Here is a 57671-nt window from a genome sequence, read left to right as displayed (position 1 = left end):
CTTGACGGAAAGAAGCTCCTCGACGGGAACGGAGCCGGCCTCGATCTCGACCACCCAGATGTCGGGGTCGAATTTCTTCTCCCTTTCCAGTCGCGCGTCAAAGACGGCGGCATCGTCGCCGGCGCCGAGCAGACTGAAGTAACGGTCGTCGGGTTTGGCTGAATCGTAGCTCGTCTGCGGCGCCGGGCCAAGCAAGGCAATCTCGCCCATGCGGCCTCGCGCCAGCACGAAGACGGCACCGGCCTCGGTTGCGCCGCGCTTGACCACGGCGGCAAAGCCGCCGGCGCCGAAAACCCGGCGCAACAGGGCCGACACCCACAGATCGGTGGTTACGCGCATGGCAGGATTCCGGACGACATCGGACGGTACTTAGAGCGCTTTGCGTTTGGGTGAAACCAAAACTGCGCGCCTGCGCCCATCAGTTGGTCAGGCCGATCTCGCGCATCTTGACGTAGACGACCTCGTCGGGCTCGCCGGTCTCGGGCAGCCCGAACAGCGACTGAAACTCCTTGATCGCTGCCTTGGTGCGGGCCCCGACCACGCCATCGAGTTGCATGTCGTCATTGCCGAATGCCTTCAACCCGGCCTGGATCTTGATGATGCGGGCGTCGGGTGCCTGCGCCGACGCATCTGCCGGCGAAGCCGAGACGGGAATCGCGGCCATGTCGTCCGGACGGGGTGCCGGATGTGGCACGACCGTCGAGGCGGTTGGCATGGCGCCCAGTTGATCGAGCAGAATGCTGTCGATCTCGCCGGAAGCGTTGAGCCCGACCTTCTGCTGATAGGCTTGGATGGCCTTGCGCGTGTTGGGGCCGGAAATACCGTCGACGGTGCCGGAATAGAAATCGAGATCCTTCAATATGCCCTGGACCTGCTCGACGATCGGATCGCTCTTGATCGGGGCCGGCTCCGGCCGCACGATATTGATGGTGGTTTCAGGCTCGTCGGCGCCGGCTCGAGGAAAGCCCTCCATGCTCCTGGTCGCAAAAAACGCGCCGGCATGAGGAAAAGGCTGATACCACAAAGCGTTCGCCGAGACGTAGAACAGCGTCACCAGGAAGGCGGTCGAACCGCCAACCAGAACCGGATTGCGTGAAATCTGGCTGCCGAGGGCGACCGCGCTGCGTTGGAAGGCATTGCCGCGGCGCTTGACCGCCTTAGGCTGTTTTGCGGAGCGAGCCATGCCTGTCCCCTTTCGTCTCCGCCTTGGCTGCAGGCATCGGCAGTACGCCGGGCTTGTCGTTCGAACGTCCTTTCGGTCCGTTCACCGGCAAGCTGATCGTGACCGTGGTGCCCTCCCCCGGCATGCTTTCGATCGACATCGTGCCCTCGTGAAGCGCCACCAGACCCTTCACCAGCGACAGGCCGAGCCCGGTCCCCTCGAAGCGGCGCGTATAGTCGTTCTGGATCTGCATGAACGGCTTGCCGAGATTGGCAAAGTCTTCCTCGGCGATGCCGATGCCGGTGTCCCTGACCCAGAAATGCAGTCGCGAGCCGATCCGCTTGGCGCCGACGACGACATCGCCGCCATCGGGCGTGAACTTGATAGCGTTGGAGACGAGGTTGATGAGTATCTGCTGCACGGCACGACGGTCGGCGTTAATCTCGCCTGCATCCGGCGCGATCTGGGCCTGTAGATCGATGCTCTTTGCGTCGGCCTGCAAGCGCATCATCGACAGGCACATTTCGACCGCTTCGACGAAACGGAATGGTTCCGGCTCGGTTGCGTAGGCGCCGGCTTCGATCCTCGACACGTCGAGTATCGAGGTGACGACGGCAAGCAGATGCTGGCCGGACTCCTTGACCAGGCCGACATATTCCTTCTGGCGCGGGTCCTTGAAGGTGCCGAACATCTCATGCAGCAGCATGTCGGAAAAACCGATTATGGCGTTCAACGGCGTGCGCAACTCGTGGCTGACGACCGCCAGAAACCGTCCCTTTGCCACTTCGGCAGACGCGGCCGCCTCTTTCGCAGCGGCTAGCTCTTCGCGCAAGCCGGCGAGTTCGTAGTTGTCGCGCAGGACGAACGTGAGGACGTCCTGCTGCTCTTCCCCCCGCGCCAATTCAAGCGAAAACGGCCGGTAATTGTCCGCCGTCGGGCCATTGCCGTTTTGCGGCAGCCGGACGCGAAGATCCAGCCGGCGCGCCGGCGCGCCATCGCGCATGTCGGCCAGCGCGCTGAGGTATGCGACGCGATCGGACAGGTGGATGCGGTCGAACAGGCCGGTACCGAACAGCAGTTCCGGCTGCAGCTTGAGGATCGTGCGCGCCTTTGCCGACGCATCCAGAACCTCGCCATGCCTGCCGGCCCGCAGGACAACGGCGTCGATGATATTCTCGAGCCGGTCGTCGGTCGCCGGATCAAGCTGCGCGCCGGCCGGGCTGCCAAGCGCTGCGACGCGGGGAATGAGAGTGAGCGCCCAGGCCAGCGGCAGCAGCCAATGCCAGGCGGCGATTTCCGCCGGGCCGAACGGAAAGACAGAACCGGCAAAAGCCTGCAGCAGGATAGCGACACATGCGGATAGGGCACCCCAGAATGCAGCGCGACGAGACGCGCCGATCCACCAGGCTTCGAACGGCAGCGCCACGACAAGCATGGCGACCGGCGAGGCCATCCCGCCCGCCGCGGCAATGATACCGGCAAGAGCAAGACTGCCCATCACCAGGGCGACCTGGCCGGCGAACGCCATCTTGCCCGATGCTGCCACCAGCAAGGCAGCAAACCAGCAGAGGCCGAACGTCGCAAAGATCGCAGCCATGGTCACGGCCACGCCAATGTCCGAGGTGACCAGCGTGACTGCTGCGCCTGCGGCGAAGAACGGAGCGGCCAGCATGACACCGATAAACCGCCTCTGGCACCGGCGGTCGTTCTGTCCGAGGATCGACGGATGAACCATCCGTTCGCAACCGGCTGCCATCGCGCCGGGCAACTCAACGTATCTGGCCCTTATCGAACTCAACTCACGCACTCGCACCTGGTCGTGAACAGCCCTGCTTCGCAGTTGCTTTTGTCGATCTGAAACTCGCATCCAGCGTTTAAGGAATGGATAAGGCAGGACCGATCAATGCCCGGTCCGAGGCAGATATTGGGAGGCCGGCACGGGGCAAACCTTGGCAATTGCGGCCATAGTAAATGGAGCGTTATCCGGGCGAACCGCCCTCCCGCCTTTGACAGTCGCCCCCGGTAAGCCGTGCTTCTGGGAAATACATAAGGAAAACAGCTGGTTAGATGGTTAAGCTTAAGTGAAGAAAATCGGCTGGATTTGAGACAAATCCATTGCAAAATGCTTCGTTTCGAATTTGCCTAAAATTTGAGGAAAATTTTCGCTGACCGGGCAAGCCGTCCTTTGCGCGTCCATGCCACTATCGTATCCATAAAGAGGTCATGCCGCATGAACGCATGATCCGGTCACGAATGAGGGCATACAGATGGGCTTTCTGATCAGAATGGCTTTCTGGTTTTCGCTGGTGCTTCTGGCGCTGCCGCTGAATGTCGGCTCCGACGAGGCCGGCCACCAAAGCGTCGGGCCGATCCAGGCGTTGTTTGCGGCACGCGAAGCCGTCGGCGACATTGCCGGCATATGCGAGCGCAAGCCCGACGTCTGCGAGACCGGCAAGTCCGCAATGCACACGATCACCGCCCGGGCCAGGGAGACAGCCAAGATCGCGGCCGCCATGTTGGACGACAAGACCGCCGAACCCGACACGGCGACAACGACCGGCAGCGTGCCCGAAGACATCGTGTTGCCGGCGAAAGTCGATTTGCCGGCGAAAAACTGAGATATTTTTCAGCGCATCTGTCACCGTCCGCAGGCCGTCCGCGCTAAAGCGCGTCGCATTTGACCGGCCTCACGCGACGCGCTTTTCCTCTTTTTCCGTGACGCGGCGTCGCCGGATGACTATATCCGGCCTATGACCACGACGATCCAAACGATCCGCGACGACTTCTCCCTGCTTGACGAGTGGGAAGACCGCTATCGCTATGTGATCGAACTGGGCGAGGCCCTGCCGCCATTCCCCGATGAGGAACGCAACCCTGCCAACAAGGTGCCCGGCTGCGTCAGCCAGGTCTGGCTGACCACCGAGTATGGTCCGGGGCCCGACCCAGTCGTCACCTTCGCCGGCGATTCGGACGCCCATATCGTGCGCGGCCTCGTCGCTATCATGCTGGCGCTGTTTTCCAGACGACCCGCCAGCGAGATCCAGAAAACCGACGCGGAAGCCACGCTGAAGGCACTTGGCCTCGACGAGCACCTGTCGCCGCAACGCGCCAATGGTCTTCGTTCAATGGTCAAGCGCATCAAGCGCGACGCAGAGGCGGCCTTGAAGCAGACCGCCTGATCAGACGAACAGCGCGCGATGGCCCGACATGATCGGAGCCGCACATGTTGCGACGCATATCGATTGCTCCAGCATCGCCCCAAGATCAAAACGGCGCCCGGAGGCGCCGTTGATCATCTAACCCAGGTTGGGAAGGGAGCCGGTATCAGCGCCCCTTGCGCTTGCGGCCGAGACCCATCTTCTTGGCGAGCTGTGAGCGGGCGGCAGCATAGTTGGGAGCAACCATCGGGTAGCTGGCGTCCAGGCCCCATTTTTCACGATACTCGTCGGGCGTCAGACCGTAGTGGGTCATCAAGTGACGCTTCAGCGACTTGAACTTCTTGCCGTCTTCAAGACAGACGATGTAGTCGTCATGGACGGAGCGTTTCGGGTTTACTGCCGGCTTCTGCTTGTCGGCAGGAGGCTGTTCACTGGCCCCGCCCACGCGCCCGAGGGCGGCATGGACATCGGCGATGAGGCTAGGCAGCTCGCCGACCGGCACCGGATTGTTGCTGACATAGGCGGCCACGACATCGGCCGTCAATTCGATCAGCGCATCACTATTTCTGGAAGGTGTTTCGATAATATCCATGGCTTCCTGGCCCCAACGTGAGTTGTTTCTACCTGCGCCCTATTTTTGATAGGTCGGGCATCGCGCGAAATTTTTGCAGGAAAGAGCCTCTGCGATTCGCGTCGCAGCATCGTAATGAGCCACTAAACCAAGTAAGTCAATTCGCTTCTTGCGCTGTATTCATCGATGGCAATAAAATATTCGACGATCAGCTTCAACCTTTCGTGCACTCTGTGACTTTGCGATATTTTCTGGGCAGACCAGCAGCGGCGGACGCCCAGTCAAGCTGCCGTTACATCCATGAGAGCAGTAAAAAAATCTCAATGCTTGGCTATGCTTGGTTGTGGCGTAGGCTATCTGGTTGTTTTTAGAATCTACAAAACCATAGGTTGCGATTTGCTTTTGCAAGCAAGCCGGAAATCAGCACCGCGGACCGGCACCGATCCATCAATGTGGGGTGATGTATTTTCCGTAGACCCAGCCGGTGACGAAATTGCCGTTCTGGGCCGGATCGTGCCAGACTTCGCACCAGCGATAGCGGATCTTCTGTTCCTGCTTCCAAACCGGCTGTTTGCCGATGTCGAGCAGGTTTATGCCGCCGGTGCATCTCCCGGTCATCTGCAAAACAGCACCGTTGGGATAGGCGGCCTGCCTCTGGGACGATCCCGCCGGATACTTGCGCACGTTGAGCGTGTCGCCAAACGGAAGGTTGGTCACTTGCCAAGCTGCGAACACGGTTGCATGAGATTGGCCGATAAAGGCCAAGACTGTCGAAGCGACGGCGAAAGCCGCAGCAGCGTGAAAACGGAACTTCATTTTTCCCTCTCCTCCGGCTCATCTTCTGGAGCCCGGCGCAAACATATACTCCGGCTCTTGAACCTGCGCTGATCGGCGTGTTCATTCTCCATACAAGTAACTTCCACAGCGAGACGCAATGACCCGAACCCCAGCATTTCCGACTGTCAGCCCGCCGCAACCAGAGAAGCGACCGGTCTTCGATGTGCACCATGGAGTGACGCGGACGGACGACTATGCCTGGCTGAGAGCCGACAACTGGCAAGAGATGTTCAGGGATCCATCGCTGCTCGACGCCCAGATCCGCGCCCATCTCGAAGCCGAGAACGTCTATCAGGCAGCCCTCATGGCCGAGACCGCCCAGGTGCGGAAGCAGCTTTTCAAGGAGATGAAGGGCCGCATCAAGGAGGACGATTCGTCCGTGCCGATGAAGGATGGGCCGTACGCCTATGGGTCATCTTTCAAGCTTGGCGGCGAGCAGCCGCGGTATTTCCGCACGCCGCGCGAGGGCGGCGACCAAGAGATCCTGCTCGACGGCGATCTCGAGGCCGAAGGAAAGGCCTATTTCCGCCTCGGCGGTGTCGACCATTCGACCGACCACCGCAAGCTTCTGTGGGCCTTCGACGACAAGGGTTCCGAATTCTACACGCTTCGCGTCCGCGACCTCGCCGACAGCAACGATCTGGCCGACAGGATTCCGGATACCGGTGGCGGCGGCGTGTGGGATGCCGGAAATGACGGATTTTTCTACACCCGCCTCGATCCCAACCACCGTCCTTCCAAGGTGCTGTTCCATGCCCTTGGCGACAGTCCTGAGAACGACCGGCTGATCTACGAAGAAACCGATCCAGGTTTCTTCATGAATGTCGGCGGCACACGCTCCAACGAGTGGATCATGGTTGGCATCAACGACCACGAGACCTCGGAATATCGCATCATGAGCGCCAGCGAGCCGTTCGCCGAACCGAAGCTGGTTGCCCCGCGCGAGACCGGCCTGCAATACGACCTCGAAGAAGGTGGCGATATCTTCTTCATTCTCACCAACGCCGACGGCGCCAAGGATTTCAAGATCATGACTGCGCCGGCGAGCGACCCGGTGCGCGCCAACTGGCAGGAGTTGGTGCCGCACGAAGCGGGCCGGCTGATCCTTTCGGTGATCGGCTTCAAGGACCACATGGTCAGGCTTGAGCGCAAGGAAGGCCTGCCGCGCATCGTCGTGCATGACCGCAACAGCGGCGAGGAACACCTGATCTCCTTCGACGAGGAAGCCTTCTCGCTCGGCCTGTCGGGATCCTATGAATACGATACCGAGATCATGCGTTTTTCCTACTCATCCATGACAACGCCGGCGCAGGTCTTCGACTACAACATGCGGACCCGTGAGCGCGTGCTGCTGAAGACCCAGGAAGTTCCGTCCGGCCACGACCCGGACCATTACGTGACGCGGCGGCTGATGGCGCCCGCAGCCGACGGCGAACTGGTGCCGGTCTCGCTCATTCACCATCGCGACACGCCGCTCGACGGATCAGCGCCTTGCCTGCTTTACGGCTACGGCTCCTACGGCATCACGGTCCCGGCCGCCTTTAACACCAATTTGTTATCGCTGGTCGATCGCGGCTTCGTCTACGCGATTGCCCATGTCCGCGGCGGCAAGGACAAGGGCTATGGCTGGTACGACGACGGCAAGCGGGCGCACAAAATGAACACGTTCACCGATTTCATCGCAGCCGCCCACCATCTCGTCGCCGAACGCTATACGCAACATGACCGCATCGTCGGTCAGGGCGGCTCGGCCGGCGGCCTGCTGATGGGCGCCGTCGCGAATATGGCGCCGGAATGCTTCGGCGGTATTGTCGCCGAGGTTCCGTTCGTCGACGTGCTCACCACCATGCTCGACGCGACCCTGCCGCTGACGCCACCGGAATGGCCCGAATGGGGCAATCCGATCGCCTCGGAGGAGGACTACCGAACGATCGCCGCCTACTCGCCCTATGACAATGTCGCCGCGCTCGACTATCCGCCGATCCTGGCGCTTGCCGGCCTCACCGACCCGCGTGTCACCTATTGGGAGCCGGCCAAGTGGGTGGCGCGGCTGCGCGACCGCAAGATCGGCGACAATCCGGTGCTGTTCAAGATCAACATGGACTCCGGTCATGCCGGTGCATCCGGCCGGTTTTCCCGGCTCGAGGAAATCGCCTTCACCTATGCGTTTGCGCTGAAGGTGGCGGGCAAGGCCGACCTTGCCACCACAGCGCCGCCGACCCTGTTGGACGCACAGACGGCGCTGTAGGAGCTTGATCTTGCGCACCATCCCCACCAGCGGAAAATCGATTCCGGGTCAGGTCAGGTCGATTTTCCGCTCGCGATTGCCATAGCTGCGCGCTACCCAATGCGCGGCTTTTCGCAGCCGCGCCACCCAAAAATCATCCAGTCACGCCAAGGGTCCGCCATGTTGCTCGTCGACGTCTATCTCGACAAATCGCCCATCCAGGGCATCGGTGTTTTTGCCAAGAACCACATTCCCCGCGGCACACTGGTCTGGAAACTCCATCCCAATTACGACCGGCGCATCCCAGTCGAGGTCTATGAACGCGAAACCGGGCCGGTCAGAGCCTATCTCGATCGCTATTCCTATCCCGACCGGCGCGATCCAAACTTTGTCGTCTTCGAAGCCGACGACGCCCGCTACATGAATCATGCCGACGACCCGAATTGCGACGTCGCCTCGCCCGAGGAGACTTATGCACTGCGCGACATCGCGCCCGGCGAGGAAATGACCTGCAACTACAATCATTTCTTCGAGACCGGCTTCGATTTCCTCGGCGATCGCTGACGCGCCGCCATCCCGTCCGGCTCCCGGAATCAGTTCGCTGGCTGCTTGCGCGCCGGATAGCCGCTGGGATGCGGCGGTATCGCCTTGAGATAGGCTGATATCGCCGCCCGGTCCTCGGGCGTCAACTCGGCCAAGTTTCTCTGCACGTCGACCATGGCGCCACCGACGGAATCGAAATCCGGGGTGAAGCCGGTTTCGAGAAAGTAGGTTATGTCGGCCTCCGACCAGTCACCGAGCCCGCCTTCGCCCGAGGTGATGTTCGGCACGATGCCGCTGCCTTCGGCAGCGGTGGCTCCGGCCAGCCACTCGCTCTTCCTGGTGCCGCCAGCAAAATCGCGCGGCGTGTGGCATTCGCCGCAATGGCCGGGCCCTTCGACCAGGTAACGGCCGGCCATCACCGGATCCGGCGTGCCATCGGGGAAGGAAACCACCGGCTGGTCACTCAAATAGAGACGTTTCCACAGCCCGATGCCGCGACGGATGTTGAATGGGAACCCCAGCGAATTGGGCGGCGCCTTGCCCGCCACCGCCGGAAGCGTTTTCAGGAAGGCATGGAGATCGGCAATGTCGGCCGGCTTCATGCGTGCGTAGGACGCATAGGGAAACGCCGGATAGAAGTGCTCGCCGCTCGGCGACACGCCCTTCAGCATGGCGTTGGCGAGGTCTTCGACCGACCAGCCGCCGATACCGTCCGTGGCATCCTGCGAGATGTTCGGTGGCACGAAGATGCCGAACGGCGTCTTGAGTTCGAGACCGCCGGCCAGTTGAAGGCGGGCGTCGCCTTGCGAGCCTGGCTTCGCATGACAGGACGTGCAGCCGCCGGCATAAAAAATGCGCTTGCCCCTGGCGGCATCGCCGGGGCCGAGCTGCGCCAGAGCCTCGCTGTCGAGCCTGCCCGGCGCCGACAGGAACCAGCCGGCAACCGCGCCAGCGACGCCCAGAACGAGGGCGGCGCCGACGAGTTTTTTCAGCAGGCGCATCGCCCGCTATCAGCCCTTCTTAATCCTGTATGTCTTGTGGCAGGTGCCGCAATCGCCGCCTATGGTGTTGAACCCCGCCTTGAAGGCATCGACGTCGGCAGGAGCGGCGGCCGCCGCAGCCTTGACGTCGGCGAGATATTTTTCTTCCACCGCCTTGAAGCCGGCCATATCGTCCCAGATTTTTGGGGCAGCTGTGGTGTCGCCGGTGTCGCTGCCAGCCGGGAAAAGAGTGTCGACGTTTGCATGGAACTTCTCGGCGTTTGCCTCCAGCGCCTTCAACGCCGCCAGCACGGCCGCTGCGTCGTAAGGGGTCTCGCCCTTGACGACTTTCGACAATTGGCCGGCGATCTTTCCACGTTCCTTCATAATGGCCTGCCGCTCCTGGATCGGATCGGCAAACGCCGCCGAACCGGCGAAGGCGAGCATCGAGATGGCGAGGATAAGCTTTCTCATTCAACTGGCTCCATGGTGAAGATGTTTCGGGTGAAGGTCCGACTGATCCATAACGGCAAAACTGGCTTGAAAATTCCGGAAATTCGCCTCACGCTTGTGTGAATTTTTCGCGACGGTCGTTGGAAAGGGCGGCCGATCATTTGGCACATAGAGAAAAGCCCCGGTTTTGCCGGGGCTCTTCTGCAACTCAGTCAGGCCTACGCCTTTTCGTAGAGCTCGAGGACATGGTCCCAGTTGATGAGATTGTCGACGAAGGCTTCGAGATATTTCGGCCGGGCGTTGCGATAGTCGATGTAATAGGAGTGCTCCCAGACATCGACGCCCAGGATCGGGGTCGCGCCATGGACCAGCGGGTTCTCGCCGTTCGGGGTCTTCGAGATCGCCAGCTTGCCGTCCTTGACCGAAACCCAGGCCCAGCCCGAACCGAACTGGGTGGTGCCGGCGGCGATGAAATCGGCCTTGAACTTGTCGTAACCGCCAAGATCGCTGTCAAACGCCTTTTGCAGCGCGCCGGGCAATTTGTTGCCGCCGCCGCCCTTCTTCATCCACTGCCAGAAGTGGATGTGATTGTAGTGCTGGCCGGCATTGTTGAAGAGCCCGGGGTTCTTGCCGAAGGATTGTTTCACAATCTCTTCGACCGACAAATCGCCGAGCCCGGCTTCGGCAGCCAGCTTGTTGCCGTTGTCGACATAGGCCTTGTGGTGCTTGTCGTGGTGATACTCCAGCGTCTCCTTCGACATGTAAGGCTGCAATGCCTCATAGTCATAGGACAAGGCGGGCAATTCAAAAGCCATCGGTCGTACTCCTCGTGGAAAAAATCCGGTGTCGATACCGGACTAACATAGGTCTGGATTGGTGTGGAGCAACTCCGGAACGAAGCGCCGGTTCGCTTTTTAGCCAGTCAGCCGGCCGAAGTCGAATGCGCCCACTCCCAATAGAGTTCGCGCGCCTTTTTCGCTACAGGCCCGGGCTGGAGATTGCGATCCTCGATGCGGGTGACCGGCACGACTTTCGAGTGGTTTCCGGTCGAGAATATCTCGTCGGCTTCGAGGAATTCGCGCACCGACAGCGCCTTTTCGATGGTCTTGAAGCCATATTCGTCAAGCAGCGTCATCGTCCGCGAACGGGTGATGCCGGACAGGAACGTGCCGTTCGGCGCCGGCGTCAGGACATGGCCATCCTTGACCAGGAAAATGTTCGAGGTTCCGGTCTCGGCGACATTGCCCAGCATGTCGAGCACCAGCGCGTTGTCGAAGCCGCGCATCTTGGCTTCGAGGATGGCACGACCATTGTTGGGATAAAGGCAGCCGGCCTTGGCGTTGGTCGGCATGGTCTCGATGGTCGGGCGCCGGAACGGCGAGACGGTGACCGAAAAGCCTGCCGGCGAGATCATCGGCGATTCATAGAGGCAAAGGCAGAACCGGGTCGAGGCCGGATCTGCCGGCACGCCCATATAGCCACCATGTTCGGCCCAGTACATCGGCCTTATGTAGACCGCCGTCTTGCCGTCGAACTTCTTCAGCCCGTCCCAGGTCAGCCCGACGATCTTTTCGGCGCTCATGGATGGTTTGAGACCAAGCGCGATCGCCGAGGCGTTCACCCTGGCGGCGTGGCGGTCGAGGTCGGGGGCGACGCCCTCGAACCAGCGGGCGCCGTCGAACACGCTGGTGCCGAGCCACATGGCATGGCTGCGCGGCCCCAGAATGGCGACGTTGCCGTCATACCAGTCGCCATCCACGAAGGTCCATGTCGCGGATTGCGCCGCAGCTGCCAGTGTCATCGCTTGATTCCGCGTTTCAGAGCTGTCTTGTCTCGCCATTGGAAGATGCTTTGGCGTCTGCCGTCAACTGATATGGCTGAGATTTGTTAAGGCCAGCGGCATGCGAAATTGCAATCCGTGCTTGCGCCTGGCCTTGCCTCGCCGCAAAACTGTCACCATGCAACATGCGGCTTACGTTTTCGACGCTTACGGAACGCTGTTCGACGTGCACGCAGCCGTCCGCCGTCATGCCGACCAGATCGGACCGGACGGCCAGCTCCTGTCGGAGATCTGGCGCGCCAAACAATTGGAATATTCCTGGGTGAGGACGCTGATGGGCGCCTACGCCGATTTCTGGCAACTCACCGAACAGGCGCTGGATTTCGCCTTGCGCAAGGTTCCCTCCGCGGACAAGGGACTGAGGGCCAAGCTGCTCGACGCCTATTGGCGGCTGGACTGCTATCCGGAGGTGCCGGCCGTGCTCAAGGCGCTCAAAGCATCTGGCGCCAAGCTGGCGATCCTATCCAACGGTTCGCCTGAAATGCTGGAAGCGGCGGTCAAATCGGCCGCGCTCGACCAGGTTCTGGACGACATCTATTCCGTCGAGGCCGTCAAGCGCTTCAAGGCCGATCCGTCGGTCTACGACATGGTCACGACAGGCTGGCGTCTCTATCCGGGTGCGGTGTCGTTTCAGTCATCCAACCGCTGGGACGTCGCCGGCGCCACCAAATTCGGGTTCCGGACAGTCTGGATCAACCGCTCCGACCAGCCGGAGGAATACCGGGACTTTCCGCCGGCCCTGATCCTGCCCTCGCTCGAAGGCCTGCTCGCCGCAGGCTGACACATGAGCCCAAATCGGAATCGATTTTTGGAAAGGATCATAGGCAAAATAAAACTGCGACAGCGTCCTTTGCTGACGCGCGGCGCTGCGGGCCTGTTGCCTCGGCGCAACAGGGGCTGAACCGTCACAGCTTTGCCTTTGTTTGTTCACCCTCAGGCCAAAATCGGAACCGCCTATCGCGCCAGGCATTGGTAGGGCTGGCGCGCCGTACTGATTGGCGTATTCGTGTTCTGTTTCGATATGAGACTTAAAAAAGGCAACGATGTTCACAACCGATATCGACTCCTATCGCCTGAGCCGTCGCGGCTTTCTCAACGCCGCTGCGCTCGGCGCCGCCTCGATTGCGGTTTCCGCCTGCACCACGACGGCAGGCCGGCCTGTCGAGCCGCCGCCGCCAGCCAATGTCGAGCCGCCGCTCATGGACTATGCAACAATGTACGGTCCGGTCAGCGACAATGGGTTCGAGCTGCCGGGCATACCCTACGAGAAAATCGACGAGCAATTTCTGCGTCAAATCGTTCCCGATCCGACCGGCCAAGCGCCCGGCACCATCGTCGTCGATACGGCCGGCCACCACCTCTATCTCGTGCGTCCGGGCGGACAAGCCATTCGTTATGGGGTCGGGCTGGGTCGCGCCGGTTTCGAATGGTCTGGCGATGCCGTCGTCCAGTGGAAGCAGAAGTGGCCGAAATGGACGCCGCCGGCCGAAATGATCGCCCGCCAGCCCGAGTACGCAAAATACAGCGCCGAGAATGGCGGCATGCCCGGCGGGCTCACCAATCCGCTCGGAGCGCGGGCGCTGTATCTCTTCGAGGGCAACGAGGACACGCTGTACCGCCTGCACGGCTCGCCGGAGTGGTTTTCCATAGGCAAATCAGTGTCATCTGGCTGCGTTCGCTTGATAAATCAGGACATTATCGACCTCTATGACCGTGTGCCCAACAAGACGCCGGTGATCGTTACCTCCGGTGTCGGTCAGGAACTGGTTGCCACGGCAGACCGCAAAGCCATTCCAATCGATGCGGGCGTCCCGGAAGGATCGATCCTGCTCGGCCCGGCAAGGGCGATCTCGGAACCGATCTTCTGAGCTGGTCGAAGGCGCTGGAGCGAGCGGCGGACTTTCGGCGCCGCGAATTTCCGGTCCGATGCTTTTCCCCGAGCATCGGATTCTCGCAAAACCGGTGCCCGGTTTTGGGTCCTATGCGGTGCTTTCAGCGCCGCCCCCTGGCCAGGCTGCCGAGGATGCCGCGCACGATCGCCCGTCCAACCGACGTGCCGACCGAGCGAACCACCGATTTGATCGCCGCCTCCGCCACCGTCTGGCGATTGGACGCTCGCGGCGCCGGTGCTCGCCTGCCGCCGGTGGGCTGGGGGGCGGGATCATCATTGCCGAAGCCTGGAATGGTCCAGCGCGAGCCGCCGCTCTCCTGCTGCTGTGCCTCCGCGTCCAACGCATCCTTGGCTTTTTTCTGCAGCATCTCGAAAGCCGATTCGCGATCGACGGTCTGATCGTACTGCCCCACAACCGGGCTCTCGGTGATCAGCGTGCGGCGCTCGTCAGGCGTGATCGGGCCAAGTCGCGACGACGGCGGGCGAACCAGCGTCCGCTGGACCATGGACGGAACACCTTTGGCTTCCAGCGTCGAGACCAGCGCCTCGCCGGTGCCGAGCTGCGTGATCACGGTAGCACAGTCGAAGTCGGGATTGGGCCTGAACGTCTCGGCGGCGGTCCTCACGGCCTTCTGCTCCCGTGGCGTGTAGGCGCGCAGGGCGTGCTGCACCCGGTTGCCGAGCTGGGCCAGAACGGTCTCGGGGATATCCAGCGGATTCTGGGTGACGAAGTAGACGCCGACGCCCTTCGAACGGATCAGGCGGACCACCTGTTCGACGCGGTCGATCAGCACTTTCGGCGCGTCATCGAACAGAAGGTGCGCCTCGTCGAAGAAAAAGACCAGCTTTGGCTTGTCGGGATCGCCGACTTCGGGCAGCTCCTCGAACAGTTCCGACATCAGCCACAACAGGAATGTCGCATAGAGCCGGGGATTCATCATCAGCTTGTCGGCGGCCAGCACGCTGATCGCGCCGCGCCCGTCGCGGGTGGTGCGCATGATGTCGGCGATCCGCAATGCCGGCTCGCCGAAGAAATTCGTCGCGCCCTGCTGCTCCAGAACCAGCAGCGTGCGCTGGATTGCGCCAACCGAAGGTTTCGTCACATTGCCGTAGCGAGCGCCGATTTCTTCGGCGCGCTCGGCGATGTTGGCAAGAAGCGCTTGCAGGTCCTTCAGGTCCAGCAGCAACAAGCCCTCTTCGTCGGCGATGCGGAAGGCGATGTTCATGATGCCTTCCTGCGCCTCGGACAGGTTCATAAGCCGCGACAGCAGCAGCGGCCCCATTTCCGAGACGGTGGCGCGGATCGGATGGCCCTGCTCGCCGAAAAGATCCCAGAATATGACCGGAAATTCCTGGAAATCATAGGGATCGAGCTTGACCTGCTCGGCGCGCTTGACCAGAAAATCCTGTGCCGCGCCCATCATGGCGATACCGGACAGGTCGCCCTTGATGTCGGCGCAGAAGACCGGCACGCCGGCATTGGAGAAACCTTCCGCCAAAATCTGCAAGCTCACGGTCTTGCCGGTGCCGGTCGCGCCGGTGACCAGGCCATGACGATTGCCATACTGAAGCAGCAGGTTTTCGGCGCGCTGGTAGCTGTCATCAGGCTTTCGGCTGGCTCCGATGAAAATACTGGTGTCGTCAGCCATGTGTCGGGTCTCCGCAACCTGAAGTGTTGAATGCCCTGATCTATTGAAAGTGGTGGGGCTCGCCGCAGGTATAATGACGCCATTGCGCAGCGACAATGGCCATGGTCGAAATTGGGTTTTGGAGCTTGCGGATTTTGCGCATGTTTGGCAATCGGTTGAAGGTTCACCGTCGCAGGGCGCGTGTTGCATTGTGATATGCGACGGGGAACCGTAGACTGACGTTCCAGGCCTATCGGCCGAGAAGACGAGGAGAGCGGATGGCCGGTGCCTTGAACCACGATGCCGAACTTCCGAACCCTGACCGGCAGCGGTGGCTGGCCCTTGCGGAAAAAGCCCTGGCCGGCGGATCCTTCGAGGAAAAACTCGTATCCCATACGGACGATGGCATCCGCATCGAACCGCTTTATGATCGTTCGGTCACCGCAGAGCCTCTCCCACGGGCAAACCCCGGATCGCCGTGGATCGTCAGCCAGCGTATCGACGATCCGGATGTCGGCCGCGCCAAAGCCCAGGCCCTGGAGGACGTCGCACAGGGCGCCACCGGATTGTCGCTTGTCTTCGAAGGCGCGCCGAATGCGTTCGGCTACGGGCTGCCGAGGACTGCCGAGGCGCTGGAGACCGTGCTGGACGGCGTGCCGCTCAACCGCATCCAGGTCCGCATCGACGCGCATCCCTGGAGCCGCGCCGTGGCCGACTGGCTGGTTGCGTTCTTGAGCAAGCGCCGGTCAGACCCGGCAAAGCTCAACCTGTCCTTCGGCATCGACCCGGCGGCGATCTTTGCCGGAACCGGCCGGTTGCGGATGTCGATCGAGGCCTTGCAGGCGTCGATGCCGCAGTCCCTGGCGCACTTTTTCTCGATGGGCGTGCCCGGGGTCCTGCTGGAGGCAGACGGACGCGTCTTCCACAATGCCGGTGCCACCGAAGCGCAGGAGCTGGGCACCATGATGTCTTCGGCGGTCTCCTATCTCCGGATGTTTGAGGAGGCGCGCCAGCCGCTTGTCTATGCGGCGCCCCATATCGGCTTTGCGCTGAGCGTCGACCAGGACCAGTTCGTATCGATGGCCAAGGTCAGGGCCCTGCGCAGGCTGTGGGCGCGGGTCCAGGAGGCATGCTCGATCTCCGCCGCCACCGCCAACATCCATGCCGAGACATCGTTCCGCATGATGACTTCGGCGGACCCGGAGACGAACATCCTGCGCACCACGATCGCCGCTTTTGCCGCGGCAGCCGGCGGGGCGGACTCGGTCTCCATCCTGCCTCATACGATCGCGCAGGGCCTGCCGGCGGGCTTTGCCCGCCGTGTTGCCCGCAATACGCAACTGATCATGGCCAACGAAAGCCATATCGATCATGTCGCCGACCCTGCTTGCGGTTCGGGCGCCGTTGAAGCGCTGACTGGCGAACTCTGCGAAGCGGCGTGGGAAGAATTCCAGCGGATCGAGGCGGAAGGCGGCGTGCTGTCCAGCCTGCAGCAAGGACACATCCAGAAACGGGTTCAGGCGGCCTCCGCCCGCCGCAATGCTGCCTATCAGGCGGGCGAGCGGGCCATCATCGGCACGACGCTTCACCCGTCGAAGACCGAACGTCCGGTCGAAACCTTGGCGGCGGAGCGGCGGCCCTCGGTCACCGAGGGCGTCGCGGTGTGCGAGCCGCTGTTTCCGATCCGTATCGATCAATCGATCGGAGCAGCATCATGATTCCGGATTTCAGCCAGATCGGCTGGTCGGCGCCGCGCCGGGCGCCGATTGAGGTCAAGGGCCAGCGGATGACCCCGGAAGGACTGGCCATCAAGCATCTGTACAACCAGGGCGACCTCAAGGGGTTACCGCATCTCGACACTTATCCGGGCCTGCCGCCATTCGTGCGCGGCCCCTACCCGACCATGTATGTCCAGCAGCCGTGGACGATCAGGCAATATGCCGGCTTCTCGACGGCGGAAGAGTCGAACGCCTTTTACCGGCGCAACCTCGCGGCCGGCCAGAAGGGACTGTCGGTCGCTTTCGACCTTGCCACGCATCGCGGCTACGACAGCGATCATCCGCGCGTTGCCGGTGATGTCGGCATGGCAGGCGTCGCCATCGATTCCATCCTCGACATGCGCCAGCTCTTCGACGGCATCCCGCTTGACGAGATGACGGTGTCGATGACCATGAACGGCGCGGTGCTGCCGATCATGGCGCTCTACATCGTCGCCGCGGAAGAACAGGGCGTTGCGCAAAAGGACCTCGCCGGGACCATTCAGAACGACATTCTGAAAGAGTTCATGGTGCGCAACACCTACATCTATCCGCCAAAACCTTCGATGCGGATCGTGTCGGACATCTTCTCCTATACGTCGCAGCACATGCCGAAGTTCAATTCGATTTCGATCTCCGGCTATCACATGCAGGAGGCAGGGGCGACCGCCGACCTCGAGCTCGCCTACACGATCGCCGATGGAATCGAATATGCCCGCGCCGGTATCGCGGCGGGGCTCGATATCGACCGTTTTGCGCCGCGCCTGTCCTTCTTCTGGGCGATCGGCATGAACTTCTTCATGGAGGTCGCCAAGCTGAGGGCAGCCCGCCTTTTGTGGTCGACCCTGATGCTGAAGAACTTCTCGCCGAAGGACGAGCGCTCGCTGTCGCTGCGCACCCATTGCCAGACTTCGGGCTGGTCGCTAACGGCGCAGGACCCTTACAACAACATCATCCGCACCATGATCGAGGCGATGGCGGCGACGCAGGGTCATACACAATCGCTGCACACCAACGCCTTCGACGAGGCGATGGCGCTGCCGACCGACCATTCGGCCCGCATCGCCCGCAACACGCAGCTCATCCTGCAAAAGGAATCCGGCACCACCCGCATCATCGACCCGTGGGGCGGCTCTGCCTATCTCGAACGGCTGACGCATGACCTGGCGGCGCGCGCGCTTGCCCATATCGAAGAGGTCGAGAGCCTGGGCGGCATGGCCGCCGCAACCGAAAAAAACATACCGAAGCTGCGCATCGAAGAGGCCGCCGCGCGCACGCAGGCGCGGATCGATTCCGGCGAGCAGATCCTGGTCGGCGTCAACGCCCATCGTCCCGAGACGGATATCAAAGTCGACGTGCTGAAGATCGACAACGCCGAAGTCAGGGCCCGGCAATTGTCGAAACTGCAGCGGCTGAAAGGCACGCGCGACGTCGGCGCCGTCGAGAGCGCACTGAGTGCGCTGAGCCGGGCCGCGGAGAGCGGCGAAAATCTGCTGGAGTTCGCCATTCGCGCCGCACGCGCCAACGCCACGGTCGGCGAGATTTCACTGGCGCTGGAAAAGGTTTTTGGCCGCCATGTCGCCTCCGTCCAGACGATCTCCGGCGTCTATCGCAGGGCGCTCGGCGACAATCCGGCGGTCGATCGGCTGCAGGACAAGATGGTCGCGTTCGAGGAGAAGTCCGGCGGCAAGCCACGCATTCTCGTCGCCAAGATGGGACAGGATGGCCATGATCGCGGCCAGAAAGTGATCGCCACCGCCTTTGCCGATCTAGGCTTCGACGTCACCGTCGGGCCGATGTTCCAGACGCCGGACGAGATCGCCAGGCTTGGCGTCGAGCACGACGTGCATATCATTGGCGCCTCGTCGCTGGCCGCGGGTCATTTGACGCTCATTCCCGAACTCAGGGACGCGCTGAAGAAGCTTGGCCGCGACGATATGCTGATCGTCGCCGGCGGCGTCATCCCGCCGCAAGATCATGAGGCGGTACGGCAGGCGGGTGCTGTGGAAATCTTCCCGCCAGGCACCGTCATCCCGGAAGCGGCGGAGCGGCTGATGGATAGGCTGCTGCAGGCCGGCTGAACTTGTTATAATCCATGTTGCAACGACCGACAATTGGAGTTATAATTGGCGTTGCAACAAGGGTTGAATCCATGAACACGACCATTCGCAAAATCGGCAATTCCGAAGGCGTGATCCTGCCCAAGGAAATTCTCGATCACCTGAATCTGAAGGCCGGCGATCAGCTTGAGATCGTCGAAACGAGCAAGGGCATCGCCCTTCGGCCAGTGGACGACAGCTTCGAACGGCAGATGGAAGCTGCTCGCCAAGTCATGGACAAATACAAAGTCGCGCTTCAGAAGCTCGCCGAATGAGCTGGGAGTTCCTGAGCCGGCGTGCGGTCGAAGCCATGCACGCCGAGCAGTTGCGTCGGCACGGCGGAGCGCACGGTTTGAGGGATGAGAATGCCCTCGAATCGGCGCTCGCCCGAGCCGAGAACAAGGCGAACTATGGGGATCCATCGATCGAGGATCTGGCGGCGGCCTATATCTTCGGCATCGCCAGAAATCACGCCTTTGTCGACGGCAACAAGCGCGCGGCCATCGTCGCCGCCGGCGCGTTCCTGATTGTCAACGGCTATGTGCTGACGGCCGACAACGGCACGATCTATGAGTTCGTCATGGGCGTCGCCGCCGGCGAAATCGACGAGGCGGGTGCTGCGGCGTTCTTCCGCGACCATGTCGTCAAGGTCGAGGGCTAATGTGCGTCGCGTTCGGGATGGATTCCCGCGACGCGCTTTAAGTTCTCGTTTTTATGCAGTCGCTATCGCAAAACCGCTGCGCACCCTCGGGTCAGGGCCGCATGCTTTTGGGGCGACATGCATTAGCTGTCGGAGAGCTTCACAATCTCCCACTCCCTGCCGTTCACCACGGCAATTTCGCCGACCTTCTTGCCGAACAAGGCCAAGGCCATCGGTGAAACATGGGAAATCGTCCCCTTGGCCGGATCGGCCTCATCCTCGCCGACAATCCTCCAGTGCACCTTCCTGCCGTCCTCGCCTTCCAGCGTGACGCCCATGCCGAAGCGAACCAGGTCACTGCCCGGTTCCGGCACGGAAAGCTCGGCGCTTTCACGCCGCGCGGTCCAGTAGCGCAGGTCGCGCGAGATGAGCGCGATGCGCTCGCGGTCGGCCCTCTTTTCCGCTCTGCCCAGATCGTCGCGCAGGGCAGCCAGTTCGGCGTCGATCAGCGCCAGGCCGCGTTGCGTCACCAGATTGCGATGGTGGCTGATCGGCCGCTCGCCGATGCCGGCGATGGCGTTTTCGCTATCTTCTTCGCGCGTGAAGGCTCTGCTCATCAGTCGAGCTTATGCCTCGCGTGGCGACTCCACAAGCTATTGCCGGCAAACCGGATCTGCCGATCCGGCGTGACACGATTCCTGCGGCGCGACGGCCGGACACTCGGACTCTGTGCGGATATGCGCATCTGACCATCGGACGCAATCCTGGGAGCCGAAGCCCGTTCTCAGCCCAGCGCAGCAGTGGGGCGGAGTGAGCCGACCTTGGCGCCGATCCGGTTTTCCACGGGCGGATGTGCCTGTTCGACCAGTATCGCCGCCAGCGCCTTGTCGGCGTGCAAAACCTTGGCCATGCAGGCCGCGACCATGACTTCAGCGGCGCGGCCGGCGCCATCATCGCATTTCAGCGCAATGCCAAGGCCAAGCTCGGGAAGTGCCGCGCAATAGACGCCTTCGGCCCCTCCCTTCACAAAAATCCGGCCTGACGCGGCCTGCATCAGCGCAACATCAGCCCTGCCCGTGCCAGCGACGAAAAATGGCTCGGCCATGCAGGCGGAAAGCAGCCGCTTTGCGGCTTTGGCGCGAATGGGTTCAAAGCCAATACCTGTCGCCATGCGGGCAAAGCCGAGCGCGAAGCTGCGCAGCGGCACGGCATAGGTCGGGATCGAGCAGCCGTCAGTGCCGCAATGATCGACATCATGGGCAGCACCGGTCACCGCTTGCATTGCATCGCGCACCATGTCCTGCGAGGCATGGCCTGATTTGACATAGCCGCGATGAGCGACGCCGGCGTGGACGCAGGTGCAGAGAAAGCCCGCATGCTTGCCAGAACAATTGTTGTGCAGCGCGTTTGGCGAGGTGCCGGCACGGGCGAGCGCAACTGTCGCGTCATGGCTTGACGGCCAATGCGCGCCGCATTCCAGCGCCGTGTCGTCCAGCCCGGCTTTGGCCAGCATCGCCCGCGCCAGTTCGACATGCGCCGGCTCGCCGGAATGCGAAGCGCAGGCCAGCGCCAGTTCGCGATCGCCGAAGCCATACGCATCGGCGGCGCCGCTTTCGACCAGCGGCAGCGCCTGGATCGCCTTGACCGCCGAGCGCGGAAACACCGGGCGAGCCGTATCGCCGATTTCCAGGAACGGCTTGCCATCGGCATCGAAGACCGCAATGGCGCCACGATGCGCGCTCTCTACCACGGCGCCGCGCAAAACTTCGACCAGAACCGGATTCGTCATGAGTTCCCCGCTAACGCATGACCTCGAAAAATCGGATTCGATTTCGAGGATCATGCGTCAAATCAAAATGTTACAGCGTCCTTTGCGCGTCCGGAAGGACGCGCGGCGCTGTAATGCGGGCCGCTTTTATCTGATCCGATCGAGAATGGAAACGTAGTTGGCGACGGCGGCGCCGCCCATATTGAAGATGCCGCCGAGCTTTGCTCCGGGCACCTGGATGCCGCCGGCCTCGCCGACGAGCTGCATCGCGCTCAGCACATGCATCGAGACGCCGGTGGCGCCGATTGGATGGCCCTTGGCCTTCAGCCCGCCTGACGGATTGATCGGCAGCCGACCGTCCTTCGCCGTCTCGCCGTCCATCGCCAGTTTTGCGCCCTCGCCCGATTTCGCCAGGCCCATCGCCTCATATTCGATCAGCTCGGCGATGGTGAAGCAGTCATGCGTCTCGACGAAGGACAAATCGTCGAGCGTCACACCGGCCTTGTTCAGCGCCTGGTTCCACGCCTGCTCGCAACCCTCGAATGCCAGGATGTCACGCTTCGACATCGGCAGGAAATCCTGCACATGCTCGTTGGCGCGGAAAGCGACGGCGCGGCGCATCTTCAATGCCGTCGCCGTGTCGGCAAGCACCAGGGCGGCGGCGCCGTCCGAGACCAGCGAGCAGTCGGTACGCTTCAGGGGACCGGCGACGAAGGGGTTCTTCTCGCTCTCGTGCCGGCAGAACTCATAGCCGAAATCCTTGCGCATCTGCGCATAGGGATTGTCGACGCCGTTCCTGTGGTTCTTGGCGGCGATCATTGCCAGCGCGTCCGACTGGTCGCCATAGCGTTGGAAGTAGGCTTGCGCGATCTGGCCGAAAACGCCGGCGAAGCCTGCCGGCGTGTCGCCCTCTTCGGGCAGATAAGAGGCCTTGAGAAGATTCTTGCCGATTTCTGGACCTGATGTCGTCGTCATCTGCTCGGCGCCGACCACCAGCACGATGCGCGCCGCATTGGCGTCGATGGCACGGATGCCTTGCCTGACCGCCGCCGAGCCGGTGGCGCAGGCGTTCTCGACCCGCGTCGCCGGCTTGAAGCGCAGCCGGTCGTCGGCCTGCAGGACCAAGCTTGCGGTGAAATCCTGTGCGGAAAAGCCGGCATTGAAGTGGCCGAGCACAATCTCGTCGACCTCGTCCGGACCGATGCCGGCATGTTCGAGCGCCTCGCTAGCCACCTTGGTGATCAGGCCCTCCAGCGTCTCGCCTTCGAGCTTGCCGAAGCGCGAATGCGCCCAGCCGACGATGCATGCTGTCATGGTTATCTCCATCCCTGCGGGCCGGGCTACGCGATGTGGCGGCGCGCTATCAACATTGTTCAAGAATGAACCGTTCCAGCGGACTTCGTAAAGGGGCCAGAACCACACAACCACTTGATCTTGATATCTGGTCACGGCAGCCGACATTTGCCACACAATCGCGTCGGATTTTTGTTGATTGATCCGTCAATAAAAAATAATCTTGCCGCAACGGACCGGAGCAAAGATGCCGAAAATCGGAATGGAGCCGCTGCGCCGCAGGGCGCTGATCGACGCGACGATCTCGGCGATCGGCGAGCGCGGTTCGCTTGATGTGACGATGTCGGAAATCGCCGGGCGAGCCGGGGTGTCCTCGGCGCTCGCCCATCACTATTTCGGCGCCAAGGACGAACTTTTGCTGGCGACGATGCGGCACATCCTGGCCGAGTTGACCGCCGACATGCGGCGCGCGCTTCGATCGGCCAGCACGCCACGCCAGCGCGTTTCGGCGGTGGTCGCGGTCAATTTCTCCGACGCCCAGTTCCAGCCGGAAACGATAGCCGCCTGGCTCGCCTTCTATGTCGAGGCGCAGAAATCGCCAGCGCTGCGCCGGCTGCTCAAGGTCTATGCGCGACGCCTGCATTCCAATCTGTTGAGCGGGCTGACCTGCATCCTGCCGAGAAGCGAAGCCGACCGCGTCGCCGAGGCGACAGCGGCGCTGATCGACGGGCTCTACATCAGGCGCGCGCTGAAGGACGGCGTGCCCAATGCCGCGACCGCGATCGCGCTGATCGAGGACTATCTCGAAACGAAACTCGGCCGGCGGAGCGCGCAGTGACGTCGAAGCGACCCAATTTTCTGATCGTCATGGTCGATCAGCTCAACGGCACATTGTTCCCGGATGGGCCGGCGGACTTCCTGCATGCGCCGCATCTGAAGGCGCTGGCGGCTCGTTCGGCGCGCTTCAAGAACAATTACACCGCCTCGCCGCTCTGCGCGCCAGGCCGTGCGGCGTTCATGAGCGGCCAGTTGCCGTCGCGCACCGAGGTCTATGACAATGCCGCCGAATTCGCCTCGTCGATCCCGACCTATGCGCATCATCTGCGTGCCGCCGGCTACCACGCCTGCCTGTCCGGCAAGATGCATTTCGTCGGGCCGGATCAGTTGCATGGCTTCGAGGAGCGGCTGACCACCGACATCTATCCGGCCGATTTCGGCTGGACGCCGGATTATCGCAAGCCCGGCGAGCGGATCGACTGGTGGTATCACAATCTCGGTTCGGTGGCCGGCGCCGGTGTCGCCGAGATCACCAACCAGATGGAATATGACGACGAGGTCGCCTTTCACGCGGTGCAGAAGCTTTATGATTTCGCCCGCGTCTCGGACGATGCCGCGCGCCGGCCGTGGTGCCTGACCGTCTCCTTCACCCATCCGCACGACCCGTATGTCGCGCGCCGGCGCTATTGGGATCTCTACGAGGATTGCCCGGCGCTCGAGCCGGAAGTCGGCTTCATCCCCTATGACGAACAGGATCCGCATTCGCAGCGGCTTTACCGCGCCAGCGACTATGACAGTTTCGACATCACCGGCGAGCAGATCCGCCGCGCGCGGCGCGGCTATTTCGCCAGCATCTCTTATCTCGACGACAAGGTCGGCGAACTGCTGTCGGTGCTCGAGCGCACGCGGATGCTCGACGACACGATCATCCTGTTCTGCTCCGATCACGGCGACATGCTCGGCGAGCGCGGCCTGTGGTTCAAGATGTGCTTCTTCGAGGGCTCGGCGCGGGTGCCGCTGATGATCGCCGGAAAAGACATTTCGGCCATCCTGATCGACGCACCGGTCTCCAATCTCGACGTCGTGCCGACGCTTTGCGACCTCGCCGGCATCGACATGAGCGCGATTGCGCCATGGACCGACGGCCAGTCGCTGCTGCCGCTGCTCGACGGCAAGACGCGCACTGAACCTGTGCTGATGGAATATGCGGCCGAAGGCTCCAACGCGCCGATGGTGGCGATCCGCGAGGGCCGTTACAAATTCATCCATTGCGAGATCGATTTCCCGCAACTGTTTGATCTTGAATCGGATCCGCGGGAATTGACCAACCTCGCCGCCGACCCGGCGCACGCGGCTTTGGTGGCTTCTTTCACCGATAAGGTCCGGGCGCGCTGGGACATGGCTGCCTTCGATGCCGCCGTACGCGCCAGCCAGGCGCGCCGCTGGGTGGTCTATCCGGCGCTGCGCAACGGCACGCATTACCCCTGGGAATTCCAGCCGCTGCAGAAGGCCTCGGAACGTTACATGCGCAACCACATGAACCTCGACCTGCTCGAAGAGCAGAAGCGCTTTCCACGAGGCGAATGATGACAACCCAGGTCCCCTCCCTCGATCACCTCAAACAGGCCTATGCCGTCACCGCCAAGGCGACGCAGATCACGCCGCTGCTGGAATCGGCGGCCTTGGCCAGAGAGACCGGCGCCTTGCGCGTCTTCGTCAAGCCGGAGTCGCTGCAATGGGCGGGTTCCTTCAAGGTGCGCGGCGCCTTTTGGCGGCTGAAGCGGCTTTCGCCCGATGAAGCCAGGAAGGGCGTCGTCGCCTATTCCTCCGGCAATTTTGCGCAAGGGCTGGCCGCCGCCGGCCAGGCGCTGGGCATTCCAGTGACCATCGTCATGCCGATCGACGCGCCGGCCGCCAAGCGCGACGCAACGACCGGCTATGGCGCGCGCGTGGTGCTGACCGACCATGGCGAGCGCGCGCGTGAGGAGGTTGCCGCCGCCACGGCGCGTGAGATCGCCGAGACCGAGGGGCTGGCGCTGCTGCATCCGTTCGATGACCCCGAGATCGTCGCCGGCCAGGCTGGTGCCGGGCTGGAGGCACTCGAGCAACTCGATGCCAAGAATGCCAGCGCCGATCTGCTGTTCTGCGCGGTCGGTGGCGGCGGGCTGATCGGCGGCGTTTCGCTGGCTTTCCACTATCTGTCGCCGGCGACCGAGATCATTGGCGTCGAGCCGGACGGTTTCGACGGCATGGGCGCGTCGCTGGCGCATGGCGTCATCGAAACCATGCCGATCAGGCCGAAATCGATATGCGACGGGCTGATGGCGCGCAGGCCCGGCGACGCGCCGTTCGCGGCGGTCAGGACCGCGGGCGTTCGCGGCATCACCGTCGACGATCAATCGGTGCGCGGCGCGATGCGCGGCGCCTTCGAACGGTTGAAGCTGGTGCTGGAACCTTCGGGCGCTGCATCGCTGGCGGCGCTGCTCGGCGGCAAGGTGGATGTGAGCGGCAAGAGCGTGCTCGTGGTGGCAACCGGCGGCAATGTCTCGCTCGCCGATTTCATGACGCATATGAACGATGGGCGCATATGAACCATGCTTGAGGCGGATTTCGTCATCATCGGCGCCGGCTCGGCCGGCTCGGCCATGGCCTACCGGCTGTCGGAGGATGGCAAATATTCGGTGATCGTCATCGAATTTGGCGGCAGCGACATCGGGCCGCTGATCCAGATGCCGTCGGCGCTGTCTATCCCGCTCAATATGAGCCTCTACGACTGGGGTTTTGCCAGCGAGCCGGAGCCGCATCTCGGCGGCCGTGTGCTGGCGACGCCGCGCGGCAAGGTCATCGGCGGCTCGTCCTCGATCAACGGCATGGTCTATGTACGCGGTCACGCCCGCGATTTCGACCATTGGGCAGAACAGGGCGCGGCTGGCTGGGGGTTTGCCGACGTGCTCCCCTACTTCAAGCGCATGGAGGACGCCAACGGCGGCGAGAATGGCTGGCGCGGCCACGGCGGCCCACTGACCGTGCAGCGCGGCTCAAGAACGAATCCGCTCTACGGCGCCTTCGTCGAGGCAGGCCGTCAGGCCGGCTTCGAAGTGACCGACGACTACAACGGCGCGAAGCAGGAAGGCTTTGGGCCAATGGAGCAGACCATTCGCGGCGGCCGCCGCTGGTCGGCGGCAAGTGCCTATCTCAGGCCAGCGCTGAGGCGGAAAAATGTAAGCTTGGTCAAGGGCTTCGCCCGACGGGTGATCATCGAGAATCAACGCGCCACCGGTGTCGAGATCGAAGTGCGCAGACGGATTCAGGTGATCAAGGCGCGACGTGAAGTGATCGTTGCCGCCTCCTCGATCAATTCGCCCAAGATCCTGATGCTGTCCGGCATCGGCCCGGCCCAACATCTCAGGCAATACGGCATTCCGGTGATCGCCGACCGGCCCGGCGTCGGCCGCAACCTGCAGGACCATATGGAACTCTACATCCAGCAGGAATCGACGCAGCCGATCACGCTGAATTCGGTGCTGAACCCGTTCTCAAAGGCGCTGATCGGCGCGCAATGGCTGTTCTTCAAATCGGGCCTCGGCGCAACCAACCATTTCGAGGCGGCCGCCTTCGTGCGCTCGCGCGCCGGCGTCGACTATCCCGACATCCAGTATCATTTCATCCCGGCGGCGGTCCGCTATGACGGCAAGGCGGCGGCGAAAGCGCACGGTTTCCAGGCGCATGTCGGGCCGATGCGATCGAAGTCGCGCGGTTCCGTCACGCTGCGCTCGCCCGATCCCGGATCGAAGCCGGTGATCCGCTTCAACTACATGTCGCATCCGGACGACTGGATCGAGTTCCGCCACTGCATCCGGCTGACGCGCGAGATCTTCGGCCAGTCGGCCTTCGACCCTTATCGCGGCAAGGAGATCTCGCCGGGCTCGCAGGTGCAGTCGGACGACGATCTCGATGCCTTCATCCGCGATCACGCCGAAAGCGCCTACCACCCCTGCGGCACTTGCAAGATGGGCCGCAAGGATGATCGGATGAGCGTCGTCGATCCGGAATGCCGTGTCATCGGCGTCGACGGGCTGCGGATCGCCGATTCTTCGATCTTCCCGCGCGTCACCAACGGCAATCTGAACGCGCCGTCGATCATGACCGGCGAAAAGGCCGCCGACCACATTCTCGGCCGCACGCCGCTGGCGCCGTCCAACCAGGAACCATGGATCAATCCGCGCTGGCAGGTGTCGGATCGATAGAACGACGTGGGTCCATTCGGACGCACAAGCGCTCTATCGCTTTTTTAGTCCTCGCATCGGGGGGGGGGGAGATGTATGGGTGTTTGGGGGGGGGGGGGGGCCCCCCCCCCCCCGGGGGGGGGGGGCGGCCCCCGGGCCCAGCCAGGAAGTAGGTGGGCCCCCCCCCGCCCCCCCCTATTCTTTTTCTGTTTTTTTTCCGGCCTCCCCCTCACACACATCTTAGCCTGTACCCCCCCCCCCGATGCGATAAGCCACGATCCGGCGGTGTCTGCCCGCCGGGCCCATCGAAAGACAATTTGGAGAAGACCCCATGCGCGCCCAGCCAAAGGCATCGCACTATGTCAACGGACGCTACATCGACGATGAGCAAGGTGCGCCGCTGCCGGTCATCTATCCGGCAACCGGCGAGACCATCGCGATGCTGCGTTCGGCGACGCCGAACGTGCTTGAACTGGCGATCGAAGCAGCGCGTGCAGCACAACCGGCCTGGGCGCGGCTGAAGCCGGTCGAGCGCGGGCGCATCCTGCGCCGCGCCGCCGACATATTGCGCGTGCGCAACGCCGACCTGGCGCGCATCGAGACGCTGGATACCGGCAAGGCAATCCAGGAGACGCTGGTGGCGGACGCGCCATCGGCAGCCGACTGCCTCGAATATTTCGGCGGCGCGGTCGCTGCCTATAATGGCGAGTCCGTCGATCTCGGCGGCGCCTTTGCCTATACAAGGCGCCAGGCGCTGGGCGTCTGCGTCGGCATCGGCGCCTGGAACTACCCGATCCAGATCGCCGGCTGGAAATCGGCGCCGGCACTCGCCATGGGCAACGCCATGGTGTTCAAGCCGTCGGAGAATACGCCGCTGTCGGCGCTGGCGCTCGCCGAAATCTACACCGAGGCCGGCCTGCCCGACGGCCTGTTCAACGTCGTGCAAGGCTATGGCGATGTTGGCGCCGGCCTCGTCGGCCACGATGTCGTCGCCAAGGTCTCGGTGACCGGTTCGGTGCCGACCGGCCGCAAGGTGCTGTCGCTCGCCGGCTCGAAGATGAAGCATGCCACCATGGAGCTTGGCGGCAAGTCGCCGCTGATCATCTTCGACGATGCCGATCTCGAAAATGCCATCGGCGGCGCCATGCTCGGCAATTTCTATTCGACCGGCCAGATCTGCTCCAACGGCACGCGGGTCTTCGTGCAGAAGGGCATCCACGACCGTTTCGTCGAACGGCTGGTCGAGCGGACCAAGAAAATCCGTATCGGCGATCCGCTCGACCAGGAAACGCAGATGGGACCGCTGGTCTCCAAGGCGCAGCATGAAAAGGTCATCGGCTATATCGAGGCCGGCAAGCAGGATGGCGCTGTGCTCGCCTGCGGCGGCAATGTACCTTCGCTGCAAGGTTTCCAAGGCGGCTTCTTCGTCGAGCCGACGGTCTTCACCGGCGTCACCGACACGATGCGCATCGCGCGCGAGGAGATTTTCGGGCCTGTCATGAGCGTGCTGAAATTCGACGGTGAGGACGAGGTGATCGACCGCGCCAACGATACCGAATTTGGCCTTGCCGCCGGCGTGTTCACGCGCGACCTGCCGCGCGCCCACCGCGTCATCGCCGAGTTGCAGGCCGGCACCTGCTGGATCAACGCCTACAACCTGACGCCCGTCGAAATTCCCTTCGGCGGCTTCAAGCAGTCGGGAATCGGGCGAGAAAACTCGCTTGCGGCGTTGGCACTCTATTCGCAGTTGAAGTCGGTCTATGTCGAGACCGGGGATGTGGCGAGCCCCTATTGAGGCGCACCGGCGCCGCCGACCAGAGACCTTAGCCAGAGAACTTAGAACGTCTGGTTGTAGGCGCCGACCTCAGGGCTGCGGCGCAGCACCGCATCGACGGCTTCGAACATCTGTCGGCGCCGTTCGGACGACACCGGGCTCTCCACCACGACGACAAGCTCCGGCTTGTTCGACGACGCCCGCACCAGGCCCCAGGTGCCGTCCTCGGCAACGACGCGAACGCCATTGACGGTGATCAGCTCGGCGATCTTCTGGCCGGCGAAGATGGCGCCGTCATGCTTCATGGCTTGAAAGTCGGAAACGACCCGCTCGACCACGCCATATTTCAGCTCGTCGGCGCAGTGCGGCGACATTGTCGGCGTGCCGAAAGTCAGCGGCAGGTCGCGATAGAGATCTGCCATGCTGCTTGTCGGGCTGCGATCCAGCATCTCGCAGATGGCGATGGCTGTGATCAGACCATCATCATAGCCGCGCCCGATCGGCGGGTTGAAGAAGAAATGACCGGATTTCTCGAAACCGGCGATGGCGCCAAGCTCGGCCACGCGCCGCTTTATATAGGAGTGGCCGGTCTTCCAATAATCGGTGACGGCGCCATCGGCGCGCAGCGCGGCGTCGGTATTGAACAATCCGGTCGACTTGACGTCGACGACGAAGGTCGAGCCTGGATGCAGGCGCGCAATGTCGCGCGCGAGCATGACGCCGACCTTGTCGGCGAAGATCTCGTTGCCTTCATTGTCGACCACGCCGCAGCGGTCGCCATCGCCGTCGAAGCCAAGCCCGACATCTGCTCCTGTCTCCAGCACCTTGTCGCGGATCGCGTGCAGCATCTTCATGTCTTCGGGATTGGGGTTGTAATTCGGAAACCTATGATCGAGCTCGACATCGAGCGGGATCACCTCGCAGCCGATCCGTTCCAGCGCTTCAGGTGCAAAAGCGCCGGCAGTGCCGTTGCCGCAGGCGGCGACCACCTTGAGCTTTCTCGCTATGCGCTTGTCGCGGGTCAGGTCGTCGAGATAGATCTTGCGGAAATCCGCAACGAAGTCATAGGAGCCGCCGCCGACCAGGTCGAAGTCGCCGGCAAGCACGATCGCCTTCAATGCGCTCATTTCCTCCGGACCGAAAGTCAGCGGACGCGCCGCCCCCATCTTGACGCCGCTCCAGCCGTTCTCGTTGTGCGAGGCGGTGACCATGGCCACAGACGGCGTGTCGAGCGCGAACTGGGCGAAATAAGCCATCGGCGATAGCGCCAACCCGATATCCCTAACCCGCGCCCCGGCGGCCATCAGCCCGGAAACCAGCGCCAGCTTGATCGCCAGCGAATAGGAGCGGAAATCATGCCCGGTCACGATGTCCGGCCCGGCGCCCAAACGCCGGATCAGCGTGCCGAGCCCCATGCCGAGCGCCTGGACACCGATCAGGTTGAGCTCAGGTGGCTCTGCAGAGCCCGGATGGCCGAACCACCAGCGCGCATCATACTCACGAAAGCCGGACGCCTTGATCAGCGCCGAGGTTTCAAACTCGAAAGTGTTGGGAAGGGCTTCGCTAACAATCTTCAGGGACAAGACAGCAACTCCAAGCGGCTGGATTCAGAGTGGTTTCAACGCAGGTGGCCATGCCTATAACACGAGCCGTTAAGCGGTGTTTATCCCGCAGGGAACTGAAACCTGTATGACGTTAGAGCGAAACGGCAAGAAATGCGACAGAAGCGCTGCCATTGGCGCTTGCAGGAACGAAGTACGGCGGCTATAAGCCCGCGGTCTGGTCACGGAGTGTAGCGCAGCCTGGTAGCGCACATCGTTCGGGACGATGGGGTCGCAGGTTCAAATCCTGCCACTCCGACCAGAAAAAACAATGGGTTAGGCATCCCGAATACTGCCTGCCCCACAGATATCCCCACTGAAAAGATGGAAAAGTATCTAGGCCGCTCGATGGAGCTGGCAGACGCATAACTATTTAACTGCGACACGCTATTGCTGCCATTTCACCCGCCAACCCAGGTCGGCTGTTCCGGCACATACCCACTCGCGATTTTGCAGATTCTGAGGCCGCGCCATCTAAACTATGTCTGCTTCGCGCACCATTGGCGCTGTGCGCGGGATTTAGGCGGATCGGACACCGCCGGCACCGGCGAATCGTCCAACGATCTTGCCCAGCGTTCGCAGCGTCCAGGCCAGCGGCGCCAGAACCATCCTCAGCAGAGAAGCCAGGACAAGACAGAGTATAAGGTAGGCTGCAAAGGCGCCGAGCCAAGCCGGGAGACCTGCTTGTTCGGCTATCCAACCGGCTGCGTTTGTCAGAAGGTGAGGTCGCGTGATCGCCACATAGGGAAGTGCGACGACGGCGGCGACACCGGCTGCGGTGCCGACGGCGGAAAGCGATTGGAACGCACCTTTGCCTGCAGCCCTCAGATGTACTATCCGCACAGTTCCGCGACCAGCTGCGGCCACCGGTGCCCTCGCAACGCGCAATGCCTTAGCTGTGGCGCCCATGCCCCCGACGACGATTGCCGCATCGAAGGCCGCCCAACCCATCTCGCCCCAGGTCGGAAGCCGCTCGCCGCGGGTGATCACCCCTTCCAGATCGGAAACGCCACCCAGGACTATGTTCTTCGCACCAAGCAGCGTGCGGGTGAACTGTCTGCGGACTGCTGTTCCGTCAACGATCTCGAACTCCGACAGCATCTCATGCCCGCGATCCTTGAGCTCGTGAATGGCAATAAGCCCATATTGCTCCGGCGAAATCTGGGCGAGGCCGAATCCCATCTGCCGGTCGTCCCACAGGCTCGAGAGGCCCTGACCGACGGTTTCCTGCAACAAGTACTGCGACGATCCATTCTTCACGAAGTAAGCAATCACCGGCACGACCGGATGGCCGAGGCGGTCGAAAACCTCCACGAAATTCGCATCCTCGCCATAGACGAGGAACACTCTGGCTGCATCGTCGCCATATTTCTTCGCTGCCTCATGCCAGCCGAGCCCGCCTGCCGCGCAGGCTGCAAGAACCCATGGCTGAGCCTGCTCCACAGCTTTGCTGCTGAGCGGGCAACGGGTGTCGTCCCGGCGAACTTCCTCCGCCAGCGCGGCTCGCATGACGTCATCCTCGAAGTGATGGGGCTCCAGCCATTCCCATCTGAGCGTCAGGATGATCGCCACAACGAGTGAGGCTGCTAGCAGATATCTCATTCTCAAGGGGGCATCCTCCCGCAGTCATGTCATGCCAAGACGTGGCCGAAGCTATCAGCCAATCCCGATGAAGCGATCGTTAGTTCTGGGATGTGGTGGAAATTTGCTGGAGGGTGGCCGACAGCGGACGTTCCGTTTTCCACCAAACCTCGGCGTTCATGGTCATTTTGGGGCCGAGAGCAGACCGGCAGCTTCGGGCCGCGAATATTCACGAGCGGACATTCAGGTTGCTGTGGGCATCGTCGTGACTTTGCCGTCCTTCATCAGCCCATTTCGCTGCCCGATAGCCGACGTTAACCGTAACCAACGTTCCTGACCCAAACGCGACCTTGCGGAGCCGAGTTCTCTTCTTGAAAGCCGACATTGGCTGCGACCAGCACTCGTGACCCTTCTGCGACGTTCTCATTGGGGCCGACGAACGACCGGATCAAGCGGGAAATCGGCCATTGGCTCACCCGACTGGGATGCTTGGCAAACCCGTTTTCTAAGTCCGCCTGATAGACTTTTGAAATGGGCGTCAATACAATCCGTTGCCCTGCTTTCTGTGAAAGCAAATGCGAAATGTCCGAAGTACGCGCCCAACGCCGTCTTGCAGCCATCATGGCTGCCGACGTGGTGGGCTACAGTCGACTTCTGGACATGGACGAGCAAGGAACGTTGTCCGCGTTAAGGGGGCGGCGGAAGGAGATCCTTGAACCATTGGTCCGCGACCGCCAAGGCCGTGTCGTAAAAGTGATGGGTGATGGCGTTCTTGTCGAGTTCGCAAGCGCGGTGAACGCCGTGTCATGCGCCGTCGAGCTCCAGAAGCGGATGGCGGCCGCGAACGAAGGTTTGGCTGTCGGCCGGCAAATCAACCTGCATATCGGCATCAATCTGGGCGATGTCGTTGTCGAGGACGGCGATCTGTTCGGCGACGGCGTCGTTGTCGCCGTGCGACTTCAGGCAATGGCCGGGGCAGGAGATATCTGTGTCTCCGGCAGCGTTTATGACCAAGTCAAACGGAAGATGGATTGCGGCTTCGACGAACTTGGTCCGCAAGCGATAAAGAACGTCGCCGAACCGGTGTCCGTCTACCGGATTCGGTTGTCGGGCGCGTCGGAAGATGGCGGGCCGGCGGAGAAAGCGCCGCTCCCGCTTCCCGCCAAGCCCTCCATAGCCGTCCTTCCCTTTACGAACATGAGCAACGATCCGGAGCAGGAAGCTTTTGTCGACGGCCTCACCGAAGACCTGATCACGGACCTCTCGACGACGAGCGAGCTGTTCGTCATCGCCAGCAACTCGGCATTTGCATACAAGGGAAGGCACGTAGATGTGCGTCAAATCGCGCGCGAACTGGGAGTGCGCCATCTCCTTGAAGGTAGTGCACGGCGGGCCGCCGGACGGGTGCGTATCAACGCTCAACTGATCGACGCGATCTCGGGCGACCACCTTTGGGCCGAAAGATTCGACCGGAGCCTTGAAGACATATTCGCCGTCCAGGACGAGGTGACCGGCAAGATTGTCGAGGCCCTGGTGGGCCGCCTGATCGCCGCGCCAGTGCGCAACAGACCGAGCAATCTGGAGGCCTATGATCTCTGTGTGCGTGCGCGTGCCCTGGGCCTGCAAACGGCGATCACCGCGAAAGAAGCCATTTTCCTGCTGAATCGGGCAATCGCGCTCGATCCGGAATATGCGGAGGCGCACCGGTGGCTGGCACTCAATCTCTGGCTGGGCTGGGAGTTCTGGGACGAACCGATGGATCCCAACCGGGCGAGGGCGCTTGCCGAAGCACAGCAGGCGGTCGAACTCGATCCGAACGACGCCGGAAACCGATGGGTATTGGGCGTCATATTGGGCCATGAGGGTCGTTGGGCGGAATCGGATGCCGAATTCGACGCTGCCCACAAGCTGGATCCCAATCACGCCGACGCCTGGGCGATGCAGGCTGAACTGACGACAGAAAAGGGCCGGCCAGCCGAGGCCATAGAGCAGGTGCGCAGGGCGCTCCGGCTCAACCCTCACCCGCCCGGTTGGTATTACTGGATGCTGGGCCAGGCCCAATATGCCATCGGCGACTACGAATCCGCGGTTCAAACGCTGCGCAGGCCTGAAACTTATCGCGCGACTTCACGACGCCTGCTTGCGGCAAGCCTTGCGCAACTTGGCCGATTGGAGGAAGCGCGCTGGGAAGCAAAAATGTTCATGATAAGCAATCCGCACTTCACAATCCGGCATTGGTCGGCTTCGCAGCCTTTCCCGGCCGAGGACGTGCGGCGGCATATCGTGGAGGGCTATCGCCTGGCGGGGCTTCCGGAATGACTCGCGTTGGATATAGCCCAGGCCTGCTGTCGACAGGCGCCCCAAGGCTGCCGCAGCGGCAAACATTGGTCTTCTGCCGGAACGAAATTCGCCATATCGTGCGTTTGTTCCCATCGCTGTGTGCTTGACATGGCCAACGGAGACTTGCGGCATCGGATCGCGCGACGCGAGGATCTCGCGGCCATCACTGCGCTTATGGATGCGGCGATCGCCGAACTCCAAAAGCCCTTTCTTGACGACGCCCAGATCCGATCCAGCCGCGCAATCATGGGGCTGGACACGCAGCTTGTCGATGACGGCACCTATTTCGTCGTGGAACACGACGGCGTCCTGGCAGGTTGCGGGGGCTGGAGCCGGCGCGCGACCATGTATGGTGGGGATCAGTCGCCCGGGCGTAATTCGGCGCTGCTTGACCCCGCCAACGACGCGGCGCGGGTCAGAGCCATGTATACCCATCCGGCCTTTGTCAGACGCGGTGTCGGTCGTCTGATCCTTTCGCTTTGTGAAAACGCAGCCAAGGCCGAGGGCTTTGATCGTGTCGAGTTGGCAGCCACAATGGCAGGTGAGCCACTGTATCGAGCCTGCGGCTATCATCCCGCCGAGAAATTCGTCGATGACCGTGGCGGCGCTCCGGTGCCGATCCTGATGATGAGCAAGACGCTCTGAGCAGAGCTCAAAGGGGTCGCCCGCTGCTGGTAATTGCTCTCGTCCAGGTCAGAAGACGCTGGAGATTCAACCAAGCCATCTCGAACTACAACAATACTCCAAAGTTCGCCTGAACTTCCGCTCCCCGTTGAGTCGGACCTTCGTGGCGGTATTCGCGGGTGTCCGGAGATGGCGCACGTCGTCAGTTGATGCGTTCAGACTTCAGATTGCCTGACGAGTTCGGGAAGGTCCGGCCGGGGTGTGGAAACCTGCCCTCGAAATTGACCGCCGAAATGACTTGATTGCGCCTGTCTGCAGACATTCTGTGGTACGGCCGCGCACCGACTAGACCAAGCTAAAATCAGAAAAACTTCAGAACGACGTCGGTACAGGCCCCTTTCGCGGACACATAATGCGCTCGATCCGAGACGAAAAGCGTTGAGCGTGTACCAACATGATGCTGACCCTCACCCCTGAACTTGTAGCCAAGGCCCATCGCCACGTCGTCGATCCAGGATCGCGTTCAGGGACTGTCTATCTGCAGGACGAGGATTATGCGTGGTGGGTTGATCATATCCTTACAGGACGCGGGCAGAGCCGCGAATTCTTGGTGTTCGCCTACGGCTCCCTGATCTGGAAACCGGAATTTGCGGCCGTCGAGGAACGGATCGCACATACCTACGGCTGGCGTCGCGCGTTTGCGCTCAAAATCACTCGCTGGCGGGGCTCACCGGAACGTCCTGGCCTTATGCTGGCGCTCGATCGGGGTGGCGCGTGCAAAGGGATCGCCTTTCGCCTGCCGGAGGAGGGATTGACCAAGGCGTTGGGCAAGCTGTTGCGACGCGAGATGTCTGCAAAACCGCCGTCGAACGTGCCTTGCTGGATAGGGCTCGAGACCGCACAAGGTCCGGTCCGAGCGCTCGCATTCGTGGTCGATCGCAACGCGCGCGCCTATGCCGGCTCGCTCGAACTAGGACAGGTGGCTGACACTTTGGCGACCGCAGCCGGACACTGGGGTTCATGCGCCGAATATCTCTACAACACCATCACTCACCTCGGAGCCAGGGGCATCCGAGACCGGAAGCTCTGGCAGCTTCAGGCGTTGGTCGCCGAACGGCTGCAAGCAGAAAAACGGGCTTGAAAGGAACGCGAGATGCTTCATTCCCTCGAGCGCACAAACGAAATCCGGCAGGAACTTTTCGAGCTTCTCGCGAGCAGCGCGGCAACCTTTTGGTGCTGCCCGTCACAAGCCTCCATTACGGAGGGGCTGGAAGCTGCATTGACAGCCATTGACACCGACCATTCCTTGGAACGTCCGTCGGAGCCAAGCCGACCTCCCTTCTTGATGCGAATTGCAGGTCGTTGGCCTATAAAGGTTTGGCTTAGCCAATTCGGGAACACGGCTTTCAATGGCGACCGAAGCGTCAGCTCAAGCCTGTCGTCTGGGGAAGTTCAGCTTCGACCCCAGCAGCGGAGCGTTGTCTTACGACCGTGAGATCATCTTTCTGCGGCCGAAAGCCCAGGTCCTCCTTTCGCACTTGGTCCGAAATGCCGGCCGTGTGGTTTCGAAGTCGGAGCTTCTCGATGCAGTCTGGCCGGAAGTGACGGTCACCGAAGATTCGCTGACCCAGTGTGTCCGCGAGATCAGAAAGGCCCTCGGGGATGAAGCGCAGGCGCTGGTCCGCACTGTCTCCCGGCGAGGTTACATGCTGGCAGTCGCAAGTGAACCCGACCTGACAACAGACGCACCAGCAGTCGCCGTTCTCCGCTTCCACCATGGAACCGAGGATCCGACCGAAACCGCGATCTCCGACGGCATTGCTGAAGACATTCTCAATGGTTTGGGTCGATTCAGGGCCGTAACGGTGCTTGCACGGAGCACGAGTTTCGCGGCGAGCGGCGAAGCGGCCCAAGAGTGGAGGACGCTTGGCGAAAAGCTTGGTGCCGACTACTTCGTCGATGGCGATATCAAACGCTTGGGCGGCACTTTCGACGTCGGGGTTCGTCTGACAGAGGCCTCCCGTGGGGTTCAGCTTTGGAGTGACCGATATCTGGCACAAGATACCGAGATTTTCTCCGTCCAGAACGAGATCGCGCATCGCATCGTCAGCCGCCTCGTCTCGCGTCTGGAGGATGCCGGGCTGCAACGGATGTCGAGCAAGCCGACTGACAGTCTTGCCGCCTATGAATTGGTGCTTCGGGGTATTGCCGCGTTGCGCGGGTATCGGCCCCAAGACAATGAGGACGCTCGCCAGTTGTTCGAAGCAGCAATCGAAAAGGACCCGCATTACGGCGTTGCACAGTCCTATCTGGCGCTGTCGCAGGTCATCATCGGCGGGTACGCCATGGCATCCACGAAGGTGCTTGCCGGGGCGCTCGACCTCGCCCTCAAAGGTGTGACGCTGGCCCCCGAAGACCCGCGTTGTCACCGAATTCTAGCTATCGTTCGGCTGTATCTCAGGCAGCACGACGCCGCCGAACAGCACGTCAGACGCTCGCTCGACCTCAATCCTCATGACGCCGACACCGTTTGTCAAATGGGCTATCTGCTGACCATGCGCGGCAGGCCGCTTGATGGCCTGGCTTGGATAGACCGGGCGCTTCGCCTCAATCCCGTCCATCCGGACTGGTACCACTATGATCGGTCTGTGGCACTGTATTCAATCGGTGAATATCGGTCGGCGGCAACAGAACTTGAGAGATTGCCTCTGCTCGGTCCCGGTGCCCGCGTCCGACTCGCCGCCTGCTATGCTCAAATGGGAGAACTACAAATCGCCAAGCAGCATTTAGGCGCGGCCGCTGTGGCAGGGTTTTCCCCGTTGGATTACGTCAAGAATGGCATTGTCTTCGAGCACGCTGCCGATATCGAGCATCTTGTCGAAGGCGTGAGGAAGGCATCCGCACAGGCAGAATAGCGCCGCATGTCCTCGGCGGAGGGGATGACAGCTGTTCGCGATTTCCGGTCGTTTGACCGTAACTCCACTTGGGCGGCTTCGGGTTCGACACCGCCCGAAGCACGAACGGCAGCTTTGGAGAAGCGCTAGGAATGTCAAGAAATGGCGCAACGTCGACCTACAGCTTGCCGTGGTAACGTCTGCTTTTGGGCAGTGGCAAAGGCGCCTCGAACGGCCGAGATGGGGCGCTGAACGGCTGGGCCGAATACGGAGCGATGACGACCCGGCTTGACTCACGCGAGGTCGCCCTCTGTTAGATTTCAGTTCCCTCGGCCAGCGTCAGTGCATCCTCGACGTCGACGCCGAGATATCGGAATCGCCGAAACCCATTCATCGACCAGGCATACTGCCTGGTACTCAAATGGCCGGCATGGTCGACCCGACTGGGAAAGGCAAAATCGTCGACCGTGCCACCTCTACGTTCAAGCCATGCAAGGAGGCTTGTTCGGGCGTCTGCCATCAGTTCGAATTGAACTGGCCTCCCAGTCTTCTGTTGCACAACCATGGCCCGGGTCCGAATCTCAGCGCCACTCACTAACGTTCCGATCTTAAGCTTCACCAAGTCGCAACCACGCAACTTGCTATCGATCAAGGTCGAAAAGCGCTCTGTCCCGTGATCGACCTTCACGGTCGAGAAAGAACCGGATTTCCCAAATCTGACGAACCTTCAGAGGTCGTTTGACGCCTACTCTCTTGCCTGCATTCCAGGCGAGACGGCCTTGTCCGCCGAGATCATACTGCGAATGTCCCATATCGTTTCTCCTCTGGCCATTGTTTGGCCAGAGGAGAAACGTTCAGGAGAATGGGGCCGTGAGCAGACCGGCAGCTTCGGGCTGCGAGTCTTGAAGAGCGGACATTCAGCCGGTCGATATCATCGCTACCGGACCTTTGCCTCCAACTGGGCCGACGGCCTGCCCTGAGCTGCCGTCAACCGTGGCATGGAAGGTGATTGCGTTTTCCGCCCAGAGGTCCGGGATTCCTGTTCCGGCTTAGACTGCTCGGTGGATAACTGGTAAGTTCGAGCGCCACCGCGAGGAATTTCACTCCGCCGCGGCGCCGAGGTTGGAGCCATGCCGATTGTCTCCCAGGTTCTTCGTCCTCTTGGTGGGTTGACACTCGCCCTCTGGCTGGCGACAAACCCTGCCGCCAGCCAGGAAGGGGTCGTGCACTGGCGCATGAACAGTCTGCTTCACCCCAAGCTTTTCGGCGAAGCTGGCGAGCGTTTCGCCGAAACGGTGCGGCGGCTGTCGGACGGCGGCTTCATCATCGAGGTGCATGACCGGCTGGTGCTTGACCAGGACACCTTCGGCGCCCTGAACTCAGGCCTTGTCGACGCGGTTTGGGGCTCGGCAGGCCATCACCACCGCGAGGACCCTGCGCTGACCATCTTTACCGGCTTTCCCTTTGGTCCTGACCCGGCCGGCTTTACCGCCTGGATGAGAGGGGGCGGCGGGGCCGAGGCACTGGAGGCGATATACGCGCGCCACGAAATGAAGAGCCTCTATTGCGGTATTCTTCCCGCAGAAGGCGGAGGCTGGTTCCTTGCGCCAGTCGAGAGTTCCGCCGATCTGAAGGGGCTGACTATGCGCAGCTTCGGTTACGGCGCGCGGGTGCTGCAGAAGCTTGGGGTTGTCCCCTACGAACTTCCAGCCGAGGAGATCCGGCCGGCGCTGGAAGCTGGGCTGATCGATGCGGCCGAATTTTCGCTGCCGTCGATCGATGCCGAGCTCGGCATCGCCGATGTAGCTAAATACCTCTACTTCCCGGGCTGGCAGCAGCCGGTAACCTCCCTAGAAATTCTGATGCCGGAGAAGACCTGGGCCGCTCTCTCAGATCACCACAAGGCAGTTCTGGAGACTGCCTGCGGCGATACCCTGTCCTGGACCGCGGCCGAGGCAGCGGTTGAACAGGTCGCGGCCATCGCGGCTTTTCGCACCATGGGAGTCGAGCTGCATGCCTGGCCTGACGAAGTGCTTTCTGATCTGAGAAAGGCGTGGAACGAGGTCATCGCGGAGGAGACTGCCCGGGACCCGCTGCTCGCCGAAGCCTGGAAGAGTTATCTGCAATTTCGTGACGGGTATGGCGATTGGCAGGCGCGCGCCTACGCCAAGTAGCCGGGATCAGCCCGGCATACCAGCCAACCTGAGCCCCTCCAGCAGAATGGCGAGGCCGCTTTCGTCGGCTAGGCCATCGAAAGATTGCGCCACCCCCGCAACGGTCTGCTCGGGCCGGTGCCCAAGCGCGGCCGTGACGACCCTGGCCGCTTCTTCCAGCCGGCCGGCATGAGCAAGGCTCGCGGCGAAGAGCCATCCTGGCCACCACCGCGCGTGTGCGAAAGTTCCGGCACCATAGAGCGGGCCAAGTTCCTCTGCAGCTCGCGCCGGCTCTCCCGCCAGCAGGTAGCTCAGGCCAGCGACTTGACGGTGCCATTCGGGTGGTTTCGGACTTAGGCGCAGGGCCTGCTGGATTGTCAGGACCGCCTCGTCCGAACGCCCTGTCAGGACCAGCGCTTGGGCAAGAACAGCGAGGTTGTCGGCATCCTCAGGATCGATCGTCACCGCTGCTCGGGCATTCGCAAGTGCGTCGACTGGCGAGCGCATCTCCGGAAAGGGGGAGAGGAGCCGCATTTCGGCGAGAAGCCGGTGCGGCCGCGCACCGCCGCCAAGCGCGACTGCGCGCTCCACCATCTCGAGCGCCCGCCCCATTTCGCGGCGACCGCCTCCCCACGCAAGGTGCTGAACTTCCAGCCAGTAGGTCAATCCGAGGCTTGACCAAGCCGCTGCATGCCCGGCATCCTCGGCCACCACCGCCTCGAGAAGTTCCCGTGCCTGTTCGTTATCTCCGCGCCGCCGCCAGTCCCGCGCCTCCAGCAGCGCGTCCGCTTTCACGACGGCTTGATCTGCCAAATCGGGGGCGACTAGGCCGTCCCGCGGTTGTGTCCACCAGAGAATGGTCATCGCAACTATGAGAGCTGCACTGAGCCCGCTCGCCCACACCATCCAGTGCTTCCGACCCACCGGGGCCGACCCCTCTGCATCTGAATCCTGGCCCTCGAGCAGATATCCTCGCCTCGGCACCGTTCGCAGCAGGTTCGTCCCTTCCGGACCAAGTGCTCTGCGAATATCGCTGACGCACTGTGCAAGGGAGTCATCGGAGACGAACACGTCCGGCCAAGTCGCCTGAACAAGATCGTCCTTGCTGACCAGCTGTCCGCGCCGCTCCGCGAGCACCTCAAGGACCCGGTATGACTTCGGCCGCAGTAATCGGTCCATGCCGGCACCATCCTGAAGGCAGCCGCGCCTACGGTTCAGGACGAAATCGCCGAAGTGAATGCTGCGTGGGTAATCCATACCGGATCCCGGGGGTGCTACGGCCAGATTATAGCAGGATTTCGGGAATCTTTCAGGGAGCTTTCATGACCTTCTGCGCCGGCCGGCCCAGCCTCCGCTTGCTCACCACCCGAGGAGGCTCCCATGCGCAGATCAGTTTTAGTGCTCGCTGTCCTATGGCTTGCCGCGATGAATGCGGCCACCGCGGCCGAGCGGGTGGACACGCCGCCTGTCCTCCAGACAATAGGTATGTGGCTGGCAGCGAACTACGACCTGCCGTTGGCGGAACCTCCCGCCCTTGTCACGGCGCCCGCGATCGAACTCGTCACGATGCGTTATGGCGCCGGGGCAACGATCTCGTCGCCGGAGGTCGTTGCCGTCTATGATGGAGACGTCAATACCATCTTTCTTGCCGCAGGCTGGACGGGCCGCACCCCGGCCGAATTGTCGGTTCTGGTGCACGAGATGGTTCACCACCTCCAGGCCGCCGCCGAGATGCGCTTCGCCTGTCCGGGGGAGCGCGAGGCGCTCGCCTATCGTGCCCAGGAGGCTTGGCTTCGGCTGTTCGGTACGGACCTCAAAAGGACTTTTAACATCGACCCTGCGACACTGCTTGTCGCCACGGTATGCACTCATTAGGCCGCCGAAAACGAAGAGCGAAAGCTCCTTCATTGGACGCAAGTGGCCAGGCCGCCTGCGGCAAAAAAGAGGAAGCGGATATTAGCCTGCAAGGCCCCGCGTCACATGAGGCGCATACCGGTCCAGCAGCTTGGGGGCCGACAACGGCCCGTCTGCAGTCGGGCGAGCTTATCGGAAAGCCGTCGTTCAGCAGCCGACCTCATCCCAGACATTCAGATACGGGTGAGCGCTCCCAAGAAACGAATCTGCGAGGGGCTGACCAAGGCAGCAGATGGAGCCAAACCGGGTGTTCGAGGTTCAGGGGCCATCCCACCTGTTTGGCCATAGGCTTAAGGGGAGGAAGGCGGTTATTTCCCCGGATGCGTGAAGATGGAGAGTTTCCATTGAGCGCGATTACCGGATCGATGGCTTGCTTCGGCAGACATGGCTTGCGCAGGATGCTATGCGTGTGATGAACAATAAGCGGGGGCCTCGGGGGGTATTGTGCGAATCGCTCGCGTTCATATCGAGAATTTTCGGGGGATTAAGCAGGCCGATGTCCATTTTTCTGGAACATCTGTCCTGCTTGGTGACAATAATACGGGAAAATCAACAGTATTCGAGGCAATAGAACTCGCCATTGGTCCCGACCGATTGGCGCGTACGCAAGCCATCGACGAGCACGACTATTATGGCGGTGACTATCTGCCTGTGGAAGGAGCGCCGCCAAAGCACATCGTCGTTGAAGTTGTCATCGCGGACCTCGATGAGCAGCACTGCACAAAGTTCCGCAACAATCTCGAGTTCTGGCGGCAGGCCGATCGCTCGCTCCTCGGGCCCGGCCAGGGCGCAAACCTGGGTCAGCCAGGGATCGAACCCGCGGTCCGTGTCCGCTTCGAAGGGGCCTACGACCCCGAGAATGATGATTTCACCGCCAAGACATGGTTCGCGGTGCCGCGGCACGAGGACGGCGCGCCCATCAACGAGTGCCGATCCAGCGACAAACGTGAGTTCGGGTTTCTTCACCTTCGCGCACTGCGAACCGGAAATCGTGCGCTATCTGACCGTCTTCTTGGGTCAGTGTCAGGTCGGGCATTTCCGGTCCCGTGACCGATCTAGTCGACGGACTCAGCGAACTGATAACGACGCTGATCGATTTGGGCCCGGAAGGGGAAGAAGCCATCGCCAAGTACAGCCGCAGACGGCAGTCCCGAAGCGCAGCACACAGTTTAGACGGATTGAGCTTCGCCCCACACGGGTTCCGCCAATACCTCGAACGGATTGCTGCAGGGGAAGCCACACTGGAGGACTTGCACGGCATTCGGATACGGTTGGATTCCACCGCAGAGTCAGTTGAGTTCCATCTCGACCATCTTAGCGCCTATCGCGAAAAGCTGCGGGAAGCGCGAGGCATGGCAGCTGCCGAAAAACTCGACACGATTATGTATGATCGATTGGGCAAGGACCGGCTGCGACGAATGCTCTTCGAGCTTGCCCGAACTCACGACAACACAGACCCGAGATCAGATGCGACAGTAGCTCGGGCGAAGGAAATATTGGCTGCCATGAAGTACCTGAATGCTCAAATCGCCGAGCTCCACGACATGATCTTGGATCCGACCCAGCAGGCAGATTGATACCCTTGTCACGCACCAAGTTCAGAACCCTCATGGACTGCCTCACAAAGCGATGACGAGCTGCGCCAAGGCCGCATCAGTTTGATTGCTCGATAGACGCCGGGAACAATGACGGGCGTTGTCGTCGCCAATGACTGCTTTCGAGATGGCACAAAGAGGAATCCAACGGCCTAAATTAGGCGCATTGGGACCAACAGCGGTGGGCCGTATGCGACCGGAAGCTTCAGGACAAAAAGACCTGCTAGGCGGATAGTTCGCATGCCGCCGTGTCCGGCTTATAGCGGACATTCGGCAATTTGGCAGCGAATGACCACATTGTGACAATCTTGCCGAAGACGAACGTCTAACCTAAACCCTCATCCCAGGACATCAACCAAATTGGAGCCACTGTTTGGGACCGGGCGTAGTTGCGACGTTTGCCCTATCCGGACGTGTGAGCAAATGCCGTGGGCAACCGTGATGCGCGCATTTTTTCGTTCGGTTGCTGCGACGATCGTGATGTCCGGCCTGGCAGGTTGCACGAGCATTTCCTACTATGCACAATCCTTGAAGGGTCACGTGGAGATCATGGCGGCGCGCCAGGATGTCGAAGAGCTGATCGACGATCCTTCGATCCCTGGGACATTGCGCGCTCGAATGGAATCGGCGAGCGCCATCCGACAGTTTGCGATAGATGAACTAGCGCTGCCGGACAACGATAGCTACCGCAGCTATGTCAACGTTGGTCGGGACGCGGTGACATGGGCCATCTTCGCCGCGCCGGAATTCTCGCTGACGCCACGAACATGGTGCTTTCCGGTGTTCGGATGCGTTCCGTACCGAGGATACTTCTCCAAAAGGTCTGCGATTGAAACCGCTGTCGAACTTCAGAGACAGGGCCTGGACGTCTATGTGACCGGCATCACTGCATATTCCACGCTTGGCTGGTCAAGTGACCCGCTGCTAAGCACGATGCTCAGCCAAGATGAAACGTATCTTGCAGGGCTAGTTTTCCACGAGCTGGCCCACCAACGCGTCTATGTGAAGGACGATTCCGCATTCAACGAGGCGTTCGCTGTCGCCGTCGAAACAACCGGCGTGAGAAAATGGCTGCGCGCGGCTGGTGATACCGCCGAGTTGCGCCGTTACAAAGCCGACCGGAGGCGCAGAGCTCAATTTCTTGCGCTGGTGTCGCAGACCCGGGACGAGCTAAGCCATGTCTATGACGGCAGCGCTACCTCTGAGCAGAAGCGGGCCGCGAAGATGGCCGCGATCGAACGGCTGCGGATGCGCTACCGAGAGATGCGCGACAGTCGCTGGCGTGGATACCGGGGATACGATGTCTGGTTCAATGCTCCGATTAACAACGCGAAGCTCGCGGCGACTTCCGTCTACGGCGATCAGGTGGCGACGTTTCTCCGCTTGCTCGATTTGTGTTCGGGCGACTATCCACGGTTCTTCGCGTCGGTTCGACGGATCGGAGCGTTAGACAAGGCTTACCGCGCTGAAGCGCTCAAAGCGGCAGATTCATGCGATCGAGCCGGTCAAATCCGTAGGCCAGAGGCGGCGAATCGGTCACCGATGTACTCGGCAGCCGGCGCAGGTGATTGAATTGACCATTTGGCGGCCGATTTCCCACATACTTTGACGTCGGGCGGGTCGGAAGCCAAAAGTCGGGCTACAGAAGGTAGAAGCCAAAAGCGGACTTGCCTGAGCCCCCCGGCGGATCCTGGACCACAATGGTTGCCGGCGGGCCGTGGCGCCTCAGCGTGCGCCCTACGAGGCCGAAAACCTCACGCTCACGCCGCGCTGCCGAAAATAAGCCTGCATCAGCTTGCGGCCCGAACGGTTGTTCTGCGCCAGCCTGGTCGGATCGAACACCGCCTGTTTTATCCCTTCTCGTGTCATCGCCGCCTTAAGCGTCGCGATATGCGCGTCGATGTCGGCATTGTCCGCCCGGAGGGAGGCATAGATACTTTCGGTCGCCTCGGCCACGGTCGGTTCGCTCACAGGTGTCGTCCTTTGGTTGGTTGAGCGGCGGCTTACCACAGATTCGCGGCTCCGCCGATACCGATGAGACGGCTAGATGGGCGGCAACAGTGTCCCTTGGGACTTAAAAGGGATGCCAATGACGGGCGCCGGCGGCTAACGCGCCATAAGGATCGGCATCGACGGGTCTTCAAGCATCGAGACGGTGACGCCACCGAAGATGCGCTCGCGCAACCGGGAATGACCGTAAGCGCCCATCACCATCAGGTCGGCGGCGATGTCGAGCGCGTGCCGGCGAAGCACGTCGACGACTGAATGGTCCAGGCTGGGCAGCCGGTCGACTGTGACATTCACGCCATGCCGCGCGAGATAGGCGGCGGCGTCGGCTCCGGGTTCGGCCCCGTGGCGGTACTCGTCCTCCACCGGATCGACCATGACGAGGTGCACCTCATCGGCGCCTGGCAGCAGGCCGAGGGATTCGCGGACGGCACGCGATGCCAGACGGGCGTCCCATGCAATCAGCACGCGTTTCGGCTTCAGGGTCGGCTGCGCCCCCGCGGGGATTAGCAGCAAGGGCTTTCCCGAAGAAAACAATGCGCCTTCGATCGCTTTGCTTTTCAGCGTTTCGTTGGCGAGCAGCTCCGGTCCAATCACCGTAATGTCGGCATAGCGGGCACGGCGGCCGATGGTGTCGTCGGCCCAGCCGGCTTCCGGATATTCGCTGGAGACATCGGCCGAAAGCACGCTGCCGGCGAGAAAAGCCGACAGGTCAGCAGTCCGCTTCTTCAACAGATCCTCGACGGCCCGACGCTCGTCGAGCCAGGCTTCTGAAACGACCGCGGCATACTCCCCGACTGGTGGCGGCGCAGCTACGGCAACGACCAGAACAGCAAGATAGGCGCCGATCTCGTTGCACAGGTCGGCGGCAGGCTTGAGATCACCGTCTCCCTCGTGCGGTCCCGTAACGGCAAGTATCGTCCTGAAAGCCATGGCTGCTGCTCCCGATTTTGCCCCAAAGCCCAATCGTCGTTGCAACAACAGCGAGACGGCTCGGCGCGCTGCTAGCGCTGAGTCAAGAACGCCGCCGGTCATCATTTGATCCGTATCAACATGCCCACGTGCCGACGCCAACAGGTTTCAGGCCGCTGGAGGACGCCAAGAATACGCCCCGAACACCGGAGCAGCAGCATCACGGAACGCATTCGTGACCTGGCTGGTTATATCCAGGCGCTGTGGCAGCAAGGGCCTGATGGCGTGGAATTTCAGCGACCACGCTCGCTGGCTTCCCCAGGTTGGGTACAAAACAAAGAGGCATCCGATGATCGTCGAGGATCAGCAATCCGTGGCCGCGATGTTGATGGACCCTGCCGCATATGGCGAGAGCGGACCGGTCGAGGCGATCGAGACCCATATCTCGCGGATATTCCTGGTTGGCCAGCGCGCCTACAAGATCAAGCGAGCGGTCAAGCTGCCCTATGTCGACTTCTCGACCCCGGCGCTGCGGCTCGCCGCTTGCGAGAAGGAGGTCGATCTCAACTCCAGGACTGCCCCCGGCCTCTATCTGGGGGTGCGGCGCGTCACCCGCGAGGCCGGCGGCGAGCTGGCCTTCGACGGAAGCGGCAAACTGGTCGATGCGGCGATCGAAATGGTCCGCTTCGATCAGTCGAAGCTGCTCGACGGAATGGCAGTCGGTGGCGAACTGACGCCTGCGCTGATGACGGATGTCGCGCGCATGATCGTGCGCTATCATCGCGGCGCGCCGAAGGTCCACAACGGCAGCGGATCCTCGAACCTGGCAGGCGTGCTCGCCATCAACGAAGCCGGCTTTGCCACCAGCCATGTTTTCGAGCAAGCCGAGATAAAGCCATTCACCGGGATGTTTCGCACCGCCCTCGCCCGTCATTGCGAGTTGCTCGACCGGCGGGAGGCGGCAGGCAGGATCCGGCGATGCCACGGCGACCTGCATCTGCGCAACATCTGTCTCTTCGACGGAGAGCCCCGCCTCTTCGATTGCATCGAATTCAACGACCAGATCGCCAGCATCGACGTGCTTTACGACCTGGCTTTCCTGCTGATAGACCTCTGGCATCGCGGCTTTCCGGAACTCGCCAACCTGGTGATGAACCGCTATCTCGACGAAGCAGACGACGAGGACGGCTTCATCCTCCTGCCTTTTTTCATGGCAGTGCGGGCTGCGGTGCGCGCGCATGTCACCGCAACCCAGATCGAGGAAGGCGGTGACATGCCCGGCGGCCTGCTTGCCGAGGCCAGATCCTATTTCGAGCTTGCCCGAACACTTCTCGAGGAAAAGCCGCCTCGGCTGATCGCCATCGGCGGCTTGAGCGGTTCCGGCAAGACGGCCGTTGCCGAGGCACTCGCCGCACATGTTGGCGCGCCGCCCGGCGCACGCATTGTCGAAAGCGACCGCATCCGCAAAGCCCTGCATGGGGTGCCGGCCGAAACGAAGCTGCCGGACCGAGCTTATCGACCTGATGTGTCGGACCGCGTCTACCGCGAAATGGCATGGCGCGCCGACTTGATCCTTGCCGAAGGCGGTTCGGTGGTCGCCGATGCCGTCTTTGACCGGCCGGCCGATCGCGACCGCATCGAGAAGGCGGCAAACGGCAGAGACGTTGCTTTCGCCGGATTCTGGCTGGAGGCGGATCCGCTCGTTCTTTGGCAGCGGGTGAGCGAGCGCAGTGGCGGTCCTTCTGACGCCACAGTCGATATCTTGTCGCGGCAATTGCAGCGAAAGGCTACCCCGTCCAACTGGCGCAAGGTCGACGCCGATCGAAAGCTCGCCGATATCGCCGCAGAATTGGCCAAGGTTTCGGACGCGGCCGCTTTTGCGCAGAATCCTCCACTCAAGACCGCATCGTGACGGCGACGATCGACGCGCACAAAGGGGTAAATGGGCATGACGCAGGAAAAACTGGTAGTTTGCGGCAAATGCGGCGGGGTCAATCGCCTGCCGCCGGCAGGCGATGCCGGGGACGCGAAATGCGGAAAGTGCGGCTCCAGGCTGTTCTCGGGTCACCCGGCAGACGTCGATGCACAGAGTTTCGATCGCCAGGTCACGCGAAGCAGCCTCCCCGTCGTCGTCGACATCTGGGCACCATGGTGCGGTCCGTGCAAGATGATGGCGCCGGCCTATGAAGCGGCAGCCAACGAACTGGAGCCGCATGTTCGCCTGATCAAGCTCAATTCCGACAATGAGCAGGCCGTTGCAGCCAGGCTCGGCATCCGCGGCATCCCGACCATGATCCTCTTCCATGGCGGACAGGAGGTTGCGCGCACATCCGGCGCAATGACGGCGGGACAGATCGTCAGGTGGGTCCGCGATCACCTGCCGGCTGCAGCCTGAAAGCTGCCACTGCGTGGATTTCACTGATTGCCGTGCCCAGCACGACGGGCGATCTGATGGCCGACGCTGAACACAGAAGCCATATGATGACCTTAAGAAGTTCGAGACATCGAACGACGAATTTTCATATGATGACCTCGCTTTTGGCCCGCACTGGGAGTATGGATCCTCAGATCCGGCAAAGTTGGGAGGACCCATGCAGCAGGCCGAACATCGAACGTCCCGGCGGTCGTTCGTCTCTCAGGTTGCCGACGCCCTGCGCGGCCAGATCGACGCGGGCTTTTATGCGCCTGGCGACAAATTGCCGACAGAACCCGCGCTGATCGACCGGTTCGGGTTCAGCCGCACCGTGGTCCGGGAGGCCATCGCCGCGCTTCGTGCCGATGGGTTGGTGGAATCGCGGCAAGGCGCCGGCGTCTTCGTTCTCGGCCCGAAACCCGTCGACGAGGGATTGAAGCTGTTCACCGACGAAACGAACAAGATCTCGGACATCATCGAAGAGCTCGAGCTGCGCATCGGCATCGAAGTCGAGGCAGCCGGCCTTGCCGCCGCCCGCAGCTCACCGGCGCAAGAGGCCGAAATCGAGGCCCAGGTCGAAAGGTTCGCCGACCTCATGGCGCAAGGGCAACCCACGGACGATGCCGACTTCCAGTTCCACATGGCGATTGCCGCCGCAACCAACAACGCCAGGTTCAAGGCCTTCCTCGAACATGTCGGTCGGCGGATGATCCCGCGGGTGAAGTTCAAGACGATGATGGGCGGCGTCGACCCCTTGCCCAATCGCGACCATCCGATTCTGCAGGAGCACAGGGAAATCGCCGATGCGATCCTCGCCCGCGACCCGGAAAAGGCGCGTGAGGCGATGCGCCGCCATTTGATGACCGGGATAAAGCGCTATCGCGCCCTGACCGTCCGGCGCCCGACAAATCAGGACAACACCGGCGGTTGACTCGTCTGGATACTCATCATATGAATTCAGATGCATCATATTAATTTGTGGGATGAGTTCGTTTGTCGCCAGATGAAATCAAGTCGCGGGTCGCTTCAGGGCTGCTGTCGTTTCCGGTCACGCATTTCAACGAGGATTTCAGCCTCAATCTCGAAAGCTATCGCGCGCATGTCGAATGGCTGTCGGGGTTCGGTGCCGCTGCCCTGTTCGCGGCCGGCGGCACCGGTGAATTCTTCTCGCTGTCGCCGGAAGAGGTCGCCGACGTTACCCGCGCGGCCAAGGATGCCTCGGGAGACGTGCCGATCATCGCCGGCTGCGGCTACGGCACGGCGCTCGCCACGGAAATCGCCCGCCGCGCCGAGGCTGCGGGAGCCGACGGTCTCCTGCTTCTGCCTCACTATCTGATGGAGGCCTCGCAAGAGGGGATTTTTCGGCATGTCAAGGCCGTGTGCCAGTCCACCGGCCTCGGCGTCATCATCTACAACCGTGCGAACTCGGTCGCCAGTGCCGACACCGTTGCCCGCCTTGCTGACGCGTGCCCAAACCTAATCGGGTTCAAGGACGGCACAGGCAAGGTCGATCTTGTCCGCCACGTCACCGCAAAGCTTGGCGATCGGCTCTGCTACATCGGTGGCATGCCCACGCATGAGCTGTTCGCCGAGGGCTTCAACGGCGCCGGCGTGACGACTTATTCCTCCGCGGTCTTCAACTTCGTGCCGGAATTGGCCCAGCGCTTCTACAGGGCGATGCGGACAGGTGATCGCAATGTGATGGAAGAAATCCTGCACGGCTTCTTCTTCCCGTTCGCGGCTCTGCGCGATCGCGAGCAAGGTTATCCGGTGTCGATCATCAAGGCCGGCGTCGAACTCATCGGACGGACACCCGGCCCGCTTCGGCCGCCGCTGACCGATCTGAAGCCGCAGGAGAAAGACGTGCTGCGCGGACTGATCGAGAAGATCGCCGCCTAGCCGCCGCGAGATCGGCAAATCGTCGGCCGAACGGGATGAGGAGGATCGTCTCGTGCGACAGCCAAAACGGAAGATCCCAAATGGAAGATCAAGGGAGGAGTGACATGAACAGAAGCATCCATACGATTGCAGCTGTCGTTTTGATGACCGCTGCCGCGCCATCGGCCGTCGCACAGGAAGCGGCGCAGGAGATCCGTATCGTCCTGCCGGAGCAGCCGGCCAATCTGGAGCCCTGCGGCACCATCATCACCAATGTCGGCCAGATACTCAGCCAAAACGTGGTTGAATCGTTGACCGTCATCGATCCGAACAGCGGACAGCCCCAGCCGAAACTGGCGACGGAGTGGACCAGCGTGGACCCGACCACCTGGCGGATCAAGCTGCGCGAGGGCGTCAAATTCCAGGACGGAACCGAACTCAATGCGGATGCGGTCGTCTTCTCCATCAACCGGATGATCAGCGGCAAGCTTACCTGCAGCAACATTGCGAAATTCGGCGATGCCAAACTGACGCTGACGCCGGTCGACAAGCTGACCGTCGAAATAAAGTCGGACAGGCCCGAGCCCATCATGCCGACGCTGTTGAGCGTGGTCATGATCGTCTCGCCGAAGACGCCGGTCGACCAGGCGGTGAACGATCCGGTCGGCACCGGCCCGTTCACGCTGTCGACCTTTTCCCCGCAGACCGTGGTGCTGGACGCGTTCGACGGCTATTGGGGCAACAAGCCGCAGATCACCAAGGCAACCTATGTCTGGCGACCCGAATCCTCGATTCGAGCCGCCATGGTGGAGACCGGGGAAGCCGACCTGACACCGTCGATTGCCATCCAGGACGCCAGCAATCCGGAGACGGATTTCGCCTACCTGAACTCCGAAACCACTGCCATCCGCATCGATGCCGCCGAGCCGCCGCTCGACGACCTGCGCGTGCGCAAGGCGCTCAACCTGGCGATCGACTGGGAAGGCCTTGCGCAGCTGTTCGGCGACGACGTCAAGCGTGCGTCGCAGATGGTCGTCTCCGGGATCAACGGCCATGACGATGCGCTCGAGCCCTGGCCGTACGATCCGGAAGAGGCGAAAAAGCTCATCGAAGAGGCGCGCGCGGCTGGTGTCGCAGTCGACACCGAGATCAAGCTCATCGGGCGAAACGGCATCTATCCGAACGGCGCCGAAGCGATGGAGGCGATGATGACGATGTGGCAGGACGCCGGCCTCAACGTCAAGCTTACCATGCTCGATGTCGCCGACTGGCTGCGCTATCTGCAAAAGCCGTTCCCGGCGGAGCGCGGCCCCAATCTCCTGCAGATGATGCATGACAACAACAAGGGCGATGCGGCCTTCACGGTGCCGATCTTCTATCGATCGAGTGGCAGCTACTCGACCTTGGCCGATCCGGCATTCGACAAGCAGATAGACGAGGCACTGGCGGCGACCGGCGAAGCCCGCACCAACAGCTTCAAGGCGATTTTCGGCAAGGCCCGCAACGAAGTGGTGGCGGACATCCCGATGTTCCACATGATCGGCTACACCCGGGTTGGCACCAGGCTGGAATGGAAGCCCGATATCACCACCAACAGCGAAATACCGCTGGCCAATATCGCCATCAAAGACTGAGCGATACGGGGGCGCCAGGCGGTCGTCGCCCTGCGCCCCCGACCCGTTGCCTCCGTCGATATCCGCCGAAGGGCATCCGAAATGATAACCTATCTTGGACGCCGGGCGTCGCACAGCATCCTATCGGTCATCGGTCTTTTGACCTTGGTTTTTTTCCTGACACGGCTCACCGGCGATCCTTCCGCCTTGTACCTGCCTCTGGACTCGACTGCGGAAGCTCGGGCCGCGTTCGCGCGGTTGAACGGCCTCGATCAGCCGATCCATTGGCAGTTTCTGGGATATCTGCGCGATCTGCTGCAGCTGGATTTCGGTGAATCGCTGCGCCAGAACCGCTCGGCGATGCAGGTCGCGCTCGAGGCGTTCCCGGAAACGCTGAAGCTGGCCGTCGTCGCGATCACGCTGTCGACCGCCTTGGCAATCCTTGTCGGCTCTCTGGCGGCCGCGCGGCCGGGCAGCATCTTCGACCGTATCGCCAGCCTCGTCTCGCTGGCCGGCGCAAGTGCGCCGGATTTCTGGGTCGCCATCGTCGGCATCCTTGTCTTCGCCGTGGGGCTCGGGCTTTTGCCGACATCGGGCACCGGCACCTGGGTCCACTGGATCATGCCGACCTTCGTGCTGATGCTTCGCCCTTTCGGTCTCCTGGTGCAGGTCGTGCGCGGAACCATGCTGTCGGCGCTTGCCTCTCCATACATCAAGACCGCAAGGGCCAAGGGCCTGCCGCGGCAGAAGATCATCTTCGGGCATGCGCTTCGCAACTCGCTGCTGCCGGTCGTCACGGTCGCCGGCGACCTGGCGACCAGCCTTGTCAACGGCGCCGTCGTCGTGGAGTCGATATTCGGCTGGCCCGGCATCGGCAAGCTGATGATCGATTCGATCATCCAGCGCGACTTTGCCGTCGTCCAGTCGACCATTCTGGTGACGGCAACCGCCATCTTCATCCTCAACATCGCGATCGACCTGCTCTACGCGGTTCTCGATCCGCGCATCCGGTACTGAGCCATGACGATCATCACCCCCGACATCAAGCCGGCGGCCGTTCCAGGCAGCGGCCGCGTGATTTTTGCCTATTTGAAGCGCGACAGGCTTGCGCTCGCCGCTGCTATTTTCCTGGCGATCGTCGTCATCGCGGCGGTCCTCGGCCCGTGGCTGGTGGGCGACGCCGCATCGCGGCTCGGGCTGCGCCAGCGCAACCTCGCCCCGTTCTCGCTGGCCAGTGGCTGGATCTACGTCCTTGGCGCCGACACCCTCGGCCGGCCCATCCTGGCCAGGCTGATTGTCGGCGCGCAGAACACGTTCGGCATTGCCGCGGCGGCGGTGTTCGCGTCGATGCTGGTCGGTGGGACACTGGGCCTGATCGCGGGCTATTCGGAGCGCTGGTACAGCCATCTCATCCTGCGACTGGCCGATGTCGTCATGAGCTTTCCCTCGCTGCTGCTGGCGCTCATCGTGCTCTACACGCTGGGTCCGAGCATCACCAACCTGGTGATCGTTCTCGCCGTCACGCGCATGCCGATCTACCTCAGAACGGCGCGTGCGGAAGTGCTGGAGCTGCGCGAGCGCATGTTCGTCAGCGCGGCGCGAGCCATGGGTGCAAAGCCGGCCCGGATCATGATCCGGCACATCGCCCCCCTTGTCCTGCCGACATTGGTGACAATTTCAGCCATTGATTTCGCGACAGTCATTTTGTCGGAATCGGCGCTGAGTTTCCTTGGCCTCGGCATTCAGCCACCCGACTTCACCTGGGGCGCAATGGTCGCAAACGGCCGCGGCTATCTCGCCACCGCCTGGTGGATCGCATTCTGGCCGGGCCTTGCAATCATGCTGACGACGCTGTCGCTCAACATCCTCTCGAACTGGGCGCGCACCGTTGCCGATCCGCAGCAACGCTGGCGCCTTCAGACATTGCGAAAAGCTGCCCGATGAGCAACGCGACCATTCTCAAGGTCGAGTGTCTGACCGTCGATTTTCTTTCGAACGATGAACCGATACGCGCCGTCGACGATGTCTCTTTCCGCGTCAGCCGTGGCGAGACGCTGGTGATCCTCGGCGAAAGCGGTTCGGGTAAGAGCGTCAGCACCAGCACGGTGATGGATCTCATCGACTGTCCGCCAGGCGACATCGTGGCCGGCTCCTGCCTCTTCGATGGCGTCGAACTGTCAGGCCTCGGTGCCGAGGCGCGCCGAAGCATCAACGGCCGCAGGATAGCGATGATCTTTCAGGATCCGCTCGCCTATTTGAACCCGGTCTACACGGTGGGGCGCCAGATCGAGGAGGTCTATGAGAGCCACGGCGCAGAGAGCGGCAAGGGCGCACGCGCCAAGACGATAGAACTGCTTCGGCGCGTCGGCATTCCAGAGCCGCAAAACCGCGTCGACTTCTATCCGCATCAGTTCTCGGGCGGACAGCGCCAGCGCGTGATGATTGCCATGGCGATCGCGTTGAAACCGGACATCCTGATCGCCGATGAGCCGACGACCGCTCTGGACGTCAGCGTGCAAGCGCAGATCCTCGATCTGCTGCGCGATCTCCAGCGCGAAACCGGCATGGCGTTGATCATGATCACCCATGACCTCGAAGTCGCCGCGTCCATGGCGGACCGGATTATCGTCATGAACGGCGGCAAGGTCGTCGAGACGGGCATCGCCAGGGAGGTCTTCAGCAATCCGCAGCACGCCTATACCCGCCGCCTCATCGCCGCCCTGCCCCACGGTAACGCAGCGGAGGCGCCCAACAAGCGTTCGACGGTGATCGCCGGCGAGACGCTGCTCAAGGTGGAACATCTCACCAAACACTATGAGCTTGCTTCCGGAGCTTTTAGCAGCAAGCGGACGTTCAAGGCGGTGGACGACATAAGCTTCGAGGTCAGGAGAGGAGAAACGCTCGGCATCGTCGGCGAGTCCGGGTCCGGCAAATCGAGCGTCGCGCGCATGCTGTTGGGGCTGAACGCGCCAAGCGCCGGCAAGGCGGTCTTTGCCGGTGAGAACATCTTCGACATGAATGGGAAGCGCCTCATGCCGTTTCGGCGCAAGGTCCAGATGGTCTTCCAGGACCCATACGGATCGATGAATCCGCGCATGCGCGTTTATTCGATCATTTCCGAACCCTGGGTGATCCACCGCGATATCCTGCCGAAGGACAAGTGGAAGGCTCGAGTGGCAGAGCTCCTGGAATTGGTTGGGCTTTTGCCGGAGCACGCCGAGCGCTACCCGCACCAGTTTTCCGGCGGCCAGCGACAGCGCATCGCCATTGCGCGCGCGCTTGCCAGCGAGCCGGAACTGATCGTCTGCGACGAGGCGGTTTCGGCGCTCGACGTCTCTATCCAGGCGCAGGTGATCGACCTTCTGGCCGACCTCAGGACGAGGCTCGGCCTCTCCTACATTTTCATCACACACGACTTGCCGATCGTGCGCCATTTTGCCGACCGGATCATGGTCATGAAAGACGGACGGATTGTCGAGGAAGGCCAAACCGCGGCGCTGTTCGGGGCGCCTCGCCACGACTATACGCAAAGCCTGCTGCAGGCTGTGCCGCAGCCCAAATGGCTAACGCAGGCTCAATAGTTCGTCCGCGCGCGCCCAGCAAGTGTTGCCGATTGATGGGCCGAATGCGCTTGACAAAATGGCGATCGCCCGCTCAATTTGACCCATTCACCAGGGGGGTCCCGGCAAGGGGCTGAGATACTGCTGGCTTTCGCGGCGCAGTGACCCGTTGAACCTGATCCAGTTCATACTGGCGTAGGGACGGTGCAAGCGCTTTGCGGGAGTCCATGCCCGAAAACCTGTAAGCAGGCAGGCAGAAGCGTCTTTTCATCCTTCCGGCACAGAACTGGGTCTCCAATGCATGAGCAAAGGAGCCTCAAAATGAATGCCATTTCCCCCGCCGTGTCGACGGGACCGCTGCCCGCCTCAAGGAAAATCCACAAACCCGGCCTGATTCACCCGCAGATCAGGGTGCCGATGCGGGAAATCGCCGTCCATCCGACGGCAGGCGAACCGCCTGTCACCGTTTACGATCCGTCCGGCCCCTATACGGACCCGACTGTCGAAACCAGCATCGAAAAGGGCCTCGCCAGGTTTCGCAATGAATGGGTGACGGTGCGCGGCGACGTCGAATTCCACGATGCCCGCAGTGTCAGGCCGGAGGACAACGGCTTTGCGTCAGGTGAGCGCCTGACGCCGGAATTTCCCGTGCGCCACCGGCCGCTAAAGGCAAAAACGGGCCAAGCGGTGACGCAGCTTGCCTATGCGCGCGCCGGGATCATCACCCCCGAAATGGAGTTCGTCGCCATTCGCGAGAATCTCGGCCGCGAGAGCTTACGCGGCGGGATGCAGCGCGACGGCAACCCTTTCGGCGCGGCGATCCCGGACTTCGTCACGCCGGAATTCGTGCGCGACGAGATAGCGCGCGGACGGGCTATCATTCCCGCCAACATCAACCATCCGGAGAGCGAGCCGATGATCATCGGCCGCAATTTCCTGGTCAAGATCAATGCCAATATCGG

The 57671-nt window shown here is 61.9% G+C and carries 52 protein-coding genes, 1 tRNA gene, 1 pseudogene and 1 riboswitch (1 of these 55 running past the window's edge); of the genes and pseudogenes, 34 read left to right on the top strand and 20 right to left on the bottom strand.

Translation table 11 applies throughout. From position 1 onward, the window contains the following. The 3 genes from AC0L3D_RS18420 to AC0L3D_RS18410 form a co-directional block, all read right to left on the bottom strand. A protein-coding gene (locus AC0L3D_RS18420; protein WP_473645361.1) for a DUF1491 family protein crosses the window boundary here: on the bottom strand, positions 1-339 show its 5' portion. Its footprint begins 9 nt before the window's first position; 339 of the gene's 348 nt are visible here — the first part of the coding sequence; its start codon is at positions 337-339; the stop codon falls past the left edge of the window. Positions 340-418: 79 nt separating this feature from the next. Further along, complete coding sequence (locus AC0L3D_RS18415; RefSeq protein WP_128168043.1) at positions 419-1183, bottom strand: peptidoglycan-binding domain-containing protein; 765 nt, start codon at positions 1181-1183, stop codon at positions 419-421. Beyond that, entirely contained in the window at positions 1158-2897 is a 1740-nt protein-coding gene (locus AC0L3D_RS18410; RefSeq protein WP_473645359.1) for a PAS domain-containing sensor histidine kinase, read from the bottom strand. The genes AC0L3D_RS18415 and AC0L3D_RS18410 overlap by 26 nt, the downstream gene beginning before the upstream one ends. Before the next feature lie 532 nt (positions 2898-3429). Here AC0L3D_RS18410 and AC0L3D_RS18405 point away from each other — a divergent pair. After that, positions 3430-3780: a DUF5330 domain-containing protein gene (locus AC0L3D_RS18405; protein ID WP_473645357.1), complete on the top strand. Its 351-nt coding sequence runs from the start codon at positions 3430-3432 to the stop codon at positions 3778-3780. A gap of 132 nt (positions 3781-3912) precedes the next feature. Then, on the top strand, positions 3913-4341 hold the full coding sequence (locus AC0L3D_RS18400; protein WP_023800835.1) for a SufE family protein: 429 nt from the start codon (positions 3913-3915) through the stop codon (positions 4339-4341). A 145-nt stretch (positions 4342-4486) separates the two neighbouring features. Here AC0L3D_RS18400 and AC0L3D_RS18395 read toward each other — a convergent pair whose 3' ends face one another. Beyond that, positions 4487-4912: a Ros/MucR family transcriptional regulator gene (locus AC0L3D_RS18395; protein WP_023800837.1), complete on the bottom strand. Its 426-nt coding sequence runs from the start codon at positions 4910-4912 to the stop codon at positions 4487-4489. Positions 4913-5338: 426 nt separating this feature from the next. Further along, positions 5339-5707, bottom strand: a complete 369-nt coding sequence (locus AC0L3D_RS18390; protein ID WP_023800838.1) for an SH3 domain-containing protein — start codon at positions 5705-5707, stop codon at positions 5339-5341. A 118-nt stretch (positions 5708-5825) separates the two neighbouring features. On the opposite strand from AC0L3D_RS18390, the gene AC0L3D_RS18385 reads away from it, so the two are divergent. Together AC0L3D_RS18385 and AC0L3D_RS18380 are read left to right on the top strand one after the other, a co-directional pair. Next, positions 5826-7976, top strand: coding sequence for a S9 family peptidase (locus tag AC0L3D_RS18385; RefSeq protein WP_023800839.1), 2151 nt, complete (start codon positions 5826-5828; stop codon positions 7974-7976). Between the two features lie 159 nt (positions 7977-8135). Beyond that, the gene (locus AC0L3D_RS18380; RefSeq protein WP_287064288.1) at positions 8136-8519 is read left to right on the top strand and encodes an SET domain-containing protein; all 384 of its coding nucleotides are present in this window, start codon (positions 8136-8138) and stop codon (positions 8517-8519) included. 29 nt (positions 8520-8548) lie between these two features. Here AC0L3D_RS18380 and AC0L3D_RS18375 read toward each other — a convergent pair whose 3' ends face one another. From AC0L3D_RS18375 to AC0L3D_RS18360, 4 genes are all read right to left on the bottom strand, one after another. After that, on the bottom strand, positions 8549-9499 hold the full coding sequence (locus AC0L3D_RS18375; protein WP_473645355.1) for a cytochrome c: 951 nt from the start codon (positions 9497-9499) through the stop codon (positions 8549-8551). Positions 9500-9508: 9 nt separating this feature from the next. Then, a complete protein-coding gene (locus tag AC0L3D_RS18370) occupies positions 9509-9952 on the bottom strand; it encodes a c-type cytochrome (RefSeq protein ID WP_091590353.1) in 444 nt (147 codons plus the stop codon). A gap of 197 nt (positions 9953-10149) precedes the next feature. After that, positions 10150-10746, bottom strand: coding sequence for a superoxide dismutase (locus AC0L3D_RS18365; RefSeq protein WP_473645354.1), 597 nt, complete (start codon positions 10744-10746; stop codon positions 10150-10152). A 107-nt stretch (positions 10747-10853) separates the two neighbouring features. Continuing rightward, a complete protein-coding gene (locus AC0L3D_RS18360; RefSeq protein ID WP_128168036.1) occupies positions 10854-11732 on the bottom strand; it encodes a branched-chain amino acid aminotransferase in 879 nt (292 codons plus the stop codon). 157 nt (positions 11733-11889) lie between these two features. On the opposite strand from AC0L3D_RS18360, the gene AC0L3D_RS18355 reads away from it, so the two are divergent. Further along, positions 11890-12552: a haloacid dehalogenase type II gene (locus tag AC0L3D_RS18355; RefSeq protein ID WP_023800845.1), complete on the top strand. Its 663-nt coding sequence runs from the start codon at positions 11890-11892 to the stop codon at positions 12550-12552. A gap of 262 nt (positions 12553-12814) precedes the next feature. Continuing rightward, positions 12815-13639 (top strand): L,D-transpeptidase, encoded by an 825-nt coding sequence (locus AC0L3D_RS18350; protein ID WP_473645352.1) that lies wholly within the window; start codon positions 12815-12817, stop codon positions 13637-13639. 124 nt (positions 13640-13763) lie between these two features. Here the strand turns inward: AC0L3D_RS18350 and AC0L3D_RS18345 are convergent, their stop codons facing one another. Continuing rightward, positions 13764-15311: a helicase HerA-like C-terminal domain-containing protein gene (locus AC0L3D_RS18345; protein ID WP_128172653.1), complete on the bottom strand. Its 1548-nt coding sequence runs from the start codon at positions 15309-15311 to the stop codon at positions 13764-13766. 257 nt (positions 15312-15568) lie between these two features. Here AC0L3D_RS18345 and AC0L3D_RS18340 point away from each other — a divergent pair, with 257 nt between their 5' ends. The 4 genes from AC0L3D_RS18340 (at position 15569) to AC0L3D_RS18325 (ending at position 19807) form a co-directional block, all read left to right on the top strand. Continuing rightward, positions 15569-17008, top strand: coding sequence for a methylmalonyl-CoA mutase subunit beta (locus tag AC0L3D_RS18340; protein WP_473645350.1), 1440 nt, complete (start codon positions 15569-15571; stop codon positions 17006-17008). Then, positions 17005-19128, top strand: coding sequence for a methylmalonyl-CoA mutase (gene scpA / locus AC0L3D_RS18335; RefSeq protein WP_473645348.1), 2124 nt, complete (start codon positions 17005-17007; stop codon positions 19126-19128). The genes AC0L3D_RS18340 and scpA overlap by 4 nt, the downstream gene beginning before the upstream one ends. A gap of 71 nt (positions 19129-19199) precedes the next feature. After that, a complete protein-coding gene (locus AC0L3D_RS18330) occupies positions 19200-19421 on the top strand; it encodes an AbrB/MazE/SpoVT family DNA-binding domain-containing protein (RefSeq protein ID WP_023800850.1) in 222 nt (73 codons plus the stop codon). After that, positions 19418-19807, top strand: a complete 390-nt coding sequence (locus AC0L3D_RS18325; RefSeq protein ID WP_023800851.1) for a type II toxin-antitoxin system death-on-curing family toxin — start codon at positions 19418-19420, stop codon at positions 19805-19807. The genes AC0L3D_RS18330 and AC0L3D_RS18325 overlap by 4 nt, the downstream gene beginning before the upstream one ends. 122 nt (positions 19808-19929) lie before the next feature. Here the strand turns inward: AC0L3D_RS18325 and greA are convergent, their stop codons facing one another. The 3 genes from greA to AC0L3D_RS18310 form a co-directional block, all read right to left on the bottom strand. Further along, entirely contained in the window at positions 19930-20403 is a 474-nt protein-coding gene (greA, locus tag AC0L3D_RS18320; protein ID WP_023800852.1) for a transcription elongation factor GreA, read from the bottom strand. Between the two features lie 167 nt (positions 20404-20570). Beyond that, positions 20571-21575: an asparaginase gene (locus tag AC0L3D_RS18315; RefSeq protein WP_287281672.1), complete on the bottom strand. Its 1005-nt coding sequence runs from the start codon at positions 21573-21575 to the stop codon at positions 20571-20573. Between the two features lie 126 nt (positions 21576-21701). Then, positions 21702-22868, bottom strand: coding sequence for an acetyl-CoA acetyltransferase (locus AC0L3D_RS18310; protein ID WP_473531438.1), 1167 nt, complete (start codon positions 22866-22868; stop codon positions 21702-21704). 226 nt (positions 22869-23094) lie between these two features. On the opposite strand from AC0L3D_RS18310, the gene betI reads away from it, so the two are divergent. Genes betI through betA form a run of 4 tightly spaced genes read left to right on the top strand, consistent with a single transcriptional unit; the run spans position 23095 to position 27871 of the window. Then, positions 23095-23685: a choline-binding transcriptional repressor BetI gene (betI, locus tag AC0L3D_RS18305; protein ID WP_287289196.1), complete on the top strand. Its 591-nt coding sequence runs from the start codon at positions 23095-23097 to the stop codon at positions 23683-23685. Beyond that, complete coding sequence (gene betC / locus AC0L3D_RS18300; protein WP_287228778.1) at positions 23682-25211, top strand: choline-sulfatase; 1530 nt, start codon at positions 23682-23684, stop codon at positions 25209-25211. The genes betI and betC overlap by 4 nt, the downstream gene beginning before the upstream one ends. Beyond that, a complete protein-coding gene (locus AC0L3D_RS18295; RefSeq protein ID WP_473645346.1) occupies positions 25208-26215 on the top strand; it encodes a threonine/serine dehydratase in 1008 nt (335 codons plus the stop codon). The genes betC and AC0L3D_RS18295 overlap by 4 nt, the downstream gene beginning before the upstream one ends. A gap of 3 nt (positions 26216-26218) precedes the next feature. Continuing rightward, positions 26219-27871 carry a choline dehydrogenase gene (betA, locus tag AC0L3D_RS18290; protein WP_473645344.1) on the top strand — a complete coding sequence of 551 codons (1653 nt, stop codon included), beginning with the start codon at positions 26219-26221 and terminating at the stop codon, positions 27869-27871. Between the two features lie 44 nt (positions 27872-27915). Here betA and AC0L3D_RS18285 read toward each other — a convergent pair whose 3' ends face one another. Next, the gene (locus AC0L3D_RS18285; protein ID WP_473645342.1) at positions 27916-28083 is read right to left on the bottom strand and encodes a hypothetical protein; all 168 of its coding nucleotides are present in this window, start codon (positions 28081-28083) and stop codon (positions 27916-27918) included. Between the two features lie 98 nt (positions 28084-28181). On the opposite strand from AC0L3D_RS18285, the gene betB reads away from it, so the two are divergent. After that, positions 28182-29645, top strand: coding sequence for a betaine-aldehyde dehydrogenase (gene betB / locus AC0L3D_RS18280; protein WP_287228774.1), 1464 nt, complete (start codon positions 28182-28184; stop codon positions 29643-29645). Between the two features lie 41 nt (positions 29646-29686). On the opposite strand, the gene AC0L3D_RS18275 is transcribed toward betB, so the two are convergent. Further along, a complete protein-coding gene (locus AC0L3D_RS18275) occupies positions 29687-31207 on the bottom strand; it encodes a phosphomannomutase/phosphoglucomutase (protein WP_128168021.1) in 1521 nt (506 codons plus the stop codon). Between the two features lie 203 nt (positions 31208-31410). On the opposite strand from AC0L3D_RS18275, the gene AC0L3D_RS18270 reads away from it, so the two are divergent. Next, a tRNA-Pro gene (locus tag AC0L3D_RS18270) sits at positions 31411-31487 on the top strand. A gap of 257 nt (positions 31488-31744) precedes the next feature. Here the strand turns inward: AC0L3D_RS18270 and AC0L3D_RS18265 are convergent. Next, entirely contained in the window at positions 31745-32827 is a 1083-nt protein-coding gene (locus AC0L3D_RS18265) for a hypothetical protein (protein WP_473645340.1), read from the bottom strand. 561 nt (positions 32828-33388) lie between these two features. Between AC0L3D_RS18265 and AC0L3D_RS18260 the strand changes: the two genes are divergently transcribed. From AC0L3D_RS18260 to AC0L3D_RS18245, 4 genes are all read left to right on the top strand, one after another. Next, a complete protein-coding gene (locus tag AC0L3D_RS18260) occupies positions 33389-35125 on the top strand; it encodes an adenylate/guanylate cyclase domain-containing protein (protein WP_473645338.1) in 1737 nt (578 codons plus the stop codon). Between the two features lie 195 nt (positions 35126-35320). After that, on the top strand, positions 35321-35791 hold the full coding sequence (locus AC0L3D_RS18255) for a GNAT family N-acetyltransferase (RefSeq protein ID WP_287173954.1): 471 nt from the start codon (positions 35321-35323) through the stop codon (positions 35789-35791). Positions 35792-36224: 433 nt separating this feature from the next. Then, positions 36225-36911: a gamma-glutamylcyclotransferase gene (locus AC0L3D_RS18250; RefSeq protein WP_473645335.1), complete on the top strand. Its 687-nt coding sequence runs from the start codon at positions 36225-36227 to the stop codon at positions 36909-36911. 268 nt (positions 36912-37179) lie between these two features. Continuing rightward, a complete protein-coding gene (locus tag AC0L3D_RS18245) occupies positions 37180-38685 on the top strand; it encodes a winged helix-turn-helix domain-containing tetratricopeptide repeat protein (RefSeq protein WP_287173958.1) in 1506 nt (501 codons plus the stop codon). Positions 38686-39070: 385 nt separating this feature from the next. On the opposite strand, the pseudogene AC0L3D_RS18240 reads toward AC0L3D_RS18245, so the two are convergent. Continuing rightward, positions 39071-39476 (bottom strand): annotated as a pseudogene (locus AC0L3D_RS18240) (site-specific integrase); the annotation flags it as partial. Between the two features lie 318 nt (positions 39477-39794). Between AC0L3D_RS18240 and AC0L3D_RS18235 the strand changes: the two are divergent. Next, on the top strand, positions 39795-40838 hold the full coding sequence (locus tag AC0L3D_RS18235; RefSeq protein WP_473645332.1) for a TRAP transporter substrate-binding protein: 1044 nt from the start codon (positions 39795-39797) through the stop codon (positions 40836-40838). A gap of 6 nt (positions 40839-40844) precedes the next feature. On the opposite strand, the gene AC0L3D_RS18230 is transcribed toward AC0L3D_RS18235, so the two are convergent. Next, positions 40845-41996 carry a winged helix-turn-helix domain-containing protein gene (locus AC0L3D_RS18230; protein WP_473645331.1) on the bottom strand — a complete coding sequence of 384 codons (1152 nt, stop codon included), beginning with the start codon at positions 41994-41996 and terminating at the stop codon, positions 40845-40847. Positions 41997-42197: 201 nt separating this feature from the next. Between AC0L3D_RS18230 and AC0L3D_RS18225 the strand changes: the two genes are divergently transcribed. The 4 genes from AC0L3D_RS18225 to AC0L3D_RS18210 all read left to right on the top strand — a co-directional run bounded on the left by AC0L3D_RS18225 (position 42198) and on the right by AC0L3D_RS18210 (position 45898). After that, complete coding sequence (locus AC0L3D_RS18225) at positions 42198-42692, top strand: DUF6647 family protein (RefSeq protein WP_473645329.1); 495 nt, start codon at positions 42198-42200, stop codon at positions 42690-42692. A gap of 483 nt (positions 42693-43175) precedes the next feature. Continuing rightward, positions 43176-43781, top strand: coding sequence for an ATP-dependent nuclease (locus AC0L3D_RS18220; RefSeq protein ID WP_287173966.1), 606 nt, complete (start codon positions 43176-43178; stop codon positions 43779-43781). Beyond that, the gene (locus AC0L3D_RS18215; RefSeq protein ID WP_473645327.1) at positions 43778-44308 is read left to right on the top strand and encodes a hypothetical protein; all 531 of its coding nucleotides are present in this window, start codon (positions 43778-43780) and stop codon (positions 44306-44308) included. Before AC0L3D_RS18220 ends, AC0L3D_RS18215 begins: the two co-directional genes overlap by 4 nt. Before the next feature lie 441 nt (positions 44309-44749). Then, complete coding sequence (locus AC0L3D_RS18210) at positions 44750-45898, top strand: aminopeptidase (protein WP_473645325.1); 1149 nt, start codon at positions 44750-44752, stop codon at positions 45896-45898. A gap of 165 nt (positions 45899-46063) precedes the next feature. On the opposite strand, the gene AC0L3D_RS18205 is transcribed toward AC0L3D_RS18210, so the two are convergent. Together AC0L3D_RS18205 and AC0L3D_RS18200 are read right to left on the bottom strand one after the other, a co-directional pair. Next, positions 46064-46297 (bottom strand): hypothetical protein, encoded by a 234-nt coding sequence (locus AC0L3D_RS18205; RefSeq protein ID WP_023801385.1) that lies wholly within the window; start codon positions 46295-46297, stop codon positions 46064-46066. A gap of 135 nt (positions 46298-46432) precedes the next feature. Then, positions 46433-47266, bottom strand: a complete 834-nt coding sequence (locus tag AC0L3D_RS18200) for a universal stress protein (RefSeq protein ID WP_473645323.1) — start codon at positions 47264-47266, stop codon at positions 46433-46435. Positions 47267-47594: 328 nt separating this feature from the next. On the opposite strand from AC0L3D_RS18200, the gene AC0L3D_RS18195 reads away from it, so the two are divergent. The 9 genes from AC0L3D_RS18195 to AC0L3D_RS18155 all read left to right on the top strand — a co-directional run. Beyond that, positions 47595-49157, top strand: coding sequence for a bifunctional aminoglycoside phosphotransferase/ATP-binding protein (locus AC0L3D_RS18195; RefSeq protein ID WP_473645322.1), 1563 nt, complete (start codon positions 47595-47597; stop codon positions 49155-49157). A 36-nt stretch (positions 49158-49193) separates the two neighbouring features. Beyond that, positions 49194-49640, top strand: coding sequence for a thioredoxin TrxC (gene trxC, locus AC0L3D_RS18190; protein WP_287140446.1), 447 nt, complete (start codon positions 49194-49196; stop codon positions 49638-49640). A 196-nt stretch (positions 49641-49836) separates the two neighbouring features. Next, positions 49837-50589 (top strand): FadR/GntR family transcriptional regulator, encoded by a 753-nt coding sequence (locus tag AC0L3D_RS18185; RefSeq protein ID WP_473645319.1) that lies wholly within the window; start codon positions 49837-49839, stop codon positions 50587-50589. Positions 50590-50651: 62 nt separating this feature from the next. Then, entirely contained in the window at positions 50652-51557 is a 906-nt protein-coding gene (kdgD, locus tag AC0L3D_RS18180; RefSeq protein WP_287174527.1) for a 5-dehydro-4-deoxyglucarate dehydratase, read from the top strand. Between the two features lie 104 nt (positions 51558-51661). Continuing rightward, complete coding sequence (locus tag AC0L3D_RS18175) at positions 51662-53170, top strand: ABC transporter substrate-binding protein (protein ID WP_287174525.1); 1509 nt, start codon at positions 51662-51664, stop codon at positions 53168-53170. Positions 53171-53251: 81 nt separating this feature from the next. Beyond that, positions 53252-54166, top strand: coding sequence for an ABC transporter permease (locus tag AC0L3D_RS18170; RefSeq protein WP_023801378.1), 915 nt, complete (start codon positions 53252-53254; stop codon positions 54164-54166). Positions 54167-54169: 3 nt separating this feature from the next. Beyond that, complete coding sequence (locus AC0L3D_RS18165) at positions 54170-55093, top strand: ABC transporter permease (RefSeq protein WP_287174522.1); 924 nt, start codon at positions 54170-54172, stop codon at positions 55091-55093. Beyond that, on the top strand, positions 55090-56730 hold the full coding sequence (locus tag AC0L3D_RS18160; protein WP_473645316.1) for an ABC transporter ATP-binding protein: 1641 nt from the start codon (positions 55090-55092) through the stop codon (positions 56728-56730). Before AC0L3D_RS18165 ends, AC0L3D_RS18160 begins: the two co-directional genes overlap by 4 nt. An 82-nt stretch (positions 56731-56812) precedes the next feature. Beyond that, positions 56813-56929, top strand: a riboswitch (TPP riboswitch). A gap of 101 nt (positions 56930-57030) precedes the next feature. Then, positions 57031-57671: phosphomethylpyrimidine synthase ThiC (locus tag AC0L3D_RS18155; protein ID WP_473645314.1), on the top strand; the 641-nt coding region annotated here is incomplete at its 3' end.

The sequence above is a fragment of the Mesorhizobium sp. WSM4837 genome (assembly GCF_055811435.1).
The sequence above is the reverse complement of the archived record's forward strand: the minus strand, read 5'-3'. Positions and strand labels throughout refer to the sequence as shown.

Bases quoted from the DNA above. Each gene is read 5' to 3' on its own strand.
- AC0L3D_RS18415 (WP_128168043.1), bottom strand. From the start codon at position 1,183: ATGGCTCGCTCCGCAAAACAGCCTAAGGCGGTCAAGCGCCGCGGCAAT.
- AC0L3D_RS18410 (WP_473645359.1), bottom strand. From the start codon at position 2,897: ATGGTTCATCCGTCGATCCTCGGACAGAACGACCGCCGGTGCCAGAGG.
- AC0L3D_RS18405 (WP_473645357.1), top strand. From the start codon at position 3,430: ATGGGCTTTCTGATCAGAATGGCTTTCTGGTTTTCGCTGGTGCTTCTG.
- AC0L3D_RS18400 (WP_023800835.1), top strand. From the start codon at position 3,913: ATGACCACGACGATCCAAACGATCCGCGACGACTTCTCCCTGCTTGAC.
- AC0L3D_RS18395 (WP_023800837.1), bottom strand. From the start codon at position 4,912: ATGGATATTATCGAAACACCTTCCAGAAATAGTGATGCGCTGATCGAA.
- AC0L3D_RS18390 (WP_023800838.1), bottom strand. From the start codon at position 5,707: ATGAAGTTCCGTTTTCACGCTGCTGCGGCTTTCGCCGTCGCTTCGACA.
- AC0L3D_RS18385 (WP_023800839.1), top strand. From the start codon at position 5,826: ATGACCCGAACCCCAGCATTTCCGACTGTCAGCCCGCCGCAACCAGAG.
- AC0L3D_RS18380 (WP_287064288.1), top strand. From the start codon at position 8,136: ATGTTGCTCGTCGACGTCTATCTCGACAAATCGCCCATCCAGGGCATC.
- AC0L3D_RS18375 (WP_473645355.1), bottom strand. From the start codon at position 9,499: ATGCGCCTGCTGAAAAAACTCGTCGGCGCCGCCCTCGTTCTGGGCGTC.
- AC0L3D_RS18370 (WP_091590353.1), bottom strand. From the start codon at position 9,952: ATGAGAAAGCTTATCCTCGCCATCTCGATGCTCGCCTTCGCCGGTTCG.
- AC0L3D_RS18365 (WP_473645354.1), bottom strand. From the start codon at position 10,746: ATGGCTTTTGAATTGCCCGCCTTGTCCTATGACTATGAGGCATTGCAG.
- AC0L3D_RS18360 (WP_128168036.1), bottom strand. From the start codon at position 11,732: ATGACACTGGCAGCTGCGGCGCAATCCGCGACATGGACCTTCGTGGAT.
- AC0L3D_RS18355 (WP_023800845.1), top strand. From the start codon at position 11,890: ATGCAACATGCGGCTTACGTTTTCGACGCTTACGGAACGCTGTTCGAC.
- AC0L3D_RS18350 (WP_473645352.1), top strand. From the start codon at position 12,815: ATGTTCACAACCGATATCGACTCCTATCGCCTGAGCCGTCGCGGCTTT.
- AC0L3D_RS18345 (WP_128172653.1), bottom strand. From the start codon at position 15,311: ATGGCTGACGACACCAGTATTTTCATCGGAGCCAGCCGAAAGCCTGAT.
- AC0L3D_RS18340 (WP_473645350.1), top strand. From the start codon at position 15,569: ATGGCCGGTGCCTTGAACCACGATGCCGAACTTCCGAACCCTGACCGG.
- scpA (WP_473645348.1), top strand. From the start codon at position 17,005: ATGATTCCGGATTTCAGCCAGATCGGCTGGTCGGCGCCGCGCCGGGCG.
- AC0L3D_RS18330 (WP_023800850.1), top strand. From the start codon at position 19,200: ATGAACACGACCATTCGCAAAATCGGCAATTCCGAAGGCGTGATCCTG.
- AC0L3D_RS18325 (WP_023800851.1), top strand. From the start codon at position 19,418: ATGAGCTGGGAGTTCCTGAGCCGGCGTGCGGTCGAAGCCATGCACGCC.
- greA (WP_023800852.1), bottom strand. From the start codon at position 20,403: ATGAGCAGAGCCTTCACGCGCGAAGAAGATAGCGAAAACGCCATCGCC.
- AC0L3D_RS18315 (WP_287281672.1), bottom strand. From the start codon at position 21,575: ATGACGAATCCGGTTCTGGTCGAAGTTTTGCGCGGCGCCGTGGTAGAG.
- AC0L3D_RS18310 (WP_473531438.1), bottom strand. From the start codon at position 22,868: ATGACAGCATGCATCGTCGGCTGGGCGCATTCGCGCTTCGGCAAGCTC.
- betI (WP_287289196.1), top strand. From the start codon at position 23,095: ATGCCGAAAATCGGAATGGAGCCGCTGCGCCGCAGGGCGCTGATCGAC.
- AC0L3D_RS18295 (WP_473645346.1), top strand. From the start codon at position 25,208: ATGATGACAACCCAGGTCCCCTCCCTCGATCACCTCAAACAGGCCTAT.
- betA (WP_473645344.1), top strand. From the start codon at position 26,219: ATGCTTGAGGCGGATTTCGTCATCATCGGCGCCGGCTCGGCCGGCTCG.
- betB (WP_287228774.1), top strand. From the start codon at position 28,182: ATGCGCGCCCAGCCAAAGGCATCGCACTATGTCAACGGACGCTACATC.
- AC0L3D_RS18265 (WP_473645340.1), bottom strand. From the start codon at position 32,827: ATGAGATATCTGCTAGCAGCCTCACTCGTTGTGGCGATCATCCTGACG.
- AC0L3D_RS18260 (WP_473645338.1), top strand. From the start codon at position 33,389: ATGTCCGAAGTACGCGCCCAACGCCGTCTTGCAGCCATCATGGCTGCC.
- AC0L3D_RS18255 (WP_287173954.1), top strand. From the start codon at position 35,321: ATGGATGCGGCGATCGCCGAACTCCAAAAGCCCTTTCTTGACGACGCC.
- AC0L3D_RS18250 (WP_473645335.1), top strand. From the start codon at position 36,225: ATGATGCTGACCCTCACCCCTGAACTTGTAGCCAAGGCCCATCGCCAC.
- AC0L3D_RS18245 (WP_287173958.1), top strand. From the start codon at position 37,180: ATGGCGACCGAAGCGTCAGCTCAAGCCTGTCGTCTGGGGAAGTTCAGC.
- AC0L3D_RS18235 (WP_473645332.1), top strand. From the start codon at position 39,795: ATGCCGATTGTCTCCCAGGTTCTTCGTCCTCTTGGTGGGTTGACACTC.
- AC0L3D_RS18230 (WP_473645331.1), bottom strand. From the start codon at position 41,996: ATGGACCGATTACTGCGGCCGAAGTCATACCGGGTCCTTGAGGTGCTC.
- AC0L3D_RS18225 (WP_473645329.1), top strand. From the start codon at position 42,198: ATGCGCAGATCAGTTTTAGTGCTCGCTGTCCTATGGCTTGCCGCGATG.
- AC0L3D_RS18210 (WP_473645325.1), top strand. From the start codon at position 44,750: ATGCCGTGGGCAACCGTGATGCGCGCATTTTTTCGTTCGGTTGCTGCG.
- AC0L3D_RS18200 (WP_473645323.1), bottom strand. From the start codon at position 47,266: ATGGCTTTCAGGACGATACTTGCCGTTACGGGACCGCACGAGGGAGAC.
- AC0L3D_RS18195 (WP_473645322.1), top strand. From the start codon at position 47,595: ATGATCGTCGAGGATCAGCAATCCGTGGCCGCGATGTTGATGGACCCT.
- trxC (WP_287140446.1), top strand. From the start codon at position 49,194: ATGACGCAGGAAAAACTGGTAGTTTGCGGCAAATGCGGCGGGGTCAAT.
- AC0L3D_RS18185 (WP_473645319.1), top strand. From the start codon at position 49,837: ATGCAGCAGGCCGAACATCGAACGTCCCGGCGGTCGTTCGTCTCTCAG.
- AC0L3D_RS18175 (WP_287174525.1), top strand. From the start codon at position 51,662: ATGAACAGAAGCATCCATACGATTGCAGCTGTCGTTTTGATGACCGCT.
- AC0L3D_RS18170 (WP_023801378.1), top strand. From the start codon at position 53,252: ATGATAACCTATCTTGGACGCCGGGCGTCGCACAGCATCCTATCGGTC.
- AC0L3D_RS18165 (WP_287174522.1), top strand. From the start codon at position 54,170: ATGACGATCATCACCCCCGACATCAAGCCGGCGGCCGTTCCAGGCAGC.
- AC0L3D_RS18160 (WP_473645316.1), top strand. From the start codon at position 55,090: ATGAGCAACGCGACCATTCTCAAGGTCGAGTGTCTGACCGTCGATTTT.